The following is a 56,202-nucleotide window of genomic DNA, read 5'->3' as shown; positions in this document are numbered from 1 at the left end:
CAGGGGGCCGAGGTGGTGCTGATCACCGACCGCTGGATCAGCCCGGCCGCGCAACATGCCCGCCACACGCTGTCGGCCTATGTCGAGGCCCCAAGCGCCTGGGACAGCATGGTTTCCATCACCGTGCTGGTCGAGACCCTGCTGGCCGCCGTGCAGACCCTGACATGGAGCGAGACCGAGGCCCGCCTGAAACGGCTGGAGGCGCTATACGACCGCTCGCGCTTTTTCCGCCGTTTGCGCTGAACCCCGGTAGGGGGCCACGATTTTTCGACGAAAAATCGCAGCCCGCCGAGGTGTCACGAGGCTAGCGGTTGTCGGGCTGCGCCCGCACCGATTGCCGCCCCAGCCGGGTGATCCGGTATGGCGCGCCATCGGCCGAGGCGATCAGCCGCTTGGCGCGCAGCCGCTGGAAAACGGCCAGGCTGCAATCCGACAGGATGAAGCCATCGCGGGTCACGCAGAGGATTTCGGTGATGCGACGGCTGTCGCCGCCACGCTCATGCAGGATATGGCCGCCTTGCGCCAAGGCGTGCAGAACCCGCTGTTCGGATCTGGAAATATTCATGGGAAGATGTCCGATGATCAGGCAAAATCATCCGGTCAGGCCGCTGCCCGCCGGATCGGCTTGCCCCTCGAAAGGCCGGGGCTCAGCCCTTGGCCACAATCTCTGACATCAAGGCTCCATCATGCGCAGGAAAGCGCAAGGGGAAGGATAGTCACTCGCGCGGACGACGACAAGGCGTTCACGCTTAGGTGCGTTATTCGCAAGGGCATCAGTGCGGCTCCGCAAGGCTGGCCATCCAGATCCAGGCATGTTCGGCGATGCGCGGCCCGGCATCGTAGAACCAATGCGTGTGGCCGGGGAGCAGCAGGAACTCGGTCGGATGGCCAAGTTCGGCCATCGGGCGCGCAACCCTGTCGCGCAACAAGGCTGGCGGGAAGGTGCTGTCCAGCGCACCGGCATACAGGCGCATAGGTTTCGGCTCTGTGGCGGGCTGCATGGCACCACGCTGGATGCCGCCGGCATGAAGCGCGGCGGCACGCCAGGGGCCCGCGCTGCGGTTGAGCAGGATCTGCGCCATGGCGGCCCCGTCGGAATGGCCGAACAGGAAGATGCGGTTGCGGTCGATCGGGGTTTCGGCGGTCAGATCCTCGATCAGCCGGAGCAGCAGGGCTGGTTCAGGATGGTCGGTCGCCCAGGTGTCATCGGCGGAATTGGGGGCGAGCAGGATGAGGCCGTGGCGACGGGCAGTGGCCTCCCACATCTCAATCTGGCTCAACCCGTCACGCCCGGCACCGTGGAACAGCAGGATGAGCGGGCGTGGGCCGGACATGCCATCGGGTCTGAACACATGGGCGGTGCGGGGGCGCAGCCCATGCCAGAGGTGACGTGGTGGAGCAAGCGCGCGAATCCGCCTGGAAGGGGAATAGGAAGGATGGTCGGGAAGGGGCTGATCGAAGCCGGCCAGGATGCGTTCGGTCAAAGCGCCGGGTTGTGCTCCGGGCTGGGATGGCAGTTCAAGGATTGGCAGCATAAGGGCGGCATCGCGGCGTCTCACCTGCTGATCCAGCAGAAGAAGCAGGACAAGCAGGACGATGAGACCGCAGAACGGGATCTTCCAGAAAAGTTGGTGTGGCATCGGCATCCTTTAGCAGACCACGGGCTGGCTTGCCCATGGTCTGGCCTGCCTTGGCCGCCAGATATGGCAGGCATAGGGCAGTTCTGCGACCGCTGCCGAGCGAGGCGGTTGTCAGGCTAAAAATCGCGGGCGCGGATCAAGTCTCAGTAGCCGCGGCGAAGGTCGACTTGATGCAGCAGGGCCTCACCCGCCACGCCGCGGCGGATGTTTTCGGCAATCACCCGGGCGGCCGAACTGGCGCGCGTGTCGGCGGCGATATGCGGGGTCACGGTCACGCGCGGATGATGGCGGAACGGGTGATCCTCGGGCAGCGGCTCCACCCGGAACACATCCAGCGTGGCATGGCCGACCTGACCGCTATCCAGCGCCGCCAGCAGCGCGTCATCGTCGATCAGCGGCCCGCGACCCGGATTGATGAGCGCGGCACCCTTGGGCAGCCAGCCAAGGCGGGTCGCATTCAGCAGGTTCTCGGTCTCGGCCGTGCGTGGCAGCAGCGTCACCACGATCTCGGCCCGGCGCAGCAGCGCCTCCAGCCCGGCTTCGCCATGATGGGCGGGGATGTCGAGGCCGGCCTTTTCGCTGCGGCTCCAGCCTTCGACCGCGAAATTCAGGCCCTTCAAGGCGCGGGCGCAGGCCAGACCCAGCTCCCCCAGACCCAGCACCGCCACGGGGCGTTCGCGCGCCAAGGGGGGGACGATCTGATTCCAGCCCGGCGCGCCAAGGATATAGCGATCCATGCCCAGATGGTGGCGCAACACATGGCCTGTGACATATTCAACCATGCCCTCGGTCAGTCCGGGGTCCACCATGCGGCAGAGCGGTTGGGTGAGGGTGGGGTTGCCCACGATCCGCTCCACCCCGGCCCAGAGGTTCAGCACCGCCTTGCACTTGGTATAGGGGCTGAAATCCTGCAACGGGCTGCCCGGCGCATAGATGATGAAATCGACCGTCTCGGGCGCGGCCTCGGTCACCAGTTGAACATCTGGTGCCGCGGCTTGGATCGCCTGGCGCAGATGCTTCTCATATTCCGGCCAAAGGCTTGCGCCTGCGCCAAACAGGGCGACCGCGCTCATGGCAGCAAATGCCGCACGCGGGTGCCCCATTCGATCGCAGCCGCGTGCAGGCGATCGATATTCAGCTCGTGCCGGATCTCTTCCAACATACGCAGCTCGGCTTCGGTATGGCGCCCATCCGAAGTGACCACGTCGCAGGCCAGGGCATAGGCGGTCTCATAGAGCCGCTCGGGCAGCCCGTCGCGGATCAGACCGAACAGCGCATCCAGACCTTCCTCGACCTCGAACAGATCCAGCACCGTCTGGCTGACCCTGCGAATGCGGTCGGCATCGTAATCGGCAAAGACCGGCATGTGGTTCACCATGCGCTGGATCGCCACCAGCTCGGCCGTGCGCATATGCTCGTCGCTGGCCGAGGCCGCGATCATCACGGCAATCAGCGCATCCTGTGGCGACAGGGAGGGGGGCGTATCGGGCACGGCGGGGCTTCCTTGAAAGGTGTTTCGGACCTTGAGAATATTGACGCGCGGCAGGGGCGGCAATAGGAGAGGCAGGTTCTGCGCGGGCATGGGGCCCGCCAACTGAGAGGATCCGCCGATGTCCGCCCTTCGTGACGCCGCGATGAAATCGAAAGCCTGGCCCTTTGAAGAGGCCCGCAAGATCGCCAAGCGCTACGAAAAGAAGGCACCGGAAAAGGGCTATGTCCTGTTCGAGACCGGCTATGGCCCCTCGGGGCTGCCCCATATCGGCACCTTTGGCGAGGTCGCGCGCACCACGATGATCCGCCGCGCCTTCGAGGTGATCTCGGATATCCCGACCCGGCTCATCTGTTTCTCGGATGACGTGGACGGGATGCGCAAGGTGCCGGAAAACGTGCCGCAGCAAGAGATGCTGCGCCAGCATATGCAAAAGCCGCTGACCTCTGTGCCCGATCCCTATGGCGAATATGACAGCTTCGGCCATCACAACAATGCGATGCTGCGGCGGTTCCTTGATACGTTCGGGTTCGAATACGAGTTCTATTCGGCCACTGAATTCTACAAATCCGGCCAGTTCGACGCGATCCTGAAACTGTGCTGCGAGCGCTATGATGCGATCATGGCGATCATGCTGAAATCCTTGCGCGAGGAACGCCAGCAAACCTATAGCTGCTTCCTGCCGATCCACCCGGAAACCGGCCGCGTGCTGTATGTGCCGATGAAAAACGTCGATCCGGTCAACCATACCATCACTTTCGATGACGAGGATGGCCGCGAATGGACGCTGCCGGTCACTGGCGGCCATGTGAAGCTGCAATGGAAGCCCGATTTCGGGGCCCGCTGGGCGGCGCTTGGTGTCGATTTCGAGATGTATGGCAAGGACCATTCCACCAATACACCGATCTATGACGGCATTTGCGAAGTGCTGGGCGGCAAGAAGCCCGAGCATTTCACCTATGAACTGTTTCTCGACGATCAGGGCCAGAAGATCTCCAAATCCAAGGGCAATGGCCTGACGATTGACGAATGGCTGACCTATGCCTCGACCGAGAGCCTGTCCTATTTCATGTATCAGAAGCCGAAGACGGCGAAGCGGATGCATTTCGACGTGATCCCGCGCGCGGTGGATGAATATCACCAGCAGCTGCGCGCCTATCCCACGCAGGATGTGGATCAGCAGGTCAACAACCCGGTCTGGCATATCCATGGCGGCAACCCGCCGGAATCGAAGATGGTGGTGCCGTTCTCGATGCTGCTCAATCTGGCATCTGTGGCGGGGGCGACCGATGCGAAGGGCCTTTGGGGCTTCATCAAGCGCTATGCGCCCGAGGCCAGCCCCGAAGGCAATCCCGATCTGGATGCGGCCGCGGGCTTTGCCGTGCGCTATTTCGCAGACCGGATCGCGCCGACACGGGCATTCCGCCTGCCCAGCGATCAGGAACGCGCAGCGATGCTTGATCTGCGGGCGCGGCTGGCGGCATGGGACGGTGGCCTTGATGACGAGGCGTTGCAGACCATGGTCTTCGCCATTGGCAAGGATCACGGGTTCGAGCCGCTGCGTGACTGGTTCAAGGCGCTGTATGAGGTGCTGCTTGGTGCCTCGGACGGGCCGCGTTTCGGGGGCTTCATCGCGCTGTATGGCATCGAGGAAAGCATTGCCCTGATCGATCGCGGTCTGGCCGGTGATCTGATCAAGTAACGGATTTCCAAAAGAAATCGTGAAATACAAAAAGGCGTCATCCAGCCGGGTGGCGCCCTTTTGCTGCGGCGCAGCGGTTGACCCGAATCCTTGAACCTCCTATGCAATCCCTATCGGGGAGTAGCGACCGCCAACCAGTATGGCAGGCGGGTGACGTGTCAACAGGCTCGCGGGCGGTGTCCGCGTGGTGCGTCCGGCCCAAGGGGCCTTGCGAGACCGTGGCGGAGGTATCCTGCGGGCGGGATGCTGATACCGTCCGGTCCATGCCCTGATTCAAGGAATATCCCATGACCCCGATTTCCATCGGCGTTCTGGCCGTCGGCATGTCTGTCGACGCCTTCATCGCATCCGTTGGCCGTGGCGCGCAGGCCGGTCAGATGCGCTTTGGCCCCGCCTTGCGTGCAGGCGCGGTCTTCGGCGTGATCGAGGCGATCACCCCGCTGATCGGCTGGGGCATCGGCTCGGTCGCCAATGACCATGTCGACAAGTTTGACCACTGGATCGCCTTTGGCCTGCTGGCCATGGTCGGGCTGCATATGGTCTGGCAAGCGCTGACCCGAAAGGTGGAAACCACCTCTGATGCGGGTGCGGGCGGCGGCACGGGCTGGACGCTGATCGCGACGGCGGTCGGCACCTCGATCGATGCGATGGCGGTGGGGGTGTCGCTGGCCTTCCTGAACGTCAACATCGTCATCGTGGCCCTGGCCATCGGCCTTGCCACCATGAGCATGAGCACGATGGGCATGTTGCTGGGCCGCCGGATCGGAAGCCGCTTTGGCCGCATCGCCGAGGTGGTTGGCGGCTTTGCCCTGACCGCCATCGGCCTTGCGATCCTGGTCGATCACCTGAGCTGACCCCCCCCGGATCCGCCGGCCTGCAATGGGCCGGCGGTGTCAGCTTGTTAAAGGGGAGGGGTTTCAGGTTTAGCAGGGGCCGAACAGTGTCGGCTCCCGAAAGCGTCTGACGATCTCAGCCGGTAAACGCCAGTTTCGCCTCTGACTGCCAAAGTCCTGACGATATCAGCTTGCGAAAGGATCCGCCGGATACCCGACCCCGGTCAGATAGAGGCCCTGCGGCGGGCAGACCGGGCCGCAGGCGGCGCGGTCACGCGCCTCCAGCGCGCGCTGCACATCCTCGGGCACCCATGACCCGGCTCCGACGCGTTCCAGCGTGCCGACGATGGAGCGCACCTGATTGTGCAGGAAGCTGCGCGCCCGCAGGTGAAAGCGGATCTCGGCGCCGCCCGGATAGGGCAGGTCCTCGATGGCGATCTCGTCGATGGATTTCACCGGCGATTTCGCCTGACACATGGTGGAGCGGAAGGTGGTGAAATCGTGATGCCCGACCAGATGCGCCGCAGCCGCACGCATCGCCTGCACATCCAGCCGGTTCAAAACCTGCCAGACCCGCCCCCTGTCATGGGTCACCGGCGCGCGGCGGCTGACCAGCCGGAAGGTATAGCGCCGCTCGATGGCCGAGAAACGCGCGTGGAAATCGTCCGCGACCCGCACCGCCTGCACCACGGCGACAGGTGCAGGCTTCAGATGCCAGTTCAGCGCCTCTGACAGTCGGAACGGATTCCAGTCCTTGGCCAGATCGCAATGCGCAACCTGACCCGTGCCATGCACGCCCGCATCGGTGCGTCCAGCGGCGGCGATGGTATGGGGCCCCGGCTCCAGCCGCGCAAGCGCGGCCTCAATCGCCGCTTGAACAGAAGCCTGCCCCTGCGCCTGCCGCTGCCAGCCGGCGAACGGCCCGCCATCATATTCGATCTTCAAAGCATATCTTGGCATGACTCCGCCCTAGCGCAGCGGCGGGTTTGCCGCAACTGTCGCCGCAACCGTCGTGCTGTCTTCGCCGCAATGGTCGGACCGCCGCGCGCGAAAGCGCAGCTTACACGCGGAATTGTGCCACAAGGCCGGGGGCGGGGGTTTCGCGGATTACGCACTGTCTTTATATGGGGCAGCCCGGCCGGTGGCGCCTGAGTCGCGGGCCTTGTTTTTATTGTGCCCTGCACGGACGATCTTGTGCCCTGCACGATGCCTCACCTCCATGGACCGCGCGTGGTTCATGCTCACGAAGGACTTTGCTCCGCATGTCTCTTACCGGCCTCTTCTCGTCGGATATGGCGATCGACCTCGGCACCGCGAACACGCTTGTCTATATGCGTGGCAAGGGGATCGTGCTGAACGAACCCTCTGTGGTGGCCTATCATGTGAAGGACGGCAAGAAGCAGGTTCTGGCCGTGGGCGAGGATGCGAAGCTGATGCTGGGGCGCACGCCCGGCTCCATCGAGGCGATCCGCCCGATGCGCGATGGGGTCATCGCGGATTTCGACAGCGCGGAAGAGATGATCAAGCATTTCATCCGCAAGGTGCATAAGCGCACGACCTTCTCCAAGCCCAAGATCATCGTCTGCGTGCCGCATGGCGCGACCCCGGTGGAAAAGCGCGCGATCCGCAACTCGGTGTTGCAGGCGGGGGCGCGTCGTGCCGGGCTGATCGCCGAACCCATCGCCGCGGCCATCGGGGCGGGGATGCCGATCACCGAACCGACTGGCAGCATGGTCGTGGATATCGGCGGCGGCACCACCGAAGTGGCGGTCCTGTCGCTGGGCGACATCGTTTATGCGCGTTCGGTGCGCGTGGGCGGCGACCGGATGGATGAGGCGATCATTTCCTATCTGCGCCGCCATCAGAACCTTCTGGTCGGTGAGGCGACGGCGGAACGTATCAAGACCTCCATCGGCACCGCACGGATGCCCGATGACGGGCGCGGTGCCTCGATGCAGATCCGCGGGCGTGACCTGCTGAACGGCGTGCCGAAGGAAACCGAGATCAATCAGGCCCAGGTGGCCGAGGCCCTGGCCGAACCCGTGCAGCAGATCTGTGACGCGGTGATGCAGGCACTGGAAACCACCCCGCCGGATCTGGCTGCCGATATCGTGGATCGCGGCGTGATGCTGACCGGGGGCGGCGCACTGCTGGGTGATCTGGATCTGGCGCTGCGCGAGCAGACCGGCCTGTCGATCTCGGTCGCGAATGAATCGCTGAACTGCGTCGCGCTTGGCACCGGCAAGGCGCTGGAATACGAAAAGCAGCTGCGTCACGTCATCGATTACGATACCTGATCCCCGCAAAGGGTGAGGCCACGCCTTGGCACGCAACCGCACATCCCCGGAAGAATTCACCCGACCGATCCGCCGGATCCTGGTCGGGCTTCTGGTTCTTGTCCTGCTGGCGGTCTTTCTGCTGTGGCGGATTGACAGCCCGCGGGTCGAACGCTTCCGCACCGCGCTGATCGATCGGGTCGTGCCGGGGCTTGACTGGGCGATGGCGCCGGTCACCCGTGCCACCAATATGGTGCAGGGCTTTCAATCCTATCAAAGCCTCTATCAGCAAAATCAGGATCTGCGCGAAGAGCTGAAGCAGATGCGCGGCTGGAAAGAGGCGGCGCTGCGGCTGGAACAGCAGAACGCCAAACTGCTGGATCTCAATCAGGTGCGGCTTGACCCGAAGCTGACCCATATCACCGGCGTGGTGATGGCCGATAGCGGCAGCCCGTTCCGGCAATCGGTGCTGCTGAATGTGGGGGCGCGCGACGGCATCCGCGACGGTTGGGCGGCTGTCGATGGCATTGGTCTGGTCGGGCGTATTTCCGGCGTCGGCAAGCGCACCGCGCGGGTGATCCTGCTGAATGACACCAACAGCCGTATCCCGGTTCTGGTGCAGCCATCAGGCCAGAAGGCGCTGCTGTCCGGCGACAATACCGCCGCCCCGCCGCTGGAGTTTCTGGAAAAACCCGATCTCGTGCGCCCCGGCGACAAGGTCGTGACCTCGGGGGATGGAGGGGTGTTCCCGGCGGGCCTGCTGGTGGGCGAGGTCATGCAGATGCCGGATCGCCGGTTGCGGGTGATGCTGGGGGCCGATTATGAGCGGCTGGAGTTCCTGCGCGTGCTGCGCAGCCATGATCTGGAGGCGATTGCCGATCCCGGCGGGCTGGTCGCGCCGCCTTTGGGCGCGGCCATGATGGGGCCGCCGGCGGCAGCCGAGGCCGAGGTGAACGCCGATGCCGCGCCGACCGGGGCGGGCGATGGTTGATCCGCTGCGCCGGGACGTTCTGCTGCATCGTGGATTGTATCTTCTTGTGGCGCTTGTCCTGCTGTTCATGAAACTTCTGCCGCTGGGCAACGATCCGGAAGGGCTGCCCGGCCCCGATCTGTTGCTCTGCGTGACGTTTTGCTGGTTGCTGCGCCGTCCGGATTACCTGCCGGTGCTGCTGATTGCGGCGGTGTTTCTGCTGGAAGACCTGCTTTTGATGCGCCCGCCGGGCCTTTGGACAGCGCTGGTTCTGGTCGGCAGCGAGATACTGCGCTCGCGCATCGCACTGACCCGTGAATTGAGTTTTCCGCTGGAATGGCTATTCATCGGGTTGTTGATGACTGCCATGTTCCTCGGCTACCGGCTAGCATTCGCGGTGACGCTGTTGCCGCAGGTGGCTTTCGGCTTTGCCATGGCGCAGGTGGTGGCCTCGATCGTGGTCTATCCGGTGGTGGTCTGGCTGTCCAAGCTGGTGCTCGGGGTGCACAAACCCGGCATGGGCGAGGTGGACGATATGGGGCGCAGGCTATGAGACGCACGGTCAAGGATACCGAGGAAAGTGCGCGCAAGGTGCGCCGCCGCGCCTTTCTGATGGGCAGCGCCATGGGCGCCTTTGTTGCCGTGCTGGGCGCGCGGATGCGGTTCCTGTCCGTGGAACAGGCGGATGAGTTTCGCCTGCTGGCCGAGGAAAACCGCGTCAATATCCGGCTGATCCCGCCCAATCGTGGCCAGATCCATGACCGCAACGGCAAGCTGATTGCGGGCAATGAACAGAATTACCGTGTCGTCATCACCCGCGAGGAAGCGGGCGATGTCGAACATGTGCTGCGCCGTCTGGCTGCCATCGTGCCGCTGTCCGAGGATGAGATTGCCCGCACCCTGCGCGAAAGCGAACGGCGGTCGTCCTTCGTGCCGATCATCGTCGCCGACCGGCTGAGCTGGACCGATTTTTCCAAGATCGCGCTCAATGCGCCCTCGCTGCCCGGCGTGACGCCGGAGGTGGGCCTGAGCCGGATCTACCCGCTGGATACCGATTTTGCCCATGTCGTGGGCTATGTCGGGCCGGTGTCGGAAAAGGATCTGGCCGGCATGGAAAGCCCCGATCCGGTCTTGCAGATCCCGAAATTCCAGATCGGCAAGATCGGCGTGGAACGCTGGCGCGAGGATGCCTTGCGTGGGCGCGCGGGCCAGAAGCGGATCGAGGTCAACCATGTCGGTCGTGTCATGCGCGAGCTGGGCCGGATCGAGGGCGATCCGGGCGACGATCTGCGCCTGACCATCGATGCCGAGATCCAGAACTTCACCCAGGTCCGGCTCGGCGAGGAAAGCGCCGCCGTGGTCGCGATGGATGTGGAGACGGGGGATCTGCTCTCCATCGTCTCGTCGCCGTCCTTTGACCCCAACCTGTTCGTGCGCGGCATCAGTCAGAAGGATTATTCCTCGCTGATGGAAAATGACCACCGCCCGCTTGCCGACAAGACGGTGCAGGGCGTCTATCCGCCGGGATCGACCTTCAAGATGGTGACCGCGCTGGCGGCATTGGAGGCGGGCGTGGTCGGCACTGGAAGTGGCGTCTATTGCCCCGGTTACTATGAGCTTGGCGGGCGGCGCTTTGCCTGCTGGAAGCGTGGCGGCCATGGCACGCTGTCCTTGAATGAGGCATTGGCGCAAAGCTGCGACGTGTATTTCTACGAGACGGCGGTCAAGGTCGGCATCGACAAGATCGCCGAAATGGGCCGCAAACTTGGCCTGGGCATCAAACATGATCTGCCGATGTCGGCCATTGCGGCGGGTGTGATGCCCGACAAGGCTTGGAAGATGGAAAGCTATGGCCAGGAGTGGCGCATCGGGGATACGGTGAACGCCTCGATCGGACAGGGCTATGTGCTGACCTCGCCGTTGCAACTGGCGGTGATGACGGCCCGACTGGCCTCGGGCCGGTCAGTGGTGCCGCGTCTTGTGCGGGGCGTCGGCACCGATGACATGCCGATCCCCGAGGCCCCGCCGCTGGATATTCCAGCCGAATATCTGAATGCTGCCCGCAAGGGCATGTATGAGGTGATGAATGGCGCGCGCGGCACCGCGAAATCGTCGCGCATTGTCGATCCGACCATGGTGATGGCGGGCAAGACCGGCACGGCGCAGGTGCATTCCTATGGCACGGGCGAGCGTGACAACAAGCTGCTGCCCTGGCATCTGCGCGACCATGCGCTGTTCGTGTGCTACGCGCCCTATGACAAGCCCAAGGTTGCGGTCTCGGTCGTGGTTGAACATGGCGGCGGTGGCTCTGCGGTGGCGGCACCCATCGGGCGCGATGTGCTGTTGCGCTGCCTGACCGGCGGTATCCCGCCGCTTGCCGCCTATCCAGAGGCGCAGCGCGCCCGGATCGAGACGCAGTTCAAGGAAATGAAACTGCGCGACATTGCCGATCCCGTTCCGGGCCGGTCACGGGCCTGACGGAAGGGGCGGGGGCATGAGCTTTCTGGAATACCGCATCAAGACCGCGCCGACGGGCTTGCGCAAGGTCTTGTTCGTCAACTGGCCGCTGGTCCTGCTGATCACCGCTGTGGCCTCGGTCGGCTTCCTCATGCTTTATTCCGTGGCGGGCGGCGAAATGTCTCGCTGGGCCGAACCGCAGATGAAACGCTTTGGCGTGGGGCTTGGCCTCATGTTCATCGTGGCCTTCACGCCGATCTGGTTCTGGCGCAACATGTCGGTGCTGGCCTATCTGGTCGCCTTTGCCCTGCTGCTGGTGGTGGAGTTTTTTGGCCGCGTCGGCATGGGCGCGCAGCGCTGGATCGAGCTCGGGCCGATCATCCTGCAACCATCCGAGATGATGAAGTTCACCCTCGTGATGATGCTGGCCGCCTATTACGACTGGCTGGATCCCAAGAAGGTCTCTCATCCGTTCTGGGTGCTGGTGCCGGTTCTCCTGATCGTGGCACCGACCGTTCTGGTGCTGTTGCAGCCCAACCTTGGCACCTCGATCATGCTGCTGGCAGTGGGGGCGGCGGTGATGTTCTGCGCGGGTGTCAGCTGGTGGTATTTTGGCGCGGTGGCCGGTGTAGTGGGCGGCGCGATCTGGGGGGTGTTCCATTTCCGCGGCACGCCCTGGCAGTTCCTGCATGATTATCAATATCGCCGTATCGATACGTTCATCGATCCAAGTGCCGATCCTTTGGGCGCGGGCTACAACATCATTCAGGCGCAGATCGCGCTTGGCTCGGGCGGCTGGGGCGGCAAGGGCTTCATGCAGGGCACGCAGTCGCGGCTGAACTTCCTGCCGGAAAAGCATACCGACTTCATCTTCACCACCCTGGCAGAAGAGTTCGGCTATATCGGGGCGTTTTCGCTGCTGATGCTTTATGCCGCGATCATCGCCTTTTGCGTGATTTCGGCCATGCAGAATCGCGACCGCTATTCGCAACTCCTGATCCTCGGGGTCGCGGCCAACCTGTTCTTCTATATCGCGGTGAACCTGTCGATGGTGATGGGCATGGCGCCGGTGGTGGGCGTGCCGCTGCCATTGCTGTCCTATGGCGGTTCGGCCATGCTGGTGCTGCTGGTGGGCTTTGGTCTGGTGCAAAGCGCCCATGTGCATCGGGCGCGGTGACGTGAGGGCGAGGTGAGCGCGGGCGCGGCACGAGCCGATGCCGTCAGGCGGGATTACCACCAGCGCCCACGCCGGGTCAGGCGTTGATACCAACGCTCTGCCGTCGACCAGAGCATGACAAAAACAGCAAAGCCCCAAACAAGCCAAAGCAAATTGGGCACCATGGACCGGAATGGCAGGATCAGAGCGGCTGCCCCGCCTAGGATGAACAGGTGCAACAGCGCGCGGCGCCAGAGCGGCTGCGGTTTTTCATCGGTCCCATAGATGGCGCGGCTGATGCCTGCGACCCCAAATTCTACCACGAGTCCCAGGATCTGCGCCACTCAATGCCCTTTTCCGCCCCATTGCCAACCTGGGATGTTGCCGGTCCGGTATCAAGAGCCGCCGCAAAAGGGTGCGGTTGCTGTGACGCAGCCCCTTTTGAACGCGCAAGGCGCCCGCCGGAGTTCGGGGGCGCCTTGTGGTGGATCGGTTTGTGATCGCGATGCCGGGGCCTGCCTCAGTTCTCGCCGCCCGGGCGCGGTGGCAGGCCATTGGCCAGATCGCGGGCCTGTTGCACCCATTCGTCGCGGGTGACGCGGCCCTTGAAGCCTTCCAGGTTCTCGTCCACCCAGGCGATCTCTGCTGCGGTCCAGTTCGCAAGCTGGTCGAAATGGAAGAAGCCGAGGCTATGAAGCAGCGCCTCCAGCTTGGGTCCGACGCCCTTGATCAGCTTCAGATCATCGCTCTTGCCATCGCGCGCGGCACTCAGCGCGGCCGGGCGGATGGCCACGACCGGCGCTGCAGCAGGCTCCGGGTCTGACACAGGTTCTGGCACGGCCATCAGCGGCGCGACCATAGTGACGGGGGCGGTCTCCATCACCGGGGCAGGCATGGGCTCAGGTGCCGCGACCGGCGCGGCCAGCTTGCGCTCCAGTTCCGCGATGCGCGCAGCCTGGCTGCGGCCCTTGCTTTCGCATTCACCCAGTTGCCGGCGCAGGCGATCGGCCTCACCACTATTGAGGGCGGGTGTCTCGATCACCGTGCGGCGGCCCCAGATCAGCCAGCCCGCGAACAACCCGACCAGTGCCGCCAATGCGATCAGCACCCAGATCTCGCCCAGCAGAAAACCCCAGTTTCTGAACATGTTACTCTCCTGTCCCCACCATTATTCCGACCAGATGACGGTCGTGCGCCGGTTCACGGCCCGGCCTTGTTCGGTTGAATTGTCAGCAATCGGCATCGCCGCGCCATAGCCATGGGCGCGCAGCATGGCGGGGGCCACACCGCGCGCGGTCAGCGCCTTCACCACCGCGTCTGCCCGGCGTTGGCTGAGGCCGATATTGGCCAGCGGATCGCCCGATGCATCGGTATGTCCGCCAATCTCGGCCTTTAAGCCCGATCCCGCACAGGGTGCGATGACCGAAGCCAGACGGTTCAGCACCCGCAGCGCCGATGCATCCAGCCGGTCAGAGCCGGACAGGAAGTTCACGGTGGTCTCGGCCAGCAACGTATCGGCCTGCGCCTGACAGGTCGCCTTGTCGACGGTAAAGCTGGCCAGCGGCAGCCAATAGCCCGATGTCAGCCGCTCGGTCTGGCCGGTTGCGGCATTCAGGCGCTCGGTGCCCTCGGTCGCGTCGCTTTCGACCATGTCCACGGTCAGATCGACGGCCCCCAGATCGGCGGCCATGCCTTCGCGGATCAGATCGAGATCGGCCCCCTTTCCAACACTGGCGGCCACCTTCGCGGCGCCTTCGGCGGGGATGTTCACCCGCAGCGCCTCAAGATCGGGCAGCCAGCGCGCCAGCTTGCCGAACAGATCGGGCAGGGCGGCGGCATCGCCAGTGGTCGCAAACCTGGCCTCATTGGTCAGGCTGGCAAGGCCAAGCGCGCCTTGCAGCGCCGCCAGATCAAAGCCTTTGGGCAGCTTGCCGCGCAGGACCGCGCCGGTCAGGGCGGAGAAATCCAGTTCCCATGCGGCGGGCTTGCCGTCATCCAGCAGCGTCAGACTGGCGGTGGCCATTTCCGGCGGCACCTTGACGAGTTCGGCCATCACCGCAGCCTCTTGGGTCGGGTCGGCCACTTCGCCGCTGACGCGCAACAGCCCGTCGGTCACATCCGCCCTGCCACGCACCATATGTTTCAGCGCGGCCATGCCGGTTTCCAGCAGGCCCAGCTGATCGATCGGCGCGCCAGAAGCCAGAGTGAGGCCCTGCACGGTCTCCGCACCCAGCCATTCGGCCAGCGTGCCGCGCGCGGCCTCACTGGACACATGGCCCTCGGCGGTCAGGGCGGTCCCCGGTTCGGTCAGGGTCAGGATGGTGGTGAAGGGCTTGGCCGGGGCCAGGATCTGCAAATCGTCGCGCACCACACGCCGCCCCGGCAGGGCTTCGTATTGGCGGATCAGCTCGGCCCGCTCGGCCTCGCTATCGGCCAGACCGCTCACCTGAATATCGCGGCCCAGAACCTCTGCCGTCACGCCATGCACCGATCCCGAAGCAATTGGCGCGGCCTCGGCACGGATGCGGTCCTCCATTCGGACGGCCTCATGCGTGGTGCCCCACCAGCCCAGACCGGCAACGCCGCCCAACAACACAGCCAAACCCAAACCCTTGCGCACAGTCACCCCCAGCCGCTGTTTTCGTTGCGCAAAAACCTGCCATTGACCGCAAGGGCAGGGCAAGGGGGAGAATGCGCTTCACAGCGTCACAGGCTGGAATGCGACCCGGTTTCGCCCGAAGATCAGGCGTGCAGCGCGGCCCAACGGTTGATAAGCTGGCTTTGCAGCGTCTTGGCGCGCTTGTTCCAGGCGCTGCCGCCCTGCGGACGCTCGCGCTCGGCCAGCGACAGTTTGGCGCGGCGGTCGATATCACCGGCGAAGATCGCAAAGGCCAGACGCCGCCCGCCCGGCGGGTCGATATAGCCTGCAAGGGTGGAGACAAAGTTCAGCGTGCCGGTCTTGGCACGCACCGTCACCGGATGCGCCTTCAGCCGCGCGCCCTTGTCATCATAGACACCATGATCCTTCAGCAGCCCGGGCAGGGCACCGCCCTGCACATCGACCAGCATCTTCACCATCTGCGCGGCCGAAATGCGCGAGGCGGCACCAAGTCCGGAATGGTCGGCGATCACCGGGTCGATCTCGTGCCGCCCGCGCGCCCATTCCCGCATCGCCACCGCCGATGCCTGATGGCTGGCGGCTTGCGAGGCGGTCATGCCCGCCACCTCGGCGGTGAGGTTGGTCGAATGTTTCAGCATGTCGCGCAGCAACTCCGCCAGCGGTTGGCTGTCATGACGCAGCACCTCCTGTCCTTCGGGCAGGGTGTCGATCCGTTCTGCCTCGGGCAGTTTGATGCCGTGGCTTGCCACCAGCGTGCGGAACACCTCGCCGGTGTAAAGCGCCGGGTGGCGCACGGGCAGCCAACGCGCCCCCCCCTTGCCCAAGGCCGCCGAGGCGACGGTCCAGCTTTCGTCGCGCGCGCCGCCCTGATAGGTGAACAAGGGCGTTTCGCGCTGCGCCACGCTGACGCGGGCCAGCTTGACCGCCGGGGTGAAGCGTTCGGCGCGGGCATCCATCGTGAGGTTCCAGGCCCCCGCATTGCGGCGCCATTCGAAATGCACACGGTTGAAATTCAGGTTCAGGCCGGAAATCGCCGGGTTATAGCCGACGAAATCGGGCTGCTCGCTGTCAATCCGCTCCATCCGCGGCAGGGCCGCATCCCACAGCAGATAGCGCCCGCTGACGCCCTTGATGCCACGCGCGGCCAGTTGTGCGGCCATATCGCCCAGCATATCGGTATCGAGCACCGGATCGCCGCCCCCCGCCAGAACCAGATCGCCCTGGATGATGCCACCAGATATCGGCCCGGTGGCAAGGATGCGGGTGCCAAAGCGATGCATTGGGCCCAGACGGTCCAGCGCATAGGCCGCCGTCATCGCCTTCATCACGCTGGCAGGCGGCAGGGGGCTGTCGGGGTCATGCGCCTCCAGCACGGTGCCGGTTGTGGCATCGGCCACCACAAAGCCCAGGGCACCGCCCAGCTTGGCCGCCGCGATCAGCCGGTCGGGGCTGGAGATCTGGCGCGGGGCCGCGCCGCCATCGCCGCGCCGGCGCGGGAACATCGAGGTCGCGGGGGCAAGGCTTGCGCCTTCGGCCAGCAGCGGCGTGGCAATCCCCGCCAGAAGCCCCGCCAACATCCCGCGCCGTGTCCATTGCATGAGTCGCATTCCCATATGGTTCCGCCCCCGCATAGCCTTCTGCCGCAGGGCAGGGAACCCCGCGCAAGCCCTTGCGCCGCAGGATGTGAAGGGCGGACGGGGGCGCGGGGCTTCATTTCGGGTGCAATCCTTGCTAGACGCCCGCTTTCGCCGCAGGAACATCCGACCATGACCAGCCTGACCACTGTGCCCGCCCTGATCGCCGGGGGCCACGCGCCCGCCGAGGATGGCCTTGCGCTGGAACAGGTGGTGGATCGGTTCCGCCTGCGCATCTCGCCCGCGATGACGGCTGCCCTTGGTTCTGATGGGGTGGCCCGCCAGTTCGTGCCGCAGCCGCAGGAATTGCAGATCCGCCCCGAGGAACGCGCCGATCCGATCGGCGATCAGACCTTCAGCCCGGCACCCGGCCTGACGCATCGCTACCCGGATCGGGTGATCTTGGCGGTGACCCAGATCTGCGAAGTCTATTGCCGTTTCTGCTTTCGCCGCGAGACGGTGGGGGCGACCGGCATCCTGCCCGATGCCGATCTTGAGGCGGCGCTGGCCTATATCGCGGCAACACCCGCGATCAGCGAGGTGATCCTGACCGGGGGCGATCCGCTGTCGCTGTCGCCGCGCCGCCTTGGCATGGTGCTGGATCGGTTGCAGGCCATCCCGAGTGTCGAGACCGCCCGCATTCATAGCCGGGTGCCGGTGGTGGCGCCCGAACGCATGGATGCCGCGATGATTGCCGTTCTGGACCGCGATCTGCCGGTGCATCTGGTGATCCATACCAACCATCCGGATGAGCTGACCGAAGCGGCCCGCGCGGCGATCCGTCGCCTGAACCGGGCCGGGATCGCGATGTTCTCGCAATCGGTGCTGCTGCGCGGGGTGAATGACGATGCGGATGTGCTGGAGGCGCTGTTTCGCGCCCTGCTGCGCAACCGGGTGAAGCCCTATTATCTGCATCACTGTGATCTGGCTGAGGGCACCAGTCATTTCCGCACCACCATCGAAGAGGGGCGGGCGCTGATGGCCCTGCTGAAACAGCGGCTGTCGGGCATCGCGCTACCGCATTATGTGCTGGATATTCCGGGTGGGGCGGGCAAGGTCATGCTGACGCCCGCCCATGCCGAATGCACGGCACCCGGTCAGTGGCAGATTACCGACCGCTTGGGCGGGACGCATCGCTACGATGACCCGGAGCGCGGCTGATTGCCGGCCCCGATCCTGCAAGCCATGCGGCATTGGCGTTGCAATCCAGCGGATGGGGAATGAAGGGCCTGCTTGCCGAAAGGGCCGGTTGAGCGCGGCCCGCACCCTGCGGACCTGATCGGATTGCGGGCAAGACCCCGCAGAACGGCACCAGAAACCCGGGCTTGTGCGCTATTTTTGGTCTTTTCATTCCGTCCTCGCCCGGTATAGTCCGGCCCCATGAGCACGGGTCATCATATCATCCACGCCGCGCAGCCTTGCGCCTTGGCCACCCGTGGCCTGCTTCTCCTTAGCTGCCTCTGAGCGTGCCTTCGGGTGCGACCGCTCAGAGGTGTCCAGCGCCCAAACATCCCAGAGAAGCAAGTCTGAACGACAAGGATATCCCAGATGACCGAGACCAGCGCCCAACCCCGCGTTGTGATTTTTGACACCACCCTGCGCGATGGCGAGCAATCGCCCGGCGCGACCATGACCCATGCCGAAAAGCTGGAGATTGCGGGCCTGTTGGATGAAATGGGCGTCGATGTGATCGAGGCAGGTTTCCCCATCGCCTCGGAAGGTGATTTTGCGGCCGTCAGCGAAATCTCGAAACGCTCGAAGAACTCCACGATCTGCGGCCTGTCGCGCGCAAATTTCAAGGATATCGATCGCTGCTGGGAGGCGGTGAAACACGCAGCCCGCCCGCGCATCCACACCTTCATCGGCACCTCGCCCTTGCACCGCGCCATTCCGAACCTGACCATGGACGAGATGGCCGAGCGCATTCATGACACCGTGACGCACGCCCGCAACCTGTGCGACAATGTGCAATGGTCGGCGATGGATGCGACCCGCACGGAACATGATTATCTGTGCCGCGTGGTCGAGATCGCGATCAAGGCCGGGGCAACCACGATCAACATTCCCGATACCGTGGGTTATACTGCGCCGCGCGAAAGCGCCGACCTGATCCGCATGTTGCTGGAACGCGTGCCGGGTGCGGATCAGGTGATCTTCTCGACCCATTGCCACAACGATCTGGGCATGGCGACGGCCAATAGCCTGGCGGCCGTTGAGGCGGGCGCCCGTCAGATCGAATGCACGATCAATGGCCTGGGCGAACGCGCGGGCAATGCGGCGCTGGAAGAAGTGGTGATGGCGCTGAAGGTGCGCAACGACATCATGCCGTTCCAGACCGGCATCGATACCACCAAGATCATGCATCTGTCGCGCCGGGTTTCCACCGTTTCGGGCTTTGCGGTGCAGTTCAACAAGGCCATCGTGGGCAAGAACGCCTTCCTGCACGAATCCGGCATCCATCAGGATGGCGTGCTGAAAAACGTCGAAACCTTCGAGATCATGCGCCCGGAATCCATCGGCCTGAAGGCCGAGAATATCGTCTTGGGCAAGCATTCGGGCCGTGCCGCCTTGCGCGCCAAGATGAAGGATCTGGGCGTCGATCTGGCCGATAACCAGCTGAATGACCTGTTCGTGCGCTTCAAGGCTTTGGCCGACCGCAAGAAAGAGGTCTATGACGACGATCTGCTGGCGCTGGTCAAGGACAGCGACACCAATGAGGCGCATGACACCATTCAGGTGAAGCGTCTGCGTGTGGTCTGCGGCACCGATGGCCCGCAAGAGGCCGAACTGACCCTGGTGATTGACGGGGTGGAGCACAGCATTGACGCGACTGGCGATGGTCCCGTCGATGCGGCGTTCAATTGTGTGAAGATGCTCTATCCCCACAAGGCGCGCCTGCAATTGTATCAGGTGCAGGCGGTGACCGAAGGCACCGATGCGCAGGCGACTGTCAGCGTTCGGATCGAGGAAGAGGGGCGCATCGCCACCGGGTCTTCCGCCGATACCGACACCATCGTCGCCAGCGTGAAGGCCTATGTGAACGCGATCAACCGCCTGATCGAGCGTCGCAAGAAATCCAACCCCGGCGATGACGTGAAAACCGTCGATTTCCGCGACGCGGGTTGATCTGAACCAAGCCCCGGGCGCCGATAGGGTGTCCGGGGTTCCCTCTCAAGCCCGGGCCCTGCCATATGATCGAGACACGCAGCTATCACCCCGGCGATCTGACGGCCTGTCTTGCCTTGTTTGACAGCAATGTGCCGCAGTTCTTCGCGCCCGACGAACGGGCGCAATTCGTTGAATTTCTTGAGAATGTCCCAGCATCTGACGGCACCTATCTGGTACTGGCACAGGCGGGCAGGGTGATGGCCTGTGGCGGGGTGGCGCGTGAACCCGATACGGAAAGCGCCGCTTTGACATGGGGCATGGTGGATCGATCTCAGCACCGCCAGGGCCTTGGCACCCGCCTGACCCAAGCGCGGCTGACTGCGGCCTGGGCCATGCCCGGTATCCGGCGCGTGATCCTTGCCACCAGCCAGCACACCGCGGGTTTCTATCGGGGTTTCGGATTCACCTTGCAGGCCACGATCCCCGATGGCTTCGCCCCCGGTCTGGACCGTTGCGATATGGTCCTGGAGCGCGACCAGATCTGAGGCCCCCTACACAGCCGCCCCCGCACCGCCTATGTTGGGGGCGATGACAGGGGTTTTGCCGTGGCGATCAGTGACATAACCGACCAGTTGGGCCGCAGCCTTGAAGGGCTGGTCTCTACCGTGACCGATCCGTTTTCCGACACCACCGTGCGGCTGGGGGTTACCGGCCTGTCGCGGGCGGGCAAGACCGTGTTCATCACCGGACTGGTCGCCAATCTGCTGGATCGCGGCCGGATGCCGCAATTGCGGGCCGAAGGCGCGCGCCGGATCGAGGCCGCCTATCTGCAACCGCAACCCGACGATACCGTGGCGCGGTTTGACTATGAAAACCATTTGGCCGCGTTGACCGGCGACGATCCGCATTGGCCCGACAGCACGCGGGCGGTGTCGGAACTTCGCCTGTCGTTCCGGGTGAAGCCGACCGGGTTGCTGTCTGCCCTGCGCGACTCGCAGACCGTGCATCTGGATATCGTCGATTATCCCGGCGAATGGCTGCTGGATCTGGCGCTGCTGGACAAGACCTATGCGGAATGGGCCGATGACGCGCTGACGCGGATGGCCCGGCGCCCGATGGGGGCGGAATATCTGGCGACCGCCCGGGCCGAGGATGGCGCGCTGGCGCATGACGAGATGCGGGCGCAAGCCTTGGCCGCGCAATTCACCGATTATCTGGTGGCGGCGCGCGCGGCGGGGTGGTCCGATTGCACGCCAGGGCGTTTCCTGCTGCCGGGTGAGCTTGCCGGCAGCCCGGTCCTGACCTTTGCCCCGATCCCGGAACCCGCGACCACCGCGCGCGGCAGCCTGTGGCGCGAGATGGAGCGCCGCTATGAGGCCTATAAATCCCGCGTGGTGAAACCCTTCTTCCGGGCGCATTTCGCCCGTGTCGACCGGCAGGTCGTGCTTGTCGATGTGCTGGGCGCGATCCATGCCGGGCCGCAGGCGCTTGAGGATCTGCGCCAGACCATGGCCGAGATCCTGACCGCCTTTCGCCCCGGTCGGAACGGGTTTCTGAATGAGATCCTGTTGGGACGACGCATCGAGAAGGTGCTGTTTGCGGCCACCAAGGCCGATCACCTGCACCAGTCGCAACATGCGGCGCTGACCGCCATCACCGAGGCGCTGGTGCGCGAGGCCCGCGACCGCGCGGCGTTTTCGGGGGCCGAGGTTGCGGCGATGTCGCTGGCGGGTCTGCGCGCCACGGTGGAAGAGGTGGTGAGCCGCGATGGCGAGGATCTGCCGATGGTGCGCGGGCGTCTCGCTGCCACCGGCAAGCAGGCGGCGATGTATCCCGGCGAATTGCCGCAAGACCCCGCGCGCCTGCTATCCCCCGCCCGCAAGGGGGCGGAACGATGGCTGGATGCCGATTTCGCCCTGATGGGCTTTGCGCCGGCCCGCCTGACCCTGCGCCCCGGCGAAGGGCCGCCGCATATCAGGCTGGACCGCGCCGCCGAGTTTCTGATCGGAGACAAGCTGTGACACAGGATGGTTTTCGGGATGACCCGCGCGACGGCCCCGCGCCGCTGCGCCGCCCGCTGATGCTGGACCGCGATGACGATGCCGATCCGGGTGCCGCACCCCTTGTGCTGGATGATCCGGCAGAGGGGCGCGCGATGCAACTTGCCGCCAAAATCTCGGCCCGCCGCGCGTCGCCGCTGATGCGGGCGCTGCTTTGGGTGTTTTCGGCGCTGTTCACCTTTGTGCTGTCGGTCGCGGCCTATGATTTCGTGACCACGCTGATCGCGCGCAATCCGATCCTTGGCTATCTGGCGCTTGGCCTGACGGTGATTGCGGTGGGCCTTGCGCTGATCGCGGGACTGCGCGAATGGTCAGCCTTTCTGCGGTTGGGGCGGCTGGAGCACCAGCGGGCCGATGCGCTGGCCGCCAAAACCTCCGGCGACAGCAAGGCCGCGCGCAATGTTGTCGCCCGCGTGGCCGGGCTTTACGCCAGCCGCCCCGAACTGACCGAGGCGCGGCTGCGTCTGGCGGCCCGCAGCGACGAGATGATGGATGCCGATGGCATCGTCGATCAGGCCGAAACCTTGCTGATCCTGCCGCTGGATGCCCGCGCGCGGGCCGAGGTCGAGGCGGCAGCACGGCAGGTTGCAACCGTCACCGCGCTGGTGCCGCTGGCTTTGGCCGATGTAGCCATGGCGCTGTTTGCCAATCTGCTGATGATCCGCCGCATCGCCGAGATTTACGGCGGCAGGTCGGGGGGCTTTGCCTCGCTCGGGCTGTTGCGTCGGGTTTTCACCTATCTGGTGGCGACCGGGGCGGTGGCGCTGACCGATGATCTGATCGGGTCGGTCGCGGGGGGCGGTGTGCTGTCCAAACTGTCACGCCGCTTTGGCGAAGGGGTGGTGAACGGTGCCCTGACCGCCCGCGTCGGTGTCGCCGCGATGGAGCTGTGCCGCCCGCTGCCCTTCCATGTAGCAGCCCGCCCCAGTGTTTCGGCTCTGGTCAGCCGCGCGCTTGCCGGGCTGTTTGATCGCGCTGCCGGGCGCAAGGCGGATGAGGGCGGGAATCCCTGACACCTCAATACGTTGCCATCCGGGTTTCTGCTGATATTCTGACCAGAACGAGTATCGGCGCGGAGGCCCGGCATGGGTGACGATTTCCTGATCTTCATGGCGTTCCTGATCGGCGTGGCCGCCCTGATCGCGCCGATCCTCTGCATCATCCTGTTTGCGCAACTGTCCGGTGCGAAATCGCGGATCAGCCAGTTGGAGAATATCTCGGGCCAGTTGGTGGCCGAGGTGAAGCGGCTGCGCGATCTGGCCTTGCTGCCCGGTGCCGCCCCTGTCGCGCGGCCTGCGCCGCCGCCCGCAGGGGGGCCGCGGGCCGCGCCCGCGCCGGTCGCGGCATTGATGCCTGCGCCAGATGCGGTGCCGTCCAGACCTGCGGCACCGCCCCCTGCTGCCATTCCGGCACCGCGTCCCGCCGTCCCGCACACCGCGCCCGGTCAGGACCAGCCGCTGGTCTTTCGCACCGACCGGCTCGAGGCGGTTTTCGCCTGGCTGCGCGACAATTGGGCCTATGCGGTCGCTGCGCTGTCGCTGGCTTTGGCGGGGGTGTTCTTCGTCCAATACGGTATCGAAAAGGGCCTGCTGCCGCCGCCGTTGCACGTGATGGCCGCCATTGCCTTTGGCGCGGGTCTGATCGGGGCCGGGGAATGGCTGCGCCGCCGCTGGGGCGATGGCGCGAAGGCGCGGGCGGGTTATCTGCCCTCGGTCTTCAGCGGGGCGGGGATCGTTGCGATCTTTGCGGGCATTGCGGCCGGGCGGCTGATCTACGGCCTTTACGGGCCTGGCATGACCTTTGCGGGTCTGGGCCTGACCGCGCTTGGCGCGATCTGGCTGGGCTGGCGGCACGGGCCATTCCTCGCGGCCATCGGCCTGCTGGGTGGAGCGCTGACGCCGTTCCTGCTGGATGGTGGCGGGGCGGCCCCCACATGGCTGCTGGGCTATTATGTCGGGCTTGCGGTCATCGGCCTTGCGGTCGATGCGATCCGCCGCTGGGCCTGGATTTCGGTTCTGGCGCTGGTGCTGGCGCATCTGGGGCTGTTCCTGATGACAGCCAGCGGGGCCGGGCAGGCAGGCTGGATGTGGAGCCTGCTGGCCATGGCGCTGATCGCCATCATCATCCCGCAGCGCAGCCTTGTGCCAGATCACCCGGCACCCTCGGTTACACGGGCGATGTGGCGCAGGGCCGGGCGTTGGCCCAGTTTCCCGGTGCGGCTGGCGGCGGGCAATATGGTGGTGGTGACGGCGGCGCTGACCATGCTGGGTCTTGGCGGGGATCTGGCCATGCTGGGCTTCCTGCTGTTGACCGCCTTGGCGCTGGTGCTGCTGCTTTGGGCCGATGCGGCACCGGGTCTGCGCGATCTGGCGGCGCTGCCCGCGCTTGGGCTGCTGGCCAAGCTGGCGCTGGCGCAAGACATGCGGATGACCTTTCAGATGCAGGATATCCTGCGCCGCGCGCCTGAAAGCGGGGCACCCGCGACGGTGCTGCTGTTGCTGGCCTTGGCGGTGCTGATCTCTGCCGGGTTTGCCTGGCGGGCGCTGCGGCGCGGCAGCCTGCCGGATGCGCTGCTGGCGGTGTTGACAGCCCCCGTCGCGGTGCTGCTGCTGGAGGCCTTGTGGCAACCCGCCACCGTGCTTGGCAGCTACGCTTGGGCGTTGCATGTGATGGCGGTGGCGGCTGCTGCGGTCGGGTTGGCCCTGGCCTTTGCCCGTGCCGATGCCCATGCGGATCGGGCCCCGGGGCGGCGTGTCGCCTGGGCCACCCTGGCGGCGCTGACCCTGATCGCGCTGTCGCTGTTCCTTGTCACCTCGGCTGCGGCGCTGACACTGGCGCTGGCCGTCCTGCTCCTGGTCGCGGTGGAGCTGGATCGCCGCTTTGGCCTGCCGGAGATGGGCTGGTTCATTCAGGCGGCGGCGGCGGTCTTGTCCTGGCGGCTGGTGGTCGATCCCGGCCTGTCATGGGCGGAAGCTGCGCCGCTTTGGGCGGTGCTGGCCTCTTACCTTGGGGTGGCTGCGGCGTGCTGGCTTGGCCTGCGCGGGTTGCGTGCGTCGCGGTTGCTGCCGCGTGCCGTGATGGAAAGCCTTGGCCTTTCGGCCTTGGCGCTGCTGGTCAATGTGCTGGTCTTGCGCCAGTTCGAGGCGGTCACGCTGCCCGATGGCAACTGGTCGCCGGATCTGTCGGAAAGCCATTGGGGGGCCACGCTTTACGCGCTGCCCTGGCTGATCCTGGCGCTTGGTCAATGCTGGCGCGCGCGGGTGAGCCCGGGCCTCGCCCGCCGTATCCGGCTGCTGATCGCGGCGGGCGCGGGGCTGCTGGCCTTTGGCGGGCTGGCGATGGCTGTGTTGGTGTTGAACCCGATCTTTGCCGGTTGGGCAGATGATCCGCGCGGTTGGGTGCGCGGGCCGATTGTGCTGAACAGCCTGTTCATCGCCTATGCGGTGCCCGGCCTGATCCTGCTTCTGGTGCCGCCACGCCTGATGGCGCTGCCGCACAGATTGCGGCAGGGGCTGCGGCTGGTCGGCGTGGGCTTCCTGGTGATCTATGGCATCGCGGCGATCCGCCATGGCTGGCACGGGCGCTGGATCGGTGGCCCCGAGGTGCTTCAGGGCGAGCTTTACAGCTATACGCTGGCGATGATGCTGACCGGGGCCGGGCTGCTATGGCAGGCCCTGGCGCGCCGGTCGGTGCTGTTGCGCCGGATCGCCATGGCGGTGATCGCGCTGACGGTGGCCAAGGTCTTCCTTTGGGATGTCTCGGGCCTGTCGGGGCTTGTGCGGGTGCTGAGCTTTGCGGGTCTTGGTCTTGCCTTGGCCGGTCTGGCCTGGCTCAACCGCTGGATCGGCCAGCAGATGGGGGAGCCGCCCTCAGAACCGGGGAACCGCGTCTGAGGGGCGTCGCGCGTCGCTGACCCCCATCGCCAGTGCGCGCCCGATGCGATGCGCCATCGCCGACCAGGCCGCGGCGGTGTCGGGTGGCACAGTGGTGTCCAGCGTGGCATCAAACAGGGCCAGCCATTGCGGGAAATGATCGGGCACCACATCGCCTGCCTGCCTGTGCGCCATCATGGGGGATCCGTCATAGACCCGCTCACGCAGGATGGCATTGCGCCAGAACCTGCCAATCTTTGCCTCGTGTTCCGGCCAATCCGTCACATGATGTGCAAAGACCGGACCCAGCAGCGGATCTCGGCGCACGGCGGCATAGAAGGCCGCGACCTGTGCGTCGATCTGGTCAGGGGTGATGGCAAAGGCGGGGGGCAGTGCGGTCATGACGCGGGATCCTTATGGGTGATCCGAAGATGCCGCGTTCAAGCCAACAGGCCAAGAGGGCAGGGTGACGCGGCGGGTTCGACCTGCGGTCGGGATCTGCGCACCAGATCTTTCGGCATTGCGACATCGCCCGCCGCGCGGGCCGGGCCCCACATGAATAGGCGCGCCCGGGTTAGGGGGCGCGCCTGATGATTTGCGCAAGCGGCCTGGCATGGCAGACCAGCGATCATTGTCGTGGTTACGGCGTGCCTGTCGCGCTGCAACGATAGGGGCTTAGCCGTTGACGCGGATCCGCTCGTTCTTGGGATCGAAGGGGCTGTCCTCCACCACGACCGCATCCCATTCCTTCAGCAGCATCTTCACCTTCAGCTTGGTGCCGACTTCGGCCAGTTCCGGGCTGACATAGCCCATGCCGATCTGTTTGCCGAAGGCCACCGAGTAGCCGCCCGAGGTCAGTCGTCCGACCTTGACGCCATCCTTGAGGATCGCCTCTTTGCCCCAGGGATCGGTGTCATCCGGCCCGTCGATCAGCAGCGTCACGCATTTCGAGCGGATGCCGAGATCGAGCATCGCCTGCTTGCCGTTGAAATCCTTGGACAGATCGACAAAGCGGTCCAATGCGGCCTCCAGGGGCGTTGCGTCGCGGCCCAGTTCGTTGCCGAAGGCGCGATAGGATTTTTCCTGCCGCAGCCAGTTCTGCGCCCGGGCACCAACCCCTTTGAGGCCGTGCTTCTCGCCCACCGACCAGAGCAGATCCCACAGGTAGCGGCCAAACTCGATCGGGTAATGCAGTTCCCAACCCAGCTCTCCGGTATAGGCCACGCGGATCGCGCGGACCGGGCACATGCCCAGTTCGATGTCGCGGTAGGACAGCCACGGGAAGCGTTTGTTCGACAAGACGGTCGAGGGATCGGCATCCTTGACGATCTCGTTCATCAGGGCGCGGGCATTCGGGCCTGCCAGCGCATAGACGCCCCATTGCGTGGTGACGTCATGGATGTCGAGATAGCCGCCGCCCTTGGCCATGAAATCTTCGGCGGATTTCATCAGGAAATCAGCGTCATAGGCCGTCCATGCCCCGGCGGAGATGATGTAGTATTCATTCTCCTTCAGACGGACGATGGTGTATTCGGTGCGGGTGGTGCCCGCATCGGTCAGCGCATAGGTCAGGTTGATGCGGCCGACATTGGGCAGCTTGTTGCAGGTGAAGTGGTCAAGGAAGGCCGTGGCGCCGGGGCCGCGCACCAGATGTTTGGTGAAAGCAGAGGCGTCGATGATGCCCACGGTCGAGCGCACGGCCTCGGCCTCGGCCTTGGCATAGGGCCACCAGGCACCGCGCCGGAACGACCGGCTGTCATGGTCGAACGACGCAGGCGCATCCTTCGGCCCGTAATAGTTCGGGCGATCCCAGCCATTCACCTGGCCGAATTGCGCGCCCATTTCCTTCTGGCGGTCATAGGCGGGGGCAGTGCGCAACGGGCGGCAAGCCTCGCGCTCCTCATCGGGGTGGTGCAGGATGAAGACATGCTCATAGCATTCCTCATTCTTGCGCGCGGCATATTCGGTGGTCATCCAGTTGCCGTAACGCTTGGGATCAAGGCTGGCCATGTCGATTTCGGCTTCGCCATTGACCATCATCTGCGCCAGATAATAGCCGGTGCCGCCCGCGGCGGTGATGCCGAAGCTGAAGCCTTCGGCGATCCACATATTGCGCAGACCCGGCACCGGCCCGACCAGCGGGTTACCATCGGGCGTGTAGCAGATCGGGCCGTTGAAATCGTCCTTGAGGCCGACCGTCTCGGACGAGGGCAGACGATGGATCATCGACATGTATTCGGTCTCGATCCGTTCCAGATCCAGCGGGAAAAGGTCGGCGCGGAAGGTTTCCGGCACGTCATACAGGAAGCGCGCGGGCGCACCGGCCTCATAGGGGCCAAGGATCCAGCCGCCGCGTTCTTCGCGCACATACCATTTGCTGTCGGCATCGCGCAGCACCGGGTGTTCGGGATTGCTCTTGCGGTATTCCTGCAACATCGGATCGGGCTCGGTCACGATGAACTGGTGTTCCACCGGAATGGCCGGGATCTTCACGCCCAACAGGCGCGCGGTGCGCTGCGCATGGTTGCCGGTGGCGGTAACCACATGTTCGGCGACGATCTCGAACTTGTCCTCGCTCGGCACCAGCATCCCGCCCTTGTCGACCATGCGGGTGCAGGACACCACCCATTCGGAGCCGGTCCAGCGATAGCCATCCACCTGCACCTTGCGCTCGATATGCGCACCATGCTGGCGCGCGCCCTTGGCCATGGCCTGGGTCACATCGGCCGGATTGATATAGCCGTCCTGCGGGTGATACAGCGCGCCGATCAGGTCTTCGGTATTGAGCAGCGGCCAGCGGTCCTTCATTTCCTTCGGGCTGAGGAATTCATGATAGACCCCGGCGGTTTCCGCGACCGAGGAATAGAGCATGTATTCATCCATGCGTTCCTGACGCTGCGCCATGCGCAGGTTGCCAACCACGGCGAAACCCGCATTCAGCCCGGTCTCGGCCTCCAGCGACTTGTAGAAATCGACGGAGTATTTGTGGATATGGGTGGTCGCGAAGGACATGTTGAACAGCGGAAGCAACCCCGCCGCGTGCCAGGTCGAACCGGAGGTCAGCTCGTCGCGTTCGACAAGCATCGTATCCCATCCGGCTTTGGCGAGGTGATAGGCAATGCCGTTGCCGACGGCGCCGCCGCCGACCACCAGGGCTTTGACATGGGTTTTCATGGGCGACTCCGTTCGCGCTGACTGTCTTTCATGAATGCCAGCTTTATGGGCCGACAACCAAGGCTGCCCGACGCAAATCGGCGAAAAACGACATTGCCCGAGGCCTGCGGCGATCCGGTTCCCACGGTGCTGCGCCCGGGCCCATGAAAATCTTGTGATCCCGTTGTGATCGGAAAATCGGGAACGCAATTGTAGGTCGCGCCGTTCTTTCCCCGTGACGCGTCGGGATGGATGAACCGCCCGATGCAACCGGAAAGAATGGAGGCTATCATGAAAACCCTTCTTGCTTCGACCGCGTTGGCCCTTGGTCTGTCGGGTGCCGTCTGGGCACAGACCGCAACCGATGCACCGCTGACGCCGCCGGTGGAAACCGCCCCGGCAGAGATGCCTGCGGCCCCGATGGCCGAGGCCCCCACGACCGAGATTGCACCGCAGACCGGCATTGCCGCGATGACCGAGGAACAGATCGTCGGTCACAGTGTCGAGGGGGCTGACGGCTCCAGCGTTGGTTCCGTCAGCGAGGTGACCAAAGATGCCAATGGCGCGATCAATGGCGTGGTCATCGATGTCGGCGGCTTCCTGGGTCTGGGGGCCAAGCCCGTGGCGCTGACCGCGGCGGATCTGATGCTGGTGCCGGGCACCGAGGGCGCGCCGCCAGTGCTGAAGGTCGCGATGACGGAGGAACAATTGAAGGCGCTGCCCGAGTATCAGGGCTGACGTTCGTTTCACGGCTGACGGCACCCAAGGGCTGAAACTTGAGGGATCTCGGGTTTGGCCGGGGGATCGTCCCGGGGTCACGTCGCGGCCTGTGCGTGTGGCGTGACCTGTCATCAGAGTGACCCGTGATTGCTGGCCGGTTGGGGGTCACGTCGCGAGCTATCGCGTGGCGTGACCCGTGATCGGGGCATCACAGGGGGAAGCCCCGGCGGTGCCGCCCTTCGCGAGTTGTTTCGCGGGTTGTGCTGAGGGCCCATGAAGTTGTGATGTGTGCCAGAAAAATAGAGCCCGTTAGATCGTGAAAGAGTGCCCGTTAGAAGCCTGTGCTCTGGTTCAAGAGTTGCCTTGCCTCGTCAGCGCCCGGAGGGAACACCTTCCGGGCGCTTCGCCTTACGCCGCCGAGACTGCGACGCCATGCAGGGCTGCGCGGACTATACCGGACCTCCATCAAGGTGCAGGCCCCAAACGGCCCTCTGATCCAGATCCTCAGAAGCGCAGGCGTCCAAGGCTCGCCGAGACCAGGAAGGCAAGCGCCGCCATCACCACGATGGAGGGGCCTGCGGGCGTGTCCTGAGAGAGTGACAGTGCCAGCCCGCCCAGAACCGCAAGCGCCCCGATCACGGTGGCCAGCACCGCCATGGCCTCGGGGCTGCGGGCAAGGCCGCGGGCCGCAGCCGCCGGGATGATGAGCATCGCGGCGATCAGCAGCGCACCGACCACTTTCAGCGCGACCGCCACCGTCAGGGCAAGGGCCAGCGTCAGCACCAGCCGCTCCCGATCCGGGTTGAGACCCGAGGCCGAGGCCAGATCCTCGTTCAATGTGCTGGTCAGCAATGCCGACCAGCGCCAGACCAGCAGCGCCACGACCAGTGCGGCCCCGATCCAGATAAAGCCGATATCGCCCTTGGAGACCGCAAGGATATCGCCAAACAGCCAGGCTGAAAGATCGGTGCGCGCCGCCGGCACAAAGCTGGCCGCCACCAGACCGAAGGCCAGCGCGGAATGCGCCAGAACCCCAAGCGTGGTGTCCATCGCCCAGCCACGCGCCGCCAGATAGGCCACCGTCACCGCCATGGCCAACGCGATGACCAGCGTGCCAAAGCCGATCGGCAGATCAAAGGCCAGTGCCAGCGCCACACCAAGGATCGCGGCATGGGATGTCGCATCGCCGAAATAGGCCATGCGACGCCAGACCACGAAAGACCCCAAGGGGCCGGTGGCCAGCGCCACGCCGATCCCGGCAAGCCCGGCCCGGATCAGGAAATCGTCAAGCATGATCATGTCCGTGATGCGCGTGGTCATGGGGGTGGTGATGATGCTCAAGGCCGTCATCATGGCTGTGATCGTGGTCATGTTCGTGCTGGTAAAGCGCAAGCGCACCCCGGGTGCCAAGCCCGAACAAGGCCCGGTATTCCGGCGCGGACGACACCACGCGCGGCGTGCCTTCGCAGCAGATATGGCCGTTCAGGCAAATCACCCGGTCGGATGCGCTCATCACCACATGCAGGTCATGGCTGACCATCAGCACGGCAGCGCCGGTCTCTGACCGGACCTCGTCGATCAGTTGGTAAAAGGCAGCCTCGCCCAGTTGATCCAGACCTTGGGTGGGTTCGTCCAGCACCAGCAGGGCGGGGCGGGTCAGCAAAGCGCGCGCCAGCAGGACGCGCTGCATCTGCCCGCCGGACAGGCCCGACATCGGGCGCATCGCCAGATCAGGCAGGCCGACCCGGGCCAGCATCGCATCGCAATCGGCGCGGGCATGGCGCTGTGGCAGCGACAGGAAGCGCCGCACCGAAAGCGGCATACTGCGGTCGATATGCAGCTTTTGCGGCATGTAACCCAGCCGCAGATCGGGGGCGCGCCGGATCTCGCCATGGCTGACCGGGACAATGCCCAAAAGCGCGCGGAGCAGCGTCGATTTGCCCGATCCGTTCGGGCCAAGGATCGTTACAATCTCACGCGGCGCGACTTGAAGCGACACATCATGCAGGACCTCTTGCCCGCCCAGCGAGACACAGATCTTGCGGGCCTCGATCAGCGCGCTCATGCGGCCTCGCGGCAATTGGGGCAAAGGCCGATGGCCTCGATACTGGCGCGTTCCAGCGCAAAGCCCAGCCCTTCGGCCGTGGCCTCCAATGCGGCGCGCACCGGGGCAACCGGGGCCTCGGCCACGGTGTCGCATTTGCGGCAGATCAGGAAGGCGGGCGCATGGGATTCGCCCACATGCATACAGGCCGTAAAAGCATTGAGCCGTTGAATGCGGTGTGCAAGTCCTTGCTCTACAAGGAAATCAAGCGCGCGATAGGCGACGGGCGGCTGATTGCCGAAACCCTCCGTGGCCAAACGCTGCAACACGTCATAGGCACCAAGGGCGCGATGCGCCTCCAGCAAAATCTCCAGCACGCGCTTGCGCACCGGCGTCAGCCGAGCACCGCGCTCAGTCATCAGCGCCTCTGCCCGGGCCAGATTGTCGCCGGCGCAATGGCTGTGGTCATGGGATTGGAAGGTCGGATGCATATCCACCTCTTGACATGTTATATCGTAACAAGTTACCCCTGCCGTCGCGACATTCAAGGGGCATATGATGCGTTATACCATATCCACCACTTTGACGAGCCTGTTGATCTCGGCCAGCGCCGTGCAGGCCGAAGTTCCGCGCGTCATGACCGATTTTGCCCCGGCGGGCGGGCTGGTGGCGCTGGTGATGGGTGATCTGGGCGCGCCGGAGGTGCTGCTGGACAAGGGGGCCAATGCCCATGACTTCCAGCTGCGCCCCAGCCAGTCGGCGGCGCTGCAGGATGCCGGTCTGGTGGTCTGGATCGGGCCGGGCATGACGCCTTGGCTTGAGCGTGCCCTGAAGGCCTTTCCCGATACCGCGCAACTGCGGCTGAACGAGTTGCCGGGCACCTATATTCAGGATTTCGGCGCGCAAGATGCGCATGACCATGACCATGACCATGACAAGGCGCATGGCCATGACGATGGGCATGATCATGATCATGATCACGGGCACGACGACCATGCGGCCGGTGCAAAGGATCACGAACATGATCACGGTGGCCATGAAGGCGATGATGCGCAGGGGCAGGACGAGCATGGGGCTGGGAATGACGGCCACGACCATGAGGCCAGTCACGACCATGACGGCGGCCACGATCACGCGCATGATGAGGGTCATGAGGGGCACAGCCATGAAGGCCCCGATCCGCATACCTGGCTGGATCCGGCCAATGGTGCGCTTTGGCTTGATGCCATAGCGGAAGAACTGTCGCGCCGTGATCCTGAAAATGCCGAAACCTATGTCGCGAATGCCACCGCAGGCAAGGCGCTGATCGCTGCGACGGACGCCGCCAATGCGGCAAAGCTCGCGCCGCTGAAGGACAAGCCCTTTGTCGTTTTCCACGATGCCTATGGCTATTTCGCCGGGCATTACGGGTTGTCGGTGGCCGGGGCGATCCGGCCGGGTGATGCCTCATCGCCGGGGGCGGCGCATCTGGTGGAACTGCGGGAAAAGGCGGGCGGGCAGGCGCTGTGCCTGTTCCCCGAAGTGGCGCATGACCCCAAATTGCTGACCCAGATGGCCGAGGCGACCGGCGTGCGTGTCGGTGCGCCGCTGGATCCCGAAGGGGTGGGGCTGACCGTCGATCGTGGGACATATCCGGCATTGCTGACCGGGCTGGCCGATACGCTGGCCGACTGTCTGGGCGCGAACTGACCCCAACCTGACCGCGCAAAATCGAACGCCGCCCCGGATTTCCTCTTGGGCGGCGTTTTGTTTTCTTAGATGCCAGCTGCGCTCGACTTTGCCTTTTCGAACCAGTCGATGATCAACTGGCGTTCCTGCGGCTCGATGTAACTCAGGTTCGCGGGCGGCATGGCATGGGTGACACCGGCTTGGATGTAGATCCGCCGCGCCTCATGCGCGATCTGTTCAGGGGTCTCCAGCACCACGCCTTTCGGGGGCCAATACATGCCTTCCCATGCGGGCTCTGCGGCATGACACATCGAACAACGCCCCTGCACGATGGAAGTGACCTTTTCAAACCCCGGTGCTGCGGCATAGGTCAGCGCCTCGGGGCCAAGGGCGGCCTGTGCGCCGTCCTCGGGCATGGGGTGGCGGGACGAGGACAACCAGGCGATGACGATCATCAGGATCGCGGTCGCGGCCCAGGTCCAGTATGGCGCGCCCTTGCGGGCATGTTGGGTGTTGAACCAATGCCGGATCGTGACGCCCATCAGGAAGACGAGGCTTGCGATGATCCAGTTATAGGGCGTGGCGAAGGCCAGCGGGTAATGGTTCGACAGCATCAGGAACAGCACGGGCAGCGTCAGATAGTTGTTGTGCGTGCTGCGCTGCTTGGCGATCTTGCCATATTTCGGATCGGGTTTGCGGCCCGCCTTCAGGTCCGCCACCACGATGCGCTGGTTCGGCATGATGATGAAGAACACATTGGCCGTCATGATCGAGGCGGTGAAGGCCCCCAGATGCAAGAGCGCCGCGCGCCCCGAAAAGACCGAGGTATAGAAGTAGGACATCGCCACCAGCACCACGAACAGCGCCACCATGACAACGGTCTGGTTCGCGTTCACAAAGGTCTTGCAGATGGTGTTATAGGCAATCCAGCCAAAGGCGAGCGACGCCATGGAGATCAGGATGGCCTGCCAGGGCGCGAGGTCCAGCACGGTCGGATCGATCAGATAGAACTCTGCGCCGAGATAATAGACGAGGACCAGCATACAGAAGCCGCTGACCCAGGTCATATAGCTTTCCCATTTGAACCAGATCAGGTGATCGGGCATCGCGGCCGGGGCCACCAGATATTTCTGGATATGGTAGAATCCGCCGCCATGGACCTGCCATTCCTCGCCATCGGCACCCGAGGCCAGATTGCGATCCCGGTGCAGGCCCAGATCCAGCGCGATGAAATAGAAGCTGGAGCCGATCCAGGCGATGGCGGTGATGACATGGGTCCAGCGGACGGCAAATTCGATCCATTCCCAGATCACGGCGAAATCATACATCGGCTGGCCCCCTTGCTTGGCTTCTGTCGCGGCTTTTGTGCGCTGTCTCGCTTTGGCGTTTCAAAAATGTATACCGACCCATGTCTTTTCGGTTAATTCCATCAAATACGGGATCACTTTCAAACACCCAAAGATAATCGCGCAAGGATAATCTTGCGACAGATCTTCACGACCGGGCAGGGGAGGCGCGCATGTCCTATGTGAACAACGTCAAGATGTTCGTGCGTGTCTATGAATTGGGCAGTATGAGTGCGGCGGCGCGCGATCAGCGCACATCGCCCGCCGTGGCTTCGGCACGAATCTCGGAACTGGAGAAACACCTGGGGGTGCGGCTGTTCAACCGCACCACCCGCAGCCTGCAACCGACCGAGAATGGCCGCATCTTCTATGACGGGGCCCGCAAGGTGCTGGAGGCGATTGATGAGGCCGAGGCGGCGGTGGTCGATGTGACGCAGAATCCGCGCGGCACGCTTTATGTGGCGGCCCCCCTTGGCATCGGGCGGCGCTTCATCGCGCCGTATGTGCCCTCCTTCAAGGATCTTTACCCGCAGATCGACGTGCGCCTGCGCCTGTCGGATCGCAATGTCGACGTGACGGGTGAAGGCCTGGATGTGGCTTTTCATCTGGGGCTGCTGGAAGACAGCACGCTGAAGGTGCGGCTGGTGGCCGATTGCCCGCGCATCCTGTGCGCGGCCCCGGCCTATGTTGCGCGGCGCGGCAATCCGGCGGATGGGGCGGCGCTGGTGGCAAATCATCATGAATGCCTCAATCTGCGCTTTCCCGGTGCCCGCGAGTTTCAATGGACGCTGCAAACCCCGGATGGTCCACGCCGCTTTGAGATCGGGGGCCCGTTTGAAAGCGATGATGGGGATGTGCTGACGGGCTGGGCGTTGGACGGGCGCGGCATCGTGATGAAGCCGATTTTCGAAGTGGCGGAATATCTGCGCGACGGGCGGTTGGTGCCGGTGGCGCAGGCCACGCCGCCCACGGCCACGCAACTGTCCTGTCTCAGCCAGCACCGCCGGTTCCGCGACCCGAAGATCCGGCTGTTTGTCGATTTCATCATTGGCCATATCAAGGCCGATATGGCGCAGAAAATGCAGGGGCTACGGATGGAACCCACGCCCCCTACCGCGGGTTTGCCTTCCGTGACGGGCAGCGGCGGAGAGCAAATTGACCCTTGATCCGAAAACGATCTGCGTGGTGGCCAATCCCGGATCGGGACGCAACAGCCGCGATGCAGAGGCGATCAAACGCGCGATGGCGGCCTTTGGACCAGAGGTCACCTTGCGGCGCTGGCGCAAGGGCGAGGATCTGGATGCGTTCGTGCAAAAAGCGGTCGCGGATGGCTTTTCGACCATTGTCGCAGCCGGCGGCGACGGCACGGTGATGGGGGTCGCGCACGCGCTGATGGGCACGGGGGCCAATCTTGCGGTTTTGCCCTTGGGCACCTTCAACTATTTCGCGCGAGGCCTTGGCCTGCCGCAAGAGCCCGAGGCGGCAGCGCAGGCCATTCTTGCAGGCCATCCCAACACGATCTCGGTGGGCACGGTGAACGGGCAGGTGTTCCTGAACAATGCCAGCATCGGGATCTACCCGACCATCCTGCAGGCGCGGGAAGACATCTATGCCCGTCTTGGCCGGTCGCGCCTGATGGCGCATTGGTCGGTCTTGCGCACCCTTGTGCGGTTTCAGCGCCCCCGCCGGATGGAGATCACCGCCGATGGCGCGCAGCTTGTGCTGAAAACCCCGCTCGTCTTCGTCGCGCGGTCGGCCTATCAACTGCAGCGGTTCGGGCTGGAGGGGACACAGGCGATCAGTGATGACAAGTTCGTGCTGTTCATCGCGCGCGGCGGCACGCGGCTGCATCTGTTGAAGCTGGCGCTGCGTCTGGCGTTGCGGCGTGTGCAGGTCGGGCGCGATGTCGAGTTGCTGACCGCGCATGAGATTGACATTGCGACCGCCAAGCGCCGCCCGCGCGTGGCCTTTGATGGCGAAAAGCGCCGGATGCTTGCCCCTTTGTCTTTTCGGATCGCGGCAGATGCGCTGTCGATCATCCTTCCCGATGCGGCGGACCGGGTCGAGGTGTGATGCGGCTGATCCATCTGTCGGACCTGCATTTCGGGGCGCTGTCCCCGGGCTTGGAGGCACCTCTGGCCGCGCGGCTGCGCACGCTGTCCCCCGATCTGATCGTGGTCTCGGGCGATCTGACGCAACGTGCGCGCCGGGCTGAATTTGCCGCTGCGCGCGCCTTCCTGGCCGATCTGGGGGCCGAGGTGATCGCGGTGCCCGGCAATCACGACATTCCGTTGCGCAATCCACTGGCGCGGATCTTCTGGCCTTGGCGCGCCTATGATCGTGGCTGGTCGCCCGTGCATGAGCCGCTTTGGCAGAATGATCAGGTGGTGGTCGCGGGCGTCAACACCGCCGACCCCTGGGCCTGGAAACGTGGCCGGATCACCGGACACCAGCTTGACCGGCTGGCCGAGGTTTTTGCCGGCGCTGGTCCGCGCGCGCGGATCGTTGCCATGCATCACCCATTGGAACACCAGCCCGATGAGGCGCAATGGCTGATGAAGGGCGCAACCGCCGCATTGCGCCGCCTGCCGCAGATCGGGGCGCAGATCGTGCTGTCCGGGCATATCCATCTCAGCCATGCCGGGCCGTTTTCTGCCGCGCCGGGCCTGATCTTCGTGCAGGCGGGCACCGGCCTGTCGCATCGCCGGCGCGCCGAAGCCAATGCCTTCAACCTGCTGGATCTTTCCGGCAACAAGGTCGCGGTGCAAACCATTCTTGCCGATGAGGCGGGCGGCTTTGGCACGATGGGGCCCAGGCAGGAATTTGCGCTTCATGCGCGACCTTGATCTGCCTGCGCCCTTTGCCGCAGGGCTGGTCGGCGGCGCGGGCAATGACCCGCGCGCAAAAGGCCCACACTCAAAAGGCCCACACTCAAAAGGCACGCGCCCTGAAGGCCCGCGATCAGCCGATTGCCTGGTTCTGGCGTTTTCCTCGATCGGGCATGATCCCGCCCGGATGCCCGAGCCGGAGTTTCGCCGCATGGCCACAGGGCAGGGGCGCCCCGCCCTGTTCCTGCGCGATCAAAGCCGCAGCTGGGCCAGCGCGGCTGGCTGGGCCGAGGCGCTGCGGCAGGCCGTTTCCGAGGCGCGCGCGGAACATGACATCAGCCGCATCGTGGCGATCGGGGCCTCCATGGGCGCGGTCGCGGCGCTCCGCGCGGCCGAGGTGCTGCCGGTCGATGCCGTGTTGGCGCTTGGCCCCCAGCACGACCTTGGCCACGAAAACCGCTGGTCGGAATGGACCGCAGGGCGAGTGATCCCGCCCGCGCCGCTGCCAGCGGGGCCGTGTGCATTGGGACCATGGATCGTGCTGGCACATGGCATGGCGGATGATGCCGATCAGGCGCTGCGCTTTCCGGCGCGCAGGGGCGTGGATCACCTGCTGTTTGATGGCATAAGCCATTCCGGCCTCGGGCCCCATCTGAAGCAGCATGGCCTGCAAGGCATGGTCGATGCATTGGCCGCAGGCGACCGCCGCCGCCTGTTGCGCATTGCACAGGCGGCGGGCGGCAAGCGGCGTCAGCTGCCGCGATAGGTGGAATAGGCGAAGGGGCTGATCAGCAGCGGCACATGGTAATGCTGGCTGGTATCGGGGATGCCGAAACGGATCGGGATCTCGTCCAGAAACAATGTGCCCTCGGCCGGGGCCTGGCCGCTGGCGCGCAGATAATCGCCCGCGCAAAAGACCAGTTCATAACTGCCTTCCTTCAACGCCGCGCCTGTCAGCATCGGCGTATCGGTGCGCCCATCGGCATTGGTCACCGTTTCGGCGATTTTACGATGGCTCTGCCCGCTGATCCGATACAGCATGATCTTCACCCCGGCCGCAGGTTTCCCCCTTGCGGTATCCAGCACATGAGTCGTCAATCGTCCCGTGGCCATGATCATCCTTTCCGTGATGCCTTTGCCTGCATCCTGACGTGAATTCGCCGCTCTGGCGACCGCGCAGATGCAGAAAAGGTCTTTACAGGATTTTTTGTAAATACTTTGGCCCTATGCCGCCTAATCTGATGGCAGAACAAGAGGTGTGCCATGCCCAACCGATACCCCCGCGATTTCCGAGGCCACGGGCCCGATGCGCCCGATGCGCAATGGCCGGGCGGGGCAAAAATCGCGATTTCCATCGTGCTGAACTATGAGGAAGGTGGCGAAAACAACCTGCTGCATGGCGATGCCCAGTCTGAGGCGTTTCTGTCCGACATTGCAGGGGCCGCGCCATGGCCGGGCCAGCGGCACTGGAACATGGAATCGATCTATGATTATGGCGCGCGGGCCGGGTTCTGGCGTCTGCACCGGCTGTTCACTGAAAGATCGGTGCCAGTCACGATCTATGGTGTCGCCACCGCCCTTGCCCGCAATCCCGAACAGGTCGCCGCCATGAAGGCCGCGGGCTGGGAAATCGCCAGCCACGGCTTGAAATGGGTCGAACACCGCGACATGCCGGAAGAGGAAGAGGCGCGCCAGATTGCTGAGGCCTTCCGCCTGCATACCGAGGTCGTGGGGGCACCCCCGCAGGGCTGGTATACCGGGCGTTGTTCGATGAACACCGTGCGACTGACATCCGAGACCTGCCAGCTTGCTTGGATTTCAGACACTTATGACGATGATCTGCCCTATTGGCTTGAGGTTGGCGACCGTGATCAACTGGTGATCCCCTATACGCTGGAGGCAAACGATATGCGCTTTGCCACCGCACCGGGCTACATCACCGGCGAGCAGTTCTATCAATATCTGAAGGACAGCTTCGACACGCTTTATGCAGAGGGGCAGGCGGGCCGGGCCAAGATGTTCTCCATCGGCTTGCACAACCGTCTGATCGGGCGCCCGGGCAAGGTGGCGGGGCTGAAACGGTTCCTCGATTATGCGCAATCGCATGAAGGTGTCTGGTTCCCGCGCCGCATCGACATCGCGCGACATTGGGCAAAGACCCATCCGCATAAGCGGTTCGAACGCCCCTCACAGATGGATCGCGCGCGCTTTGTTGCCCGGTTTGGGTCGATCTTCGAGCATTCGCCCTGGATCGCGGAACGTGCCTTTGATCTGGAACTGGGCCCCGCCCATGACAGCGCAGCGGGCCTGCACAATGCATTGGCTAGGGTGTTCCGCAGCGCCAGCCCTGACGAACGCATGGGCGTCTTGCGCGCCCATCCCGATCTGGCGGGCAAGCTCGCGCAGGCCAGGCGCCTGACGGCGGAAAGCACATCCGAGCAATCCAGCGCCGCGCTGGATGCGCTGACGGATACCGAACGCGCGCGTTTCGAGCGGTTGAATGCCGATTACACTGCCCGCCACGGCTTTCCCTTCATCATTGCCGTGCGCGACAATACCAAGGCCTCGATCCTGGCGGCGTTTGAGGCCCGTATCGCCCATGACAGCGCCACCGAATTTGCCACCGCCTGCGCGCAGGTGGAACGGATCGCCGAACTGCGTCTGAAGGATATCCTGCCATGACCACGACCTATTACGCCCCGCCCGGTGGCCTGCCGCCGCAAACCGCGCTGATGACGCAACGCGCCATCTTCACCGAGGCCTATGCCTTTATCCCCAAAGGCTGTTTCTCGGATATCGTCACCTCCAACCTGCCGAACTGGAACCGGACCCGGCTTTGGCTGATCGCGCGGCCGATGTCGGGCTTTTCCGAAACCTTCAGCCAATATGTGATGGAGGTGGCCCCCGGCGGCGGATCCGAGGCACCCGAGCCTGAATCCGGTGCCGAAGGCGTCATCTTCATGACCGAGGGTGAGGTCTGGCTGTCCATCGACGGGCAGGAGCACGACCTTGGCCCCGGCGGTTATGCCTATCTGCCCGCAGGCTGCGTCTGGAAACTGCGCAACAGCAAATCGGTGCCTGCGCGCTTCCACTGGGTGCGCAAGCTCTATGAAGCGGCACCCGGCGTGCCTGCGCCCGAACCTTTCGTGACCAATGAACAAGACATCGCCCCGATCGCCATGCCCGACACGGCAGGAAAATGGGCGACCACGCGCTTTGTGGAACCCGATGACCTGCGCCATGACATGCATGTCAATATCGTGACCTTCCAGCCCGGCGGGTTGATCCCCTTCGAGGAAACCCATGTCATGGAACATGGCCTTTATGTTCTTGAGGGCAAGGCGGTCTACAAGCTCAATCAGGACTGGGTGGAGGTCGAGGCCGGCGATTTCATGTGGCTGCGCGCCTATTGCCCGCAGGCCTGCTATGCCGCAGGGCCGGGGCGCTTCCGCTATCTGCTTTACAAGGATGTGAACCGCCACGCCAAATTGCGCGGCCCCGGTGCCTTCGGCCGCTAATGGCGTTCACCTGTTTCCAAATATCCCACGGGGGTCCGGGGGTGTGAAACCCCCGGCCTTTCCACAAGCGAAAGGCCGACCATGACGACGATCCGCACCGAACCCCTGACGCAAGCGGCCTTTGCGCCCTTCGGCGATGTGCTGGAGGCCAGCGGCGATTTTCGCCTGATCAATCAGGGGTTCTGCCAGCGTCACCATGATCGCGCGCACCTTGATTTTGGCACGGATGCCCGCGCCGGGATCTCGATCTTCAAGGCGGTGCCGCGCCAGTTTCCCTATCTGCTGGATCTGGTCGAACGTCACCCCGATGGCAGTCAGGCCTTCGTTCCCATGTCCGCCGACCCCTTCCTCGTCATCGTGGCCCCGGATGAGGGCGGCCGTCCCGGCACCCCGCGCGCCTTCGTGACGAACGGCATCCAGGGCGTCAACTTCCATCGCAACACCTGGCACGGGGTGCTGACCCCCCTGGCGGAGCCTGGCCTTTTCGCGGTGATCGACCGCATTGGCCCCACCCCCAATCTGGAGGAGTTCCCCTTCGCGGAGCCCTACCTGATCACCCCGGCCTGAGGTCCGGGCGTTCTGACCGGCCCGCAACCCTCGGGGGAGGTGCGGGGCATGGCACAAAATCAAAATCCCCCGCAGGAAAGGGTATGACCATGACGACCTCCTCCGTTCATCCGGTCGATGAACTTTTGCCGCCGCCCAAACTCTTCGCGCTTGGCTTGCAACATGTGCTGGTGATGTATGCCGGTGCCGTCGCCGTGCCGCTGATCGTGGGCCGCGCGTTGAAACTTGATCCCGCCGATGTGGCCTTTCTGATCTCTGCCGATCTGTTCGTCTGCGGCATCGCCACCCTGATCCAGAGCCTTGGCGCAACCCAATGGTTCGGCATCAAGCTGCCGGTCATGATGGGCGTGACCTTTGCCGCTGTCGGCCCGATGGTCGCGATGGCCAATGCCAATTCCGGCCCGACGGGGGCGCAGGCGATCTTTGGGGCCATTATCGCGGCAGGCATCATCTCCATGCTGATCGCGCCGCTGGTCAGCCGGATGCTGCGCTTCTTCCCGCCGGTGGTGACCGGCACGATCATCCTTGTCATCGGGGTCAGCCTGATGCGGATCGGGATCAACTGGATCTTCGGCAACCCCGTTGGCCCGACCGCGCCGATGATCGCGGACCCCGCCGCCGTGGAATGGCTGAAAGCTGCAACTGAAGGTGCTGTGGCTGCAGGCCTGCCGCCTGCGCCCGAAAAGATCGCGGTCGCGGCCTCGATCCCGAACCCCGCCTATGCGCCTTTGGGCAATGTGCTGGTCTCGGCGGCCGTACTGGTTTCGATCCTGTTGATCGCGCGCTTTGCCAAGGGCTTTCTGGCCAATATCTCGGTCCTTCTGGGCATCGTCATCGGCTGCGTGATCGCGGTCGCCATCGGGGCCATGCATTTCGACAAGGTGGCCGAGGCGGATATGTTCGCGCTCATCACCCCGTTCCATTTCGGGATGCCCACCTTTGATCTGGTGATGATCGTCACCATGGTGCTGGTGATGATCGTGGTGATGATCGAATCGACCGGCATGTTTCTGGCACTTGGCGACATGACCGGCCGAGATGTCGACCAAAAGGCGCTGTCGGCGGGCCTGCGCACCGATGGCCTTGGCACGCTGATCGGCGGCATCTTCAACACCTTCCCCTATACGTCGTTCAGCCAGAATGTCGGGCTGGTCGGCGTCACGGGGATCAAAAGCCGTTTCGTCTGCGTGGCGGGCGGCGTCATCCTGATCGTGCTGGGACTGATCCCGAAAATGGGCGCGCTGGTGGAATCGATCCCGACCATGGTTTTGGGCGGCGCGGGGCTGGTGATGTTCGGCATGGTTGCCGCGACCGGCGTGCGTATCCTTGCCGGGGTCAATTTCGCCACCAACCGCAACAACCTGTTCATCGTGGCCGTCAGCCTTGGCATGGGGATGATCCCGCTGATTGCGCCCAATTTCAAGCAATGGATGTGGCATGACCTGCATCCGCTGATCGAAAGCGGCATCCTGCTGGCCTCGATTGCGGCGGTGGTGCTGAACGCATTCTTCAACGGTGCCTCGGGCAGCGTGGAAGAGGCCAAGGCCGCCGCAGGCAAGGCAGATCACTAACCCACCTGATTGCGACAGCGAATGTCGCCCCCGGCCTTGCTGCCGGGGGCGTTTTCATGTTCGCTGCCCTCTATGCACGCACCTTCCCTTGGCACGATCCTGAACTCCGCCCCGCCTGCCCATGATACGGGCGCCTCGGCGGCCCTGCTGGCTGCCCATTGGGGGCTTGAGGGACAGCTTGACCGCCTCAGTTCCGAACGCGACCTGAACTGGCGCGTCAGCACAGGGCAGGGGCGCTATGTCCTGAAATTCGCCAATCTGGCCGAAGACCACCAGGTCACCCGGTTCCAGAACCTTGCGCTGATCCATATTGCCGCGCGCGATCCGGCCCTGCCGGTGCCGCGCGTCGTGCCAACCCTGACGGGCGAGACCGAGGTTACCCTGCCCGATGGCGGCTTGATGCGGCTTTTGACCTATGTCGAGGGCGTGCCGATGCATCTGGCCCCCGCCAGCCCGGATTTGCGGAGGGGCGTGGGCCGCATGGCTGCAGGCCTGACCCGGGCGCTGGAAGGGTTCAGCCATCCTGCCGCCGATCATGTGTTGCAATGGGACATCAAACAGGCCACCAGCCTGCGCCCGCTGCTGCCCGCCATCACGGATGCGGATCTGCGCGGGCTGTGCGCCGCATGGCTTGATTGGTTCGACAGGGTCCGCCCTGATCTGGACGCGCTGCCCTGGCAGGTGGTCCATGCCGATCTCAACCCGCATAACATGTTGACGGAAAAAGATGATCCGGCGCAGGTCTCTGGCGTTCTGGATTTCGGCGATATGGTGCGCACACCCCGGATCTGTGATCTGGCGGTGGCTGCGGCCTATCACATCGCGCCGGAAAATGGCCCGGAAAGTCTGGATCAGGTCGCGGCGGGCTGGTCTGAAATCCTGCCGATCCTGGCCGACGAGGCGCGGCTCTTGCCCGGCCTGACCGCGATCCGCATGGTCACCACGCTCAGCCTAGCCAGTCATCGCGCCACGCTTTGGCCGGAGAATGCCGCCTATATCCTGCGCAACTGCGCCTCCGCTACGGCGGGTCTGCGCGCCCTGCCTTTGCCGTGCCTTTGAAGGACAAGATGATGACCAAGGACACCATGCCCAATGCCTTCCGCCCCGGCGCGGTCGATCTGCCCGAGGCCGAGGCGGCGCTGGTCGCCCGCAGGCAGGCAGCCCTCGGTCCGGCCTACCGGCTGTTCTATGAACGCCCCCTGCATCTGGTGCGGGGCGAGGGCGTCTGGCTGTATGACGCCGAGGGGCGCGCCTATCTCGACACCTATAACAACGTGGCCTCTTGCGGGCACAGCCATCCGCGCATCGTGGCCGCGATGGCGGAACAGGCCGGGGTTTTTGCCAGCCATACCCGTTACTTGCACGACCGCGTGCTGGAACTGGCGGAGCGCCTGCTGGCCACCATGCCGGGCGAGATCGGACATGTCATGTTCACCTGCACCGGCTCCGAGGCCAATGATCTGGCGTTGCGTATCGCGCGCGCGGCCAGCGGGGGCACCGGCATCATCGTGACAGAAAACGCCTATCACGGCGTGACGGCTTCGGTGGCCGAATTCTCGCCCTCGCTCGGGCGCGGCGTGGCCCTTGGGGCGCATGTGCGGGCGGTGCCCGCCCCGGTCAGCGGCGATGACGGCACGGGTTTTGCGGCGGGGGTCGAGGCGGCGATCGCCGATCTGCAACGCCATGGCATCAAGCCTGCCGTGCTGATCGTTGACACGATCTTTTCCTCGGACGGGGTCTTTGCCGATCCGCCGGGCTTTCTGGCCCCTGCGGTGGCCGCGATCCGGGCGGCGGGCGGGTTGTTCATCGCCGACGAGGTGCAGCCGGGCTTCGGGCGCACCGGGGCGGGGATGTGGGGCTTTGCGCGCCATGGCGTGGTGCCGGACATGGTGTCGATGGGCAAGCCGATGGGCAATGGCTATCCCATGGCGGCGCTTGCGCTGCGGCCTGAGGTGATCGCGGAGTTTGGCGCGAATGCGCGTTATTTCAATACTTTCGGCGGCAATGCGGTGGCCGCCGCTGTGGGCAATGCCGTGCTGGATGTGATCGAGGACGAGGGGCTGATCGACAATTCCCGCAAGATCGGCACCCTGTTCGCCGATGGTTTGCGGGATCTGGCAACCCGCCATGCGGGCTTGGGCGAATTGCGGTCTTCCGGCCTGTTCCTTGGCCTCGATATGGTGCGCGACGGTGCCCCAGATGCACCCGCTGCGACCAAACTGGTGAATGAGCTGCGCACAGAAGGCGTGCTGATCTCCACCACGGGCCCCAAGGGCCATGTGCTGAAAATCCGCCCGCCGCTTTGCTTCAGCGCAGAAAACGTGGATTATTTCCTGGACCGGATGGAGCGCGTGCTGTCCCGCCTCTGACCCCGTTCACCTGTTCAAAAATATCCTCAGGGGGTGAACCGCGTCAGCGGTGAGGGGGCGCGAGCGCCCCCTTTCTTCTCAGCCCATCAACCGCGCCACATCCAGCATCCGGTTGGAAAAGCCCCATTCATTGTCATACCAGCCAAAGACCCGCAGCATCCCACCGCGCGTGACCCGGGTTTCCGGGCAGGCCATGACGATGCTTTCGGGCCGCGCCCGCAGATCGGTGGAAACCAGCGGCTGGTCGGTTGCGCCGATCACCCCGCCCGCCGCGCGCAGGCAAGCGTTGACCGCGTTCACATCTGCCGGACGTTCGGTCATCACACAAAGATCCACCGCCGAGACCGAGGCGGTCGGCACCCGCACCGCTGACCCCTCCAGCCGTCCCGCAAGTTCGGGCAGAACCTGATCCAGCAACCGTTGTGCCGAGGTGGTGGTGGGCACCATCGACAGCGCGGCCGCACGCGAGCGGGCGAAGTCGGCGGCAGGTGCGTCTACCGTCGGCTGGCTGCCGGTATAGCAATGGATCGTGGTCATCGACCCGGTCACGATGCCCCATTCGCGATGGATCAGCCGCGCCAGCGGCGCCAGTGCATTGGTGGTGCAAGAAGCGTTGGAGACGATGCGCTGATCCGTCAGCCGATCCTCATTCGCCCCGAGCACCACCGTCAGGTCTGCGGCATTGGAGGGACCAGAGATAAGCACCCGCTTCGCACCCGCCCGAAGGCCACGCTCGGCCACCTCCCGCGCATCGGCACGGCCGGTGCATTCCATCACCAGATCGGTGCCGGACAGATCGAGCTCCGAGATATCGGGGGTGCGGTGCAGCGGGATCGCTTGCCCGTTTACAACAATCGCGCCCGGTTCCAGCGTAACCTTGCCGCGAAATGGGCCGAAGACACTATCATATTCGAACAGATAGGCGCACATTTCGGCTGCGGCGATGTCATTGATCCCGGTGATCGTCAGGCCCGGCGCAACCCCGCCCGCCCATGCACGCAGCACCGAGCGGCCGATCCGTCCGAACCCGTTGATGAAAACGCGCATCCTGGCCTCCTCACCCATTTTGACGCAGATTGCGCATGGAGCCGGGATGGATGCAATTGAAAAATTTGATCAAATTGTGCCCGATACAAGATTGCTGTGACCAAAACGGCTCGGAAGAAATGCGAAGCCAAAATGTCCTGACGAAAACCTTTTGGCCAGAATTCCACCACCGCAAAATTCCATCACCGCAAAATTCGACCATCCCAGAATCCCACAGCCAAAGCTCCTCGCCTGGATTTGCCTGGGCAGAACTCAATCGCGAAACTCAGGTGGCAAGCGCAATCAGGTGATTGTCCCATTGCAGGCCCAGATTCTGTCGCAGCTCCAGCCCCCCGGGCCGCAGGGTCGAGATCGCGCCATTGCCGTCCGTCAGGGTAAACCCGTCGGGGCTTGCGGCCAGACCGCAGGCATCGGCGCGGTGGACCATCCGTAGGTAGCTGCCATCTGCGCCGTGGATCTGCACCACGCCACCTTTGGGCGAGGTCAGGCCGATCTCGCCGGTGGCGGGGCTATAGGCGATGGAGCCTGCATAATTGTCCATCGCAAAACTGTCTTCCAGCGAAGGTTCGTGCAGGGTGATCCGCCCCTCATCCCAGAGCGCCAGCAGGGCGGGGTATTCGGCCGGATCACCTTCCCATTGCATGGCGCAGGCGGCGCGCCCATCGGGCAGCAGCGCCAAATGGCGCAGCGAGTTCTGATGCAGCTCGGGTGGCGGTTCGGCCAGCGAGACCAGCTTGCCCTCGGGCGTGACCCGCGCCAGATTGGGACGCATCGTGTCGATGTTAAGCTTGGTGCGGTCGGTCGGGTCGGTGGCGATCCCGCCATTGGCGATCAGCAGATCCTCGGACAGCGGCAGGCGGCGCAACTCATGCGGGCCGATGCCATGGGTCGGGATCTCGCCGATTCTTGTATAGGTCGCGCTTTCCCACAGCCCCACCCGGCCTTCGGAATTTTCCGCCAGCTGTTCGGATGTATACAGCACGCTGCCATCCAGCGAATACGCACCGTGGCCGTTGAACTGCCGTCCCTCGGGCGGGGTCAGCCGGGCCAGTGCCTGTCCGCGCGCGCAATCCAGCACCAGCGCATAGCTGCCGGGGCGGCGGGCAAAGGCCACGGCATGGGGGCGTTCGGGATGGGCGGTCGCGGCATGGCCGCGCGCGGGCAGCGGCAGCGCAAACAGGCTTTCGCCGGCAAGGCTGAGCCCGTGCAGGCTATAGCTGCCATCGGGGGTTTGCGCTGCCGCCAGATAGGCCGGGCTGCCGATATCGGCCCAGCTGAGGCGCGGCATGGCCCCGATCGCGGCCAGTGTGGTCAGGAAATTGCGCCGCCGCATCGGATCAATCCCCGTCGGCCGCGTTGAAGCCGATGCCGGTGCCAAGCGCGGGCGCAATCTCGGCCATGGCGGCATCGCGGATGGCGTGAATGGATTGCGCCAGAATTTCCGCCTTCAACCATTGCTGCGGATCGGCAACCTGCGCCAGATCGACCCGCGGCACCATGGCCTCGGCCTTGGCAAAGGCCGCATCGGTCAGGCTGTCCTTGGCATAGAGGGTCTGTGCCAGATCACGGGTGGCAGCAAGCGATAGCGCGATATTGCGCATGGTGCGGCCCGACAGGCGCGATTCCACCCGTTCCGGGCGCGGGATGTCAAAGGTCGCAAGTGGCCGCCCGATGCGGGTGTCGGCGTTGAACTCCACCCCGGTGACCAATGCGGTCAGCATGGCCTGCCGCGCCTCAGCCTCGCTGTGATACCGCCCGTCCTTGCCCGGATGGGTCAGGGCTTGTGCGAAGCCGCTCCGCCAGCCCGCCTCGACCTCGGCGGCCATGCGGGCCAGATCATCGGCCAGTGCCAGCGCCAGATCACAGGCGTAACCCTCGGGCGGGGTATCGGCATAGATCAGCCGCTCCATCCCGGTAAGCCCCCGGAAGGCCACTGATTGTTCGGCGATCTGTTCCGGCGTCAGCAACGCAGGATCGGCCTTGCGAAAGGCGGCGGCGGTCTGTTTGGCACCGATGCCCTTGGGGTCGGGCCAGAAGGCGATGGCCAGCACGCGACCGTCATCTTCGACGGGCCCGAGCCGCAAATGGGCGACGCCGATCCAGGCATCATAGGCCGCATTCCAGCCATCGCGCAGCGTATCCCCCGCGCAGCTGTCGATATCGGCCAGTGCCCGCGTGGCCTCGGTGAAACGGGCATATCCGGGCAGGATATGATCCTGCACCGCCTCGGCCACATCGGCGCGCGCGGGCAGGGCAAAGGTCGCGGCAAGGCAAAGCGAAACAAGAAGCGGCTTCATCACAGGCTTTCCAGATAGGCGATGAGGGCATCACGGTCGGCGGCTGGCATGGCGGCAAAGGCATCGCGGGCCTTCTGCGCCTCGCCCCCGTGCCAAAGGATCGCCTCAGACAAAGTGCGGGCCCGGCCATCATGCAGGAATTGCGCATAGCCGGAAACCTGTTTCGTCATGCCGATGCCCCAAAGCGGCGCGGTGCGCCATTCCCTGCCGGTGGCGCGGCCTTCGGGTCGGTCATCGGCCAGACCTTCGCCCATGTCATGCAGCAGAAGGTCGGTGAAGGGCCAGATCAACTGAAAGCTCTGTTCGGGCTGGTCCTTCAGGCGATGGGTCACGAATTTCGGCACATGGCAGGCCGCGCATTGGGCCTGATGGAACAGTTGCTTGCCTTGCAGGACGGTCGGATCGTCTGGATTGCGGCGTTCCGGCACGGCAAGATTGCGGGAATAGAAGGTCACAAGATCAAGGCTTTGGGCATCGACCTCCAGCCCGTCGCGCATATCGGGTTCCTGACCGTGAATGGCGTTGATGCAGGCGTCTTGCGCAGTGGTGCATTCACCCCAAGGGGCCGGGTGCAGCGGCGTCGACAGGCCCATATCGCCGGAAAACGCGGCGGCGGATTGTTCCTTGATGGTGGGATTGCCGGCCTTGTGGCCAAAGCGGCCCAGCATCGGCACGCCAAATTCCACGCTCATCACGATATTGGGGCGGCCGGAAATGCCGTCGCCATCGGCATCATCGGGATCGGCATGGGCCAGGATGTCTTCCGCCGGGATCGCCTCCAGCAGCCCCAGTCCGATCATCTGTGGTGCCACGCGGGGCGAGATCTGCAGATCGGGATGCAGCGGGCCATAGCCCGGATTTTCCACGCTATAGCTCGGCGCGCGCAGGCTGATCACCGTGCCATCCTTCAGCGTCACCGGCTGTTCAGTCCAGCGGATGCCCATGCGGCCCTCTGCCGGGTGACCCTGCGCACCGAAATCCTGCAATTGATGGCCATAGACCGGCTCGGGGCTGGTCGCGATATACTCCGCGATCTCGGGGACCGGATCCCCACCGGGGATCGACAGGCGCAGGAAGATCGAGACGCGCTGGTCATCCGGGTGCTCCGGCGTATGGCCGCGCCCATCCTTGATATGGCAATCCTGACAGGCACGGGCGTTGTAAAGCGGCCCCAAGCCATCGGAGGCGCGGGTGGAGGAGGGCGAGGCCACCCATGTCTTGCGGAACAAGCCGTTGCCCAGCTTGAAATCCATCTCGCTGGCGAAAGGCATATTGCCGGAGCTTTTGGAAAACGCATCCGCCGTGTCGATGACCCGTGTGCTGGCGGCACCGCCCGGTTTGGTCTCGAACCGTTCGGGGGCCGAGAAATCGGTGGGGGCTGCCGTGATCGCCTTGATCCGCGCCACCTCTGACGCCTTGCGAGGCACAACGGGCAGATGTCGGTCGTCCAGCTGTTGCGCCGCGAGGGATGTTGCCGCCAGGGCTGACATCAACAGGATTGCGGACAGTCTGAAGGCAGGCCCAAAGACAGGCGCGCGCGCGGCAAGGTGCGGGCCTGTCTGGGCAGGGCAGGGCGGCATGGCAGGGGGCCGGAGCATGGGGAGAGGTCTCCTTTCCCCCTTTCCTTGATCGCCTTGCCTGACAGTTTCAATCGGAAAGTTGAACGGGCCGGATCACAGGGCTGCGACCGATTGGCACCACCCGGAAATCCGGCCCGTGAACCGTTTGGGAACGGCTGCCCCCGGCCTGATATCTGCCGGGGGAAAGGGATCACTCGGCCTGATCGGCCGGTTTGGCATTCAACATGCCATATTTTTCTTCGCCGAGCTTGTCGAACAGGCCAAGCTGGGTTTCGAGGAAGTCGATATGGCCTTCCTCATCGGCAATCAGCGCATCGAACAACTGGCGGGTGACGAAATCGCCCACCGCGTCGCAATGGCGGCGCGCCTCGATATAGAGGGTGCGCGCGTCATGCTCGCCCGCGAGATCGCATTCAAGCGTCTCGCGCAAGTTCTGGCCGATGCGCAGCGAATCCAGCTTTTGCAGGTTCGGATGGCCTTCAAGGAAGATGATGCGCGCGATCAGACGATCGGCATGGCCCATTTCCTCGATGCTTTCGGCGCGGGATTTGGCGGCCAGATGGCCATAGCCCCAATCTTCCTGAAGACGGTAATGCAGCCAGTATTGGCTGACAGCGGTCAGTTCGGACCGCAGGGCCGCGTTGAGATATTCGATGACCTTGGCGTCGCCCTTCATGGGAATTCTCCTGCGTTGCATGATGCTTTTGTCACGTTGAAGCAGAAGGTAAGGCGATGCGCGCCCCCTGTCTATGGGGGGCACGCAGTTTTTAGAATAATTCTAAAGTCGACAGAATTGGTCTACTTCGGGCCGACCGAGCGCAGGGCGCGGCTGCGCAGGACCGGGGGGCGGTCGCGCGCGATTTCCCCCGGAACGTGGAAGCTGTCACAGCCCCGCATCGTATCCAGAAACAGCGGCATACAGCCCCCGCAATCCGCGCGCTTGCCAAGCGCATGGTAGATCTTGCCGGGGGTGATGATCGTCTCCGCATCGGCTGCCCGCATCCAGTCCACCGCGGCGCGGATGTCCCGGTCGGAAATGCTTTGGCAATGGCAGACGATCATCTTGCGCTCGCTGGATGAGAGAGGATTACTGGAACACGGCGTCCGGGTTATCGAGGCTGTCGGAGCCTTCGAACTCGATTGCGCTGAGGCCAAGCGTGGTCACGGCGCGCTCGATCGAGGCGGTCTGGGTCACCAGCGCGTTGACCGCGCCCATGATCAGGTCTTCGCCCTGCTTGTTGCCAGCTTCCAGCATCTGGTCATAGGCCATGCCGCCATTGACGGCGGTGCGGATCGCCTCAAGCGCGGCCACCGAATTGTCGAGCTCGGCCTTCAGCTGGGTGTCTAGCGCGCCATCCTTGGCGGCGACCAGTTCCGACAGCGACGGGCCGGATACGGTGCTGCCATCGGGGCGGGTGTAGCTGCCCAGATAGACGTTCCGCACACCCAGACCATCATAGTAATGGCTGTTATGGGTGTTGTCGGAGAAGCAGTCATGTTCTTCTTCCGGGTCATTGAGCATGAGGCCAAGCTTCATGCGCTCGCCGGCCTGCTCGCCATAGGACAGCGAGCCCATGCCGGTCAGCATGGCCTGCACGCCTTTGGCCGGATCTTCCGAAACGGCCTGACGCGCAGCGCCGCCTTCGGCCCAGTTGCCGGCCATTTCTTCAAGATCGGCGACCAGCAAATCGGTCGCGGCCTTCAGGTATTGCGCGCGGCGGTCGCAATTGCCGCCGGTGCAATCGGCACCGGCCGCGTAATCGGTGAACGGACGAGCCCCCGCGCCGGGACCCGTGCCGTTCAGATCCTGCCCCCAGAGCAGGAATTCAATGGCGTGATAGCCCGAGGCGACATTGGCCTCGATGCCTTCGGCTTCTTGCAGGCTGTCCTTGATCAAGGCCGGGGTGATCGTCGTCGCGTCAATCTCCTTGCCGCCGATCGACAGCTTGGGGGTTGCGATGACGTTCAGCGTGGAGAGCGGGTTTTCTTCCGACTGGCCATAGGAAGGATCGACATAGTCGATCAGGCCCTCGTCCAGCGGCCAGGCATTCACGCGGCCTTCCCAGTCATCGACAATCGGGTTGCCGAAGCGGAAGACCTCGGTCTGCTGATAGGGCACGCGGGCGGCAAGCCAGGCGGCTTTGGCCGCTTCCAGCGAATCGACTGACGGTGCGGCAATCAACGCATCCACCGCCGCCTGAAGCGACTTGGCCGTCGCAAGGCTGTCGGAATATCCGGCCTCGGCGATGTCGGCATAGGTCTTCACGACCTCTGCATCGGTCACGGCAAGTGCCGGGGTCGATGCAGAAGCCAGAAGGGCGGCAAGCAGGATACGTTTCATAATGGGTCCGTTACTTGGTGAGGATCAGTTTGCCCGCGCGGGTGATCCGCAGCGAATAGACCTGATCATGCAGCACGATGCGGGCCAAATTGCCGCCTTCGGTCAGCGACACGGCATCGTGGCATGGGGTCTGGTCGGCAGCGAGGGTAAGCAGCGCGCGGGTATCGACTTGCATATTCATCGGGGCATCTCCATCCGGTCGAGAAGGGCCGTGAGATCCGGCGTCGACGGAAGGAACCCGGCCATTGCCTGCCGCAGAAGCTCGGTCAGGCTCTGATCCGGCAGGCTGGGGGCAAAAGGGCCGTTGGGTTGAACTTTCATCTGGACCTCGAGTGAGTGAGCGAAAGGCCTTGGGCGATCCGGGCTGACCCGAGGGTTGGCTTGGATGTGCAATAGGTGACAAAAATGCTCCGGGTTGTAAAGTCTGATTCTTTCACTTGGTTATTCTTGTGGGCTGTTTTTCCAATGGCTTTGCCCGCGGCACGGGGCGGCGCGGCGCGCGCGGAGACCTCTTTGGGGCGCACAATCTGTGGTGGCATTGCCATGGGTCACAGGAATGCCCGGCGGGTGCTTGTTCCGCGCCATGGTTTTGCCGCATGATGCCGCCAAGGCAGATACAAGAATATAAAACGACGGACAGGCAAGATGATGAAGGCGGCTTTCCTCGCGGCGGCCCTGTTGGGCATTCCCCTGCTGGGGCTTGGGGTCGGGGCAGGGCCCGTTGCGGCGCAGGAGCGCGTGACACTGGGCTTTGCGCGGCTTTTTACCAATGACGCATTGGGCGACACCCATGACCGCTGGCGCAGCGGCGCCTATTCGGTCAGCCGCTTTCGCGGCGACCGTTGGGGCGGCAGTCTGCCAGATACGTTTGGCGTGATTCTGGAACAGCGCCTGCGTGCCGAAATCATCGCGCCTGAAAGCCTGACCACCCGCAATCCTGACCGGCTGTATGCCGGTGTGATTGCCCCCGGCCTCGCCACGCATTGGGCGCTGATGGGGATGGAGGCACGGCTCGGGGGCGAGTTGGTCTTCACCGGCCCGCAAACCAAGGTCGGGGCCTTCCAGCGCGAGGTGCACCAAGGCATCGGGCTGGATCGGCCAAGCGTCCTTGGCTCGCAAATTCCCGATGGCGTGCATCCGACGGTGAACCTTGAACTGGGGCGGACGCTTTCGCTGTCACAGCGGGTGTCGCTGCGTCCCTTCGCCGAGGCGCAGGCCGGCGTTGAGGATTATGTCCGCGTCGGGGGGGATCTGGTGCTGGGGCGTTTCGGTCATGAGGGTCTGTTTACCCGAGACACAGTGACCGGCCAGCGCGTCCTTGGCATCACCGGCACCGCCGATCCCGGCCTCAGCTTCACGCTGGGTGCCGATATGGCGCGGGTGTTTGACAGCGCCTATATGCCTGCGCGTGGGCCCGCCACCCCGGAAGACCTGCGTGGCCGCCTTCGCGCCGGTCTGCATTGGCAGGGCGAGCGGTCGGATGCGTTTTACGGCGTGACCTGGCTGGGCAAGGAATTCGACGCCCAGCCGGAAGGCCAGGTGGTCGGATCTGTGCGACTCAACCTCAGGTTCTGATCTGTTGCGCAAGTTCAACAGTTGATATGCGGAATGCGCCAAATTCCGCCGAAACGTGATAGCCAAATCGTTAACGGCCTGCTAATTTCTGCCCAACAATAAAGAAAACGAGCAGGCAAACAGGCAATGAAAACGGGCTTAGGCGGCACGTTTGTCATTTCTTGGTCGCAGACAGAGACAGACGGGACGCGGGGCGCGGCCCTCGACATGCTGGCCGTAGGCGCCGCCTGGCGCTGGACGGGTGTGCCGGTGCGGGTCGATGGCCCGCAGAATGTGCTGATTCTGGAGGCGGCCGAGGGGGCAGCGGAGCTTCGTCGTCGTGCGGCGCGCATCGTGCGCCGCCTGATCGGTGCATCTCTCGGACGGCCGCGACCGGCCGAAGCCGAAAATGACATGGCGGCTGCGGATGAACCCGAACAGGGCTTCGTCGTGACCGACGGCCTGCAATCCTATGCGGTGACCGTGATTGATGTGCCCGATACCGGCGCAAGGCTTGCGATGTTCGTGGGCGATATGCCGCCCGAGGGGCGCGACATGTGGATCATGCGGGTGGCGATCGACCGCACCCATCGCGGGGCCGGCGCGCGTCATGCGGGCGGTGTGATCTGCTTCACGCCAGATACCCGCATCGCCACGCCCGCAGGCCCGCGGCTGATCCAGCACCTGCGGCCGGGTGACTGGGTTCTGACGAAAGACAATGGCCCGCAGGAAATTCTATGGACCGGGCAGCGCCGGATGAGCGGCGCGCGGCTTTACGCCATGCCGCATCTGCGCCCGGTACGGTTTCGCGCGGGTGCCCTCGGCACGGGGCAGCCTGACGGTGATCTGCTGGTCTCGCCGCAACACCGGATGGTGCTGCGCGGCCCGACCGCGCGGGCGCTGTTCAACAGCGACGAGGTGCTGGTCGCGGCAGAAGATCTGCTGAATGACCGCAATATCCTTGTCGATCACACGCTCCGCGAGGTGACCTATATCCACCTGCTGCTGGAGCGTCACAACATCCTCTTCGCCAATGGCATGGAAAGCGAGAGCTTCCACCCGGCCAATACTGCGCTGGAGATGGTGGAGGCCACGCAGCGCGAAAGCCTGCTGGGGCTTTTGCCGGGGATCGACGTGCAGCCCGAAGCCTATGGCGATTATGTCCGCCGCAACCTTTCGGCGTCAGAGGCGGCGATCCTGCGCCACGACATGGCGATGTGATCGCGGATCAAGGGTGGCGGAATAGCGGGGGCTGTCTGCCCCCGCACCCCCGAGGATATTTAGGAACAGATGAATGGGAAGAGGGCCGTCTTCACCCTATCATCTGTTCCTAAGTATCCTCGGGGGTGAGCCGCAACGCGGCGAGGGGGCGCGAGCGCCCCCTTTTCTATCGCGCAGGGGCAGGGACCGCGATACAGCCGGGGATTGTCGATTGACGCGCGGGCGGGGGCCTGTATAAGCCCCCTCCATGTTCCGGAAGCGATTCCGGGGCTTTTCATTGGTGTTGGTGGACCCCGCAAGGGGAAACCTGTCGCCGGATCCCTGAAAGGGGGCCGGAAAGGACAACGCCCTTCAGACACAGAAGGAGATCAGCGATGACCAAACGCACCGCTGCCAAGTACAAGATCGACCGCCGTATGGGCGAAAACATCTGGGGCCGTGCCAAGTCGCCGCTCAACAAGCGCGAATATGGTCCGGGCCAGCATGGTCAACGCCGCAAGAACAAACTGTCGGATTTCGGCACCCAGCTGCGCGCCAAGCAGAAGCTGAAAGGCTACTATG

Annotated in this window: 54 protein-coding genes (2 of these 54 cut by a window edge); 30 read left to right on the top strand and 24 right to left on the bottom strand. The window is 64.4% G+C overall.

Going from position 1 to position 56,202, the window contains the following annotated elements; translation table 11 throughout:
• A protein-coding gene (locus tag GBJ34_RS03650) for a MurR/RpiR family transcriptional regulator (RefSeq protein WP_404811394.1) crosses the window boundary here: on the top strand, positions 1 to 243 show its 3' end. Its footprint begins 657 nt before the window's first position; the window shows 243 of its 900 coding nt (coding positions 658–900); the start codon falls outside the window, past its left edge; its stop codon occupies positions 241 to 243.
• Positions 244 to 304: 61 nt separating this feature from the next.
• Here the strand turns inward: GBJ34_RS03650 and GBJ34_RS03645 are convergent, their stop codons facing one another.
• Together GBJ34_RS03645 and GBJ34_RS20465 are read right to left on the bottom strand one after the other, a co-directional pair.
• Positions 305 to 565 (bottom strand): YjhX family toxin, encoded by a 261-nt coding sequence (locus tag GBJ34_RS03645; RefSeq protein WP_151717889.1) that lies wholly within the window; start codon positions 563 to 565, stop codon positions 305 to 307.
• A gap of 208 nt (positions 566 to 773) precedes the next feature.
• A complete protein-coding gene (locus GBJ34_RS20465) occupies positions 774 to 1,334 on the bottom strand; it encodes a PHB depolymerase family esterase (protein WP_192931100.1) in 561 nt (186 codons plus the stop codon).
• A 42-nt stretch (positions 1,335 to 1,376) separates the two neighbouring features.
• Between GBJ34_RS20465 and GBJ34_RS20460 the strand changes: the two genes are divergently transcribed.
• Positions 1,377 to 1,760 (top strand): hypothetical protein, encoded by a 384-nt coding sequence (locus GBJ34_RS20460; RefSeq protein ID WP_192931099.1) that lies wholly within the window; start codon positions 1,377 to 1,379, stop codon positions 1,758 to 1,760.
• 23 nt (positions 1,761 to 1,783) lie between these two features.
• Here GBJ34_RS20460 and GBJ34_RS03635 read toward each other — a convergent pair whose 3' ends face one another.
• Entirely contained in the window at positions 1,784 to 2,713 is a 930-nt protein-coding gene (locus GBJ34_RS03635) for a 2-hydroxyacid dehydrogenase (RefSeq protein ID WP_151717887.1), read from the bottom strand.
• Positions 2,710 to 3,132: a tellurite resistance TerB family protein gene (locus tag GBJ34_RS03630; protein WP_226341029.1), complete on the bottom strand. Its 423-nt coding sequence runs from the start codon at positions 3,130 to 3,132 to the stop codon at positions 2,710 to 2,712. The genes GBJ34_RS03635 and GBJ34_RS03630 overlap by 4 nt, the downstream gene beginning before the upstream one ends.
• Positions 3,133 to 3,250: 118 nt before the next feature.
• Between GBJ34_RS03630 and GBJ34_RS03625 the strand changes: the two genes are divergently transcribed.
• Together GBJ34_RS03625 and GBJ34_RS03620 are read left to right on the top strand one after the other, a co-directional pair.
• The gene (locus GBJ34_RS03625) at positions 3,251 to 4,831 is read left to right on the top strand and encodes a lysine--tRNA ligase (RefSeq protein ID WP_151717885.1); all 1,581 of its coding nucleotides are present in this window, start codon (positions 3,251 to 3,253) and stop codon (positions 4,829 to 4,831) included.
• 287 nt (positions 4,832 to 5,118) lie between these two features.
• Positions 5,119 to 5,685 (top strand): manganese efflux pump MntP, encoded by a 567-nt coding sequence (locus GBJ34_RS03620; RefSeq protein WP_151717884.1) that lies wholly within the window; start codon positions 5,119 to 5,121, stop codon positions 5,683 to 5,685.
• 165 nt (positions 5,686 to 5,850) lie between these two features.
• Here the strand turns inward: GBJ34_RS03620 and truA are convergent, their stop codons facing one another.
• Positions 5,851 to 6,624, bottom strand: a complete 774-nt coding sequence (gene truA / locus GBJ34_RS03615) for a tRNA pseudouridine(38-40) synthase TruA (protein ID WP_151717883.1) — start codon at positions 6,622 to 6,624, stop codon at positions 5,851 to 5,853.
• Positions 6,625 to 6,926: 302 nt separating this feature from the next.
• On the opposite strand from truA, the gene GBJ34_RS03610 reads away from it, so the two are divergent.
• Genes GBJ34_RS03610 through rodA form a run of 5 tightly spaced genes read left to right on the top strand, consistent with a single transcriptional unit; the run spans position 6,927 to position 12,544 of the window.
• Positions 6,927 to 7,961 carry a rod shape-determining protein gene (locus tag GBJ34_RS03610; protein ID WP_149141343.1) on the top strand — a complete coding sequence of 345 codons (1,035 nt, stop codon included), beginning with the start codon at positions 6,927 to 6,929 and terminating at the stop codon, positions 7,959 to 7,961.
• 25 nt (positions 7,962 to 7,986) lie between these two features.
• Positions 7,987 to 8,931 (top strand): rod shape-determining protein MreC, encoded by a 945-nt coding sequence (gene mreC / locus GBJ34_RS03605; RefSeq protein WP_151717882.1) that lies wholly within the window; start codon positions 7,987 to 7,989, stop codon positions 8,929 to 8,931.
• Complete coding sequence (locus tag GBJ34_RS03600) at positions 8,924 to 9,463, top strand: rod shape-determining protein MreD (RefSeq protein ID WP_151717981.1); 540 nt, start codon at positions 8,924 to 8,926, stop codon at positions 9,461 to 9,463. The genes mreC and GBJ34_RS03600 overlap by 8 nt, the downstream gene beginning before the upstream one ends.
• Positions 9,460 to 11,388, top strand: coding sequence for a penicillin-binding protein 2 (gene mrdA / locus GBJ34_RS03595; RefSeq protein WP_151717881.1), 1,929 nt, complete (start codon positions 9,460 to 9,462; stop codon positions 11,386 to 11,388). Before GBJ34_RS03600 ends, mrdA begins: the two co-directional genes overlap by 4 nt.
• A gap of 16 nt (positions 11,389 to 11,404) precedes the next feature.
• The gene (rodA, locus tag GBJ34_RS03590) at positions 11,405 to 12,544 is read left to right on the top strand and encodes a rod shape-determining protein RodA (protein WP_151717880.1); all 1,140 of its coding nucleotides are present in this window, start codon (positions 11,405 to 11,407) and stop codon (positions 12,542 to 12,544) included.
• A gap of 53 nt (positions 12,545 to 12,597) precedes the next feature.
• Here the strand turns inward: rodA and GBJ34_RS03585 are convergent, their stop codons facing one another.
• The 4 genes from GBJ34_RS03585 to dacB form a co-directional block, all read right to left on the bottom strand.
• A complete protein-coding gene (locus tag GBJ34_RS03585; protein WP_151717879.1) occupies positions 12,598 to 12,867 on the bottom strand; it encodes a hypothetical protein in 270 nt (89 codons plus the stop codon).
• A gap of 176 nt (positions 12,868 to 13,043) precedes the next feature.
• Positions 13,044 to 13,670, bottom strand: coding sequence for an NADH-quinone oxidoreductase subunit E (locus GBJ34_RS03580; protein WP_151717878.1), 627 nt, complete (start codon positions 13,668 to 13,670; stop codon positions 13,044 to 13,046).
• Positions 13,671 to 13,691: 21 nt separating this feature from the next.
• Positions 13,692 to 15,119, bottom strand: coding sequence for an OmpA family protein (locus GBJ34_RS03575; RefSeq protein WP_226341034.1), 1,428 nt, complete (start codon positions 15,117 to 15,119; stop codon positions 13,692 to 13,694).
• 146 nt (positions 15,120 to 15,265) lie between these two features.
• Positions 15,266 to 16,741 carry a D-alanyl-D-alanine carboxypeptidase/D-alanyl-D-alanine endopeptidase gene (dacB, locus tag GBJ34_RS03570; RefSeq protein WP_151717876.1) on the bottom strand — a complete coding sequence of 492 codons (1,476 nt, stop codon included), beginning with the start codon at positions 16,739 to 16,741 and terminating at the stop codon, positions 15,266 to 15,268.
• Positions 16,742 to 16,909: 168 nt separating this feature from the next.
• Between dacB and GBJ34_RS03565 the strand changes: the two genes are divergently transcribed.
• The 6 genes from GBJ34_RS03565 to GBJ34_RS03540 all read left to right on the top strand — a co-directional run bounded on the left by GBJ34_RS03565 (position 16,910) and on the right by GBJ34_RS03540 (position 25,838).
• A complete protein-coding gene (locus GBJ34_RS03565) occupies positions 16,910 to 17,938 on the top strand; it encodes a lysine-2,3-aminomutase-like protein (RefSeq protein WP_151717875.1) in 1,029 nt (342 codons plus the stop codon).
• Positions 17,939 to 18,325: 387 nt separating this feature from the next.
• Positions 18,326 to 19,903, top strand: coding sequence for a 2-isopropylmalate synthase (locus GBJ34_RS03560; RefSeq protein ID WP_151717874.1), 1,578 nt, complete (start codon positions 18,326 to 18,328; stop codon positions 19,901 to 19,903).
• Positions 19,904 to 19,968: 65 nt separating this feature from the next.
• Positions 19,969 to 20,430 (top strand): GNAT family N-acetyltransferase, encoded by a 462-nt coding sequence (locus GBJ34_RS03555; RefSeq protein ID WP_192931098.1) that lies wholly within the window; start codon positions 19,969 to 19,971, stop codon positions 20,428 to 20,430.
• Positions 20,431 to 20,490: 60 nt separating this feature from the next.
• On the top strand, positions 20,491 to 21,906 hold the full coding sequence (locus tag GBJ34_RS03550; protein ID WP_151717873.1) for a YcjX family GTP-binding protein: 1,416 nt from the start codon (positions 20,491 to 20,493) through the stop codon (positions 21,904 to 21,906).
• A gap of 59 nt (positions 21,907 to 21,965) precedes the next feature.
• The gene (locus GBJ34_RS03545) at positions 21,966 to 22,958 is read left to right on the top strand and encodes a YcjF family protein (protein ID WP_151717979.1); all 993 of its coding nucleotides are present in this window, start codon (positions 21,966 to 21,968) and stop codon (positions 22,956 to 22,958) included.
• Positions 22,959 to 23,030: 72 nt separating this feature from the next.
• Positions 23,031 to 25,838, top strand: a complete 2,808-nt coding sequence (locus tag GBJ34_RS03540; RefSeq protein WP_151717872.1) for a DUF2339 domain-containing protein — start codon at positions 23,031 to 23,033, stop codon at positions 25,836 to 25,838.
• Here the strand turns inward: GBJ34_RS03540 and GBJ34_RS03535 are convergent.
• A complete protein-coding gene (locus GBJ34_RS03535; protein WP_151717871.1) occupies positions 25,815 to 26,219 on the bottom strand; it encodes a group III truncated hemoglobin in 405 nt (134 codons plus the stop codon). The genes GBJ34_RS03540 and GBJ34_RS03535 overlap by 24 nt on opposite strands.
• A gap of 273 nt (positions 26,220 to 26,492) precedes the next feature.
• Positions 26,493 to 28,991: a GcvT family protein gene (locus GBJ34_RS03530; RefSeq protein ID WP_151717870.1), complete on the bottom strand. Its 2,499-nt coding sequence runs from the start codon at positions 28,989 to 28,991 to the stop codon at positions 26,493 to 26,495.
• Between the two features lie 270 nt (positions 28,992 to 29,261).
• Here GBJ34_RS03530 and GBJ34_RS03525 point away from each other — a divergent pair, with 270 nt between their 5' ends.
• Entirely contained in the window at positions 29,262 to 29,708 is a 447-nt protein-coding gene (locus GBJ34_RS03525) for a PRC-barrel domain-containing protein (RefSeq protein WP_192931097.1), read from the top strand.
• 486 nt (positions 29,709 to 30,194) lie between these two features.
• Here GBJ34_RS03525 and GBJ34_RS03520 read toward each other — a convergent pair whose 3' ends face one another.
• Genes GBJ34_RS03520 through GBJ34_RS03510 form a run of 3 tightly spaced genes read right to left on the bottom strand, consistent with a single transcriptional unit; the run spans position 30,195 to position 32,225 of the window.
• Entirely contained in the window at positions 30,195 to 30,983 is a 789-nt protein-coding gene (locus tag GBJ34_RS03520; RefSeq protein ID WP_151717978.1) for an iron chelate uptake ABC transporter family permease subunit, read from the bottom strand.
• The gene (locus tag GBJ34_RS03515) at positions 30,976 to 31,755 is read right to left on the bottom strand and encodes an ATP-binding cassette domain-containing protein (RefSeq protein ID WP_151717868.1); all 780 of its coding nucleotides are present in this window, start codon (positions 31,753 to 31,755) and stop codon (positions 30,976 to 30,978) included. The genes GBJ34_RS03520 and GBJ34_RS03515 overlap by 8 nt, the downstream gene beginning before the upstream one ends.
• The gene (locus tag GBJ34_RS03510) at positions 31,752 to 32,225 is read right to left on the bottom strand and encodes a Fur family transcriptional regulator (RefSeq protein ID WP_151717867.1); all 474 of its coding nucleotides are present in this window, start codon (positions 32,223 to 32,225) and stop codon (positions 31,752 to 31,754) included. Before GBJ34_RS03510 ends, GBJ34_RS03515 begins: the two co-directional genes overlap by 4 nt.
• A gap of 67 nt (positions 32,226 to 32,292) precedes the next feature.
• On the opposite strand from GBJ34_RS03510, the gene GBJ34_RS03505 reads away from it, so the two are divergent.
• Positions 32,293 to 33,423 (top strand): zinc ABC transporter substrate-binding protein, encoded by a 1,131-nt coding sequence (locus GBJ34_RS03505; RefSeq protein ID WP_151717866.1) that lies wholly within the window; start codon positions 32,293 to 32,295, stop codon positions 33,421 to 33,423.
• A 65-nt stretch (positions 33,424 to 33,488) separates the two neighbouring features.
• Here GBJ34_RS03505 and GBJ34_RS03500 read toward each other — a convergent pair whose 3' ends face one another.
• Positions 33,489 to 34,730 (bottom strand): urate hydroxylase PuuD, encoded by a 1,242-nt coding sequence (locus GBJ34_RS03500; RefSeq protein WP_151717865.1) that lies wholly within the window; start codon positions 34,728 to 34,730, stop codon positions 33,489 to 33,491.
• 191 nt (positions 34,731 to 34,921) lie between these two features.
• Here GBJ34_RS03500 and GBJ34_RS03495 point away from each other — a divergent pair, with 191 nt between their 5' ends.
• The 4 genes from GBJ34_RS03495 to GBJ34_RS03480 are packed head-to-tail and all read left to right on the top strand — an operon-like array spanning position 34,922 to position 38,342.
• On the top strand, positions 34,922 to 35,914 hold the full coding sequence (locus tag GBJ34_RS03495) for a LysR family transcriptional regulator (protein ID WP_151717864.1): 993 nt from the start codon (positions 34,922 to 34,924) through the stop codon (positions 35,912 to 35,914).
• A complete protein-coding gene (locus GBJ34_RS03490) occupies positions 35,904 to 36,821 on the top strand; it encodes a diacylglycerol/lipid kinase family protein (protein WP_151717863.1) in 918 nt (305 codons plus the stop codon). Before GBJ34_RS03495 ends, GBJ34_RS03490 begins: the two co-directional genes overlap by 11 nt.
• The gene (locus tag GBJ34_RS03485; RefSeq protein WP_151717862.1) at positions 36,821 to 37,594 is read left to right on the top strand and encodes a metallophosphoesterase family protein; all 774 of its coding nucleotides are present in this window, start codon (positions 36,821 to 36,823) and stop codon (positions 37,592 to 37,594) included. The genes GBJ34_RS03490 and GBJ34_RS03485 overlap by 1 nt, the downstream gene beginning before the upstream one ends.
• Entirely contained in the window at positions 37,581 to 38,342 is a 762-nt protein-coding gene (locus GBJ34_RS03480; protein WP_151717861.1) for an alpha/beta hydrolase, read from the top strand. Before GBJ34_RS03485 ends, GBJ34_RS03480 begins: the two co-directional genes overlap by 14 nt.
• Here the strand turns inward: GBJ34_RS03480 and uraH are convergent.
• On the bottom strand, positions 38,327 to 38,689 hold the full coding sequence (gene uraH / locus GBJ34_RS03475; protein ID WP_151717860.1) for a hydroxyisourate hydrolase: 363 nt from the start codon (positions 38,687 to 38,689) through the stop codon (positions 38,327 to 38,329). The two genes, GBJ34_RS03480 and uraH, sit on opposite strands and share 16 nt — an antisense overlap.
• A 150-nt stretch (positions 38,690 to 38,839) precedes the next feature.
• On the opposite strand from uraH, the gene puuE reads away from it, so the two are divergent.
• The 6 genes from puuE (at position 38,840) to GBJ34_RS03445 (ending at position 45,601) form a co-directional block, all read left to right on the top strand.
• Positions 38,840 to 40,258: an allantoinase PuuE gene (gene puuE / locus GBJ34_RS03470; RefSeq protein ID WP_151717859.1), complete on the top strand. Its 1,419-nt coding sequence runs from the start codon at positions 38,840 to 38,842 to the stop codon at positions 40,256 to 40,258.
• Positions 40,255 to 41,094, top strand: a complete 840-nt coding sequence (locus GBJ34_RS03465) for a bifunctional allantoicase/(S)-ureidoglycine aminohydrolase (protein ID WP_151717858.1) — start codon at positions 40,255 to 40,257, stop codon at positions 41,092 to 41,094. Before puuE ends, GBJ34_RS03465 begins: the two co-directional genes overlap by 4 nt.
• Before the next feature lie 81 nt (positions 41,095 to 41,175).
• Positions 41,176 to 41,661 (top strand): ureidoglycolate lyase, encoded by a 486-nt coding sequence (locus GBJ34_RS03460; RefSeq protein WP_151717857.1) that lies wholly within the window; start codon positions 41,176 to 41,178, stop codon positions 41,659 to 41,661.
• A gap of 83 nt (positions 41,662 to 41,744) precedes the next feature.
• Positions 41,745 to 43,232 carry a nucleobase:cation symporter-2 family protein gene (locus GBJ34_RS03455; protein ID WP_151717856.1) on the top strand — a complete coding sequence of 496 codons (1,488 nt, stop codon included), beginning with the start codon at positions 41,745 to 41,747 and terminating at the stop codon, positions 43,230 to 43,232.
• A gap of 72 nt (positions 43,233 to 43,304) precedes the next feature.
• Positions 43,305 to 44,291, top strand: a complete 987-nt coding sequence (locus GBJ34_RS03450; RefSeq protein WP_192931096.1) for a phosphotransferase — start codon at positions 43,305 to 43,307, stop codon at positions 44,289 to 44,291.
• Between the two features lie 11 nt (positions 44,292 to 44,302).
• On the top strand, positions 44,303 to 45,601 hold the full coding sequence (locus GBJ34_RS03445) for an aspartate aminotransferase family protein (protein WP_151717854.1): 1,299 nt from the start codon (positions 44,303 to 44,305) through the stop codon (positions 45,599 to 45,601).
• Between the two features lie 78 nt (positions 45,602 to 45,679).
• On the opposite strand, the gene GBJ34_RS03440 is transcribed toward GBJ34_RS03445, so the two are convergent.
• From GBJ34_RS03440 to hemP, 8 genes are all read right to left on the bottom strand, one after another.
• Positions 45,680 to 46,648, bottom strand: coding sequence for a type I glyceraldehyde-3-phosphate dehydrogenase (locus GBJ34_RS03440; protein ID WP_226341027.1), 969 nt, complete (start codon positions 46,646 to 46,648; stop codon positions 45,680 to 45,682).
• 265 nt (positions 46,649 to 46,913) lie between these two features.
• Entirely contained in the window at positions 46,914 to 47,981 is a 1,068-nt protein-coding gene (locus tag GBJ34_RS03435) for a DUF1513 domain-containing protein (protein ID WP_151717852.1), read from the bottom strand.
• 4 nt (positions 47,982 to 47,985) lie between these two features.
• Positions 47,986 to 48,945, bottom strand: a complete 960-nt coding sequence (locus GBJ34_RS03430; RefSeq protein ID WP_151717851.1) for an imelysin family protein — start codon at positions 48,943 to 48,945, stop codon at positions 47,986 to 47,988.
• Positions 48,945 to 50,435 (bottom strand): di-heme oxidoreductase family protein, encoded by a 1,491-nt coding sequence (locus GBJ34_RS03425; protein WP_151717850.1) that lies wholly within the window; start codon positions 50,433 to 50,435, stop codon positions 48,945 to 48,947. Before GBJ34_RS03425 ends, GBJ34_RS03430 begins: the two co-directional genes overlap by 1 nt.
• Before the next feature lie 280 nt (positions 50,436 to 50,715).
• Positions 50,716 to 51,201: a bacterioferritin gene (bfr, locus tag GBJ34_RS03420; protein WP_151717849.1), complete on the bottom strand. Its 486-nt coding sequence runs from the start codon at positions 51,199 to 51,201 to the stop codon at positions 50,716 to 50,718.
• 122 nt (positions 51,202 to 51,323) lie between these two features.
• The gene (locus GBJ34_RS03415; protein ID WP_151717848.1) at positions 51,324 to 51,587 is read right to left on the bottom strand and encodes a (2Fe-2S)-binding protein; all 264 of its coding nucleotides are present in this window, start codon (positions 51,585 to 51,587) and stop codon (positions 51,324 to 51,326) included.
• A 25-nt stretch (positions 51,588 to 51,612) separates the two neighbouring features.
• Positions 51,613 to 52,866, bottom strand: a complete 1,254-nt coding sequence (locus tag GBJ34_RS03410; protein WP_151717847.1) for an imelysin family protein — start codon at positions 52,864 to 52,866, stop codon at positions 51,613 to 51,615.
• Positions 52,867 to 52,876: 10 nt separating this feature from the next.
• Complete coding sequence (gene hemP / locus GBJ34_RS03405) at positions 52,877 to 53,041, bottom strand: hemin uptake protein HemP (RefSeq protein ID WP_151717977.1); 165 nt, start codon at positions 53,039 to 53,041, stop codon at positions 52,877 to 52,879.
• Between the two features lie 470 nt (positions 53,042 to 53,511).
• On the opposite strand from hemP, the gene GBJ34_RS03400 reads away from it, so the two are divergent.
• From GBJ34_RS03400 to rpsD, 3 genes are all read left to right on the top strand, one after another.
• A complete protein-coding gene (locus tag GBJ34_RS03400; RefSeq protein ID WP_151717846.1) occupies positions 53,512 to 54,441 on the top strand; it encodes a lipid A-modifier LpxR family protein in 930 nt (309 codons plus the stop codon).
• 207 nt (positions 54,442 to 54,648) lie between these two features.
• On the top strand, positions 54,649 to 55,641 hold the full coding sequence (locus GBJ34_RS03395) for a Hint domain-containing protein (RefSeq protein ID WP_404811393.1): 993 nt from the start codon (positions 54,649 to 54,651) through the stop codon (positions 55,639 to 55,641).
• A 374-nt stretch (positions 55,642 to 56,015) separates the two neighbouring features.
• Positions 56,016 to 56,202 carry the 5' end (the start) of a 30S ribosomal protein S4 gene (gene rpsD, locus GBJ34_RS03390; RefSeq protein WP_151717844.1) on the top strand. 434 nt of this gene lie beyond the right edge of the window, so only the first 187 of its 621 coding nucleotides appear in the window; its start codon is at positions 56,016 to 56,018; the stop codon falls past the right edge of the window.

This window comes from Gemmobacter serpentinus, assembly GCF_008973825.1.
GTDB classification, from domain to species: Bacteria; Pseudomonadota; Alphaproteobacteria; order Rhodobacterales; family Rhodobacteraceae; genus Gemmobacter; species Gemmobacter serpentinus.
The sequence above is the reverse complement of the archived record's forward strand: the minus strand, read 5'-3'. Positions and strand labels throughout refer to the sequence as shown.

Coding starts and splice junctions, on each gene's coding strand:
- GBJ34_RS03645 (WP_151717889.1), bottom strand. CDS start 565: ATGAATATTTCCAGATCCGAACAGCGGGTTCTGCACGCCTTGGCGCAA.
- GBJ34_RS20465 (WP_192931100.1), bottom strand. CDS start 1,334: ATGTCCGGCCCACGCCCGCTCATCCTGCTGTTCCACGGTGCCGGGCGT.
- GBJ34_RS20460 (WP_192931099.1), top strand. CDS start 1,377: ATGCCAGAGGTGACGTGGTGGAGCAAGCGCGCGAATCCGCCTGGAAGG.
- GBJ34_RS03635 (WP_151717887.1), bottom strand. CDS start 2,713: ATGAGCGCGGTCGCCCTGTTTGGCGCAGGCGCAAGCCTTTGGCCGGAA.
- GBJ34_RS03625 (WP_151717885.1), top strand. CDS start 3,251: ATGTCCGCCCTTCGTGACGCCGCGATGAAATCGAAAGCCTGGCCCTTT.
- GBJ34_RS03620 (WP_151717884.1), top strand. CDS start 5,119: ATGACCCCGATTTCCATCGGCGTTCTGGCCGTCGGCATGTCTGTCGAC.
- truA (WP_151717883.1), bottom strand. CDS start 6,624: ATGCCAAGATATGCTTTGAAGATCGAATATGATGGCGGGCCGTTCGCC.
- GBJ34_RS03610 (WP_149141343.1), top strand. CDS start 6,927: ATGTCTCTTACCGGCCTCTTCTCGTCGGATATGGCGATCGACCTCGGC.
- GBJ34_RS03600 (WP_151717981.1), top strand. CDS start 8,924: ATGGTTGATCCGCTGCGCCGGGACGTTCTGCTGCATCGTGGATTGTAT.
- mrdA (WP_151717881.1), top strand. CDS start 9,460: ATGAGACGCACGGTCAAGGATACCGAGGAAAGTGCGCGCAAGGTGCGC.
- rodA (WP_151717880.1), top strand. CDS start 11,405: ATGAGCTTTCTGGAATACCGCATCAAGACCGCGCCGACGGGCTTGCGC.
- GBJ34_RS03580 (WP_151717878.1), bottom strand. CDS start 13,670: ATGTTCAGAAACTGGGGTTTTCTGCTGGGCGAGATCTGGGTGCTGATC.
- dacB (WP_151717876.1), bottom strand. CDS start 16,741: ATGCAATGGACACGGCGCGGGATGTTGGCGGGGCTTCTGGCGGGGATT.
- GBJ34_RS03565 (WP_151717875.1), top strand. CDS start 16,910: ATGACCAGCCTGACCACTGTGCCCGCCCTGATCGCCGGGGGCCACGCG.
- GBJ34_RS03560 (WP_151717874.1), top strand. CDS start 18,326: ATGACCGAGACCAGCGCCCAACCCCGCGTTGTGATTTTTGACACCACC.
- GBJ34_RS03555 (WP_192931098.1), top strand. CDS start 19,969: ATGATCGAGACACGCAGCTATCACCCCGGCGATCTGACGGCCTGTCTT.
- GBJ34_RS03545 (WP_151717979.1), top strand. CDS start 21,966: ATGCTGGACCGCGATGACGATGCCGATCCGGGTGCCGCACCCCTTGTG.
- GBJ34_RS03540 (WP_151717872.1), top strand. CDS start 23,031: ATGGGTGACGATTTCCTGATCTTCATGGCGTTCCTGATCGGCGTGGCC.
- GBJ34_RS03535 (WP_151717871.1), bottom strand. CDS start 26,219: ATGACCGCACTGCCCCCCGCCTTTGCCATCACCCCTGACCAGATCGAC.
- GBJ34_RS03530 (WP_151717870.1), bottom strand. CDS start 28,991: ATGAAAACCCATGTCAAAGCCCTGGTGGTCGGCGGCGGCGCCGTCGGC.
- GBJ34_RS03525 (WP_192931097.1), top strand. CDS start 29,262: ATGAAAACCCTTCTTGCTTCGACCGCGTTGGCCCTTGGTCTGTCGGGT.
- GBJ34_RS03520 (WP_151717978.1), bottom strand. CDS start 30,983: ATGCTTGACGATTTCCTGATCCGGGCCGGGCTTGCCGGGATCGGCGTG.
- GBJ34_RS03515 (WP_151717868.1), bottom strand. CDS start 31,755: ATGAGCGCGCTGATCGAGGCCCGCAAGATCTGTGTCTCGCTGGGCGGG.
- GBJ34_RS03510 (WP_151717867.1), bottom strand. CDS start 32,225: ATGCATCCGACCTTCCAATCCCATGACCACAGCCATTGCGCCGGCGAC.
- GBJ34_RS03505 (WP_151717866.1), top strand. CDS start 32,293: ATGCGTTATACCATATCCACCACTTTGACGAGCCTGTTGATCTCGGCC.
- GBJ34_RS03500 (WP_151717865.1), bottom strand. CDS start 34,730: ATGTATGATTTCGCCGTGATCTGGGAATGGATCGAATTTGCCGTCCGC.
- GBJ34_RS03495 (WP_151717864.1), top strand. CDS start 34,922: ATGTCCTATGTGAACAACGTCAAGATGTTCGTGCGTGTCTATGAATTG.
- GBJ34_RS03485 (WP_151717862.1), top strand. CDS start 36,821: ATGCGGCTGATCCATCTGTCGGACCTGCATTTCGGGGCGCTGTCCCCG.
- GBJ34_RS03480 (WP_151717861.1), top strand. CDS start 37,581: ATGCGCGACCTTGATCTGCCTGCGCCCTTTGCCGCAGGGCTGGTCGGC.
- uraH (WP_151717860.1), bottom strand. CDS start 38,689: ATGGCCACGGGACGATTGACGACTCATGTGCTGGATACCGCAAGGGGG.
- puuE (WP_151717859.1), top strand. CDS start 38,840: ATGCCCAACCGATACCCCCGCGATTTCCGAGGCCACGGGCCCGATGCG.
- GBJ34_RS03465 (WP_151717858.1), top strand. CDS start 40,255: ATGACCACGACCTATTACGCCCCGCCCGGTGGCCTGCCGCCGCAAACC.
- GBJ34_RS03460 (WP_151717857.1), top strand. CDS start 41,176: ATGACGACGATCCGCACCGAACCCCTGACGCAAGCGGCCTTTGCGCCC.
- GBJ34_RS03455 (WP_151717856.1), top strand. CDS start 41,745: ATGACCATGACGACCTCCTCCGTTCATCCGGTCGATGAACTTTTGCCG.
- GBJ34_RS03450 (WP_192931096.1), top strand. CDS start 43,305: ATGCACGCACCTTCCCTTGGCACGATCCTGAACTCCGCCCCGCCTGCC.
- GBJ34_RS03445 (WP_151717854.1), top strand. CDS start 44,303: ATGACCAAGGACACCATGCCCAATGCCTTCCGCCCCGGCGCGGTCGAT.
- GBJ34_RS03440 (WP_226341027.1), bottom strand. CDS start 46,648: ATGCGCGTTTTCATCAACGGGTTCGGACGGATCGGCCGCTCGGTGCTG.
- GBJ34_RS03435 (WP_151717852.1), bottom strand. CDS start 47,981: ATGCGGCGGCGCAATTTCCTGACCACACTGGCCGCGATCGGGGCCATG.
- GBJ34_RS03430 (WP_151717851.1), bottom strand. CDS start 48,945: ATGAAGCCGCTTCTTGTTTCGCTTTGCCTTGCCGCGACCTTTGCCCTG.
- GBJ34_RS03425 (WP_151717850.1), bottom strand. CDS start 50,435: ATGTCAGCCCTGGCGGCAACATCCCTCGCGGCGCAACAGCTGGACGAC.
- bfr (WP_151717849.1), bottom strand. CDS start 51,201: ATGAAGGGCGACGCCAAGGTCATCGAATATCTCAACGCGGCCCTGCGG.
- GBJ34_RS03415 (WP_151717848.1), bottom strand. CDS start 51,587: ATGATCGTCTGCCATTGCCAAAGCATTTCCGACCGGGACATCCGCGCC.
- GBJ34_RS03410 (WP_151717847.1), bottom strand. CDS start 52,866: ATGAAACGTATCCTGCTTGCCGCCCTTCTGGCTTCTGCATCGACCCCG.
- hemP (WP_151717977.1), bottom strand. CDS start 53,041: ATGCAAGTCGATACCCGCGCGCTGCTTACCCTCGCTGCCGACCAGACC.
- GBJ34_RS03400 (WP_151717846.1), top strand. CDS start 53,512: ATGATGAAGGCGGCTTTCCTCGCGGCGGCCCTGTTGGGCATTCCCCTG.
- GBJ34_RS03395 (WP_404811393.1), top strand. CDS start 54,649: ATGCTGGCCGTAGGCGCCGCCTGGCGCTGGACGGGTGTGCCGGTGCGG.